We start from the raw sequence: 55830 nt of genomic DNA, 5'->3' as shown, positions 1-55830 counted from the left end.
CCTCAATATACGGCTTGAGTTCCGGCATGAAGTCCGCGCCCGAGTCACGGAATCCGTCCAGGTTCAGCGCGCCCGGACGGTCGAACATGCCGATGGCATGCTGGAACATCTCGGCGGGGCCCTGCACTTTCCATGTGTGATCATGGGGAAAGTAATAGTGGGGAGAGATGGCGACCGTGATGCCCGCCTGTTTTGCTGCCTCGAACAGACGGACCAGGTTGGCCACGAGGTTCTGCTCCGTCACGCTTTCTCCGACCACGCCCCAGCTGCGGCCTTCGGGGCTCATGAAGTCGATCTGCGGGTCGATCACAACGAGCGCGGTGCGTGGCAGGTCCAGCGTAATGCCGGACTTCGGCAGAGCCGGATCAACGGGATCTGCATAGCGGCCATGGTGGTTGCACATGGGAAGTACCTCTTATGGTGAGCCCACTCTGCCGGCGCCTTCGTGGGGTCCGGCAGATGCGGCGTCGTTTCAACTACGGATGAATGCCAACAAGTCGGCGCTGAACCGGTCCTTGTGGGTGTCGGTGAGCCCATGCGGCGCACCGGGGTAGACAATCAGCTTCGCATTCCTGACGATCTTTGCCGATGCGCGTCCAGCGGCGTCGATCGGCACGATCTGATCGTCGTCGCCGTGGATGATCAGGGTCGGCACATCGATCTTCCTGAGATCCTCGGTGAAATCGGTCTCGGAAAATGCCTTGATCGAGTCGTACGTACTCTTGTGTCCACCCTGCATGCCCTGCGCCCACCATGCGTCGATCAACCCCTGCGACGGCTTTGCGCCTGGACGGTTGAAGCCATAGAACGGCCCCGCCGGGACGTCCTTGTAGAACTGCGACCGATTGACAAGTTGTGCGGCGCGCAGACCGTCGAACACTTCAATTGGCAGTCCGCGCGGATTGGCGGCGGTCTTCACCATCAAAGGCGGCACCGCTGAAACCAGCACCACCTTTGAAACGCGCCGCGTCCCATGCCGGCCGATATACCGGGCCACCTCGCCTCCACCTGTGGAGAAGCCCACCAGGATGGCATCCCGCAGGTCAAGGGTTTCGAACACAGTGGCCAGGTCGTCGGCATAAGTGTTCATCTCATTGCCATTCCATGGCTGGCTTGAACGGCCGTGGCCCCGACGGTCATGTGCAACGGCGCGATACCCTTCCGACGCAACGAGCATCATCTGGGATTCCCAACTGTCCGAGCTCAGCGGCCAGCCATGACTGAATACAACGGGGCGACCGGCGCCCCAGTCCTTGAAATAGAGCTGGGTGCCGTCCTTTGCCGTGATGTAGCCGCCTGACGCCTTGCCGCTTGCCTTTGCGGTGTTCGCCTTTTCTGCCGACGGTGCTGCCGCCGCAGGTCCGGGCAAGCCGGAAGCCACTAGCGCGCTGGCTGCGGCCGCGCTACCCAACAGCAGGTTTCGTCGCGATAGGCCTTGATCGAGGCTGCGATCTGAATACATGGTGAGACTCCTTTATTGGCACATGCGCGCGTTGCCCTGAATAGGTCCGAGCATCAGGTTCTTGCTCATGGTGCGGATGCGTGCTGGTTTGTGCAGGCTTCAATATAGTTGGGCGATAACACAGTCAACAGGCACATGTTTATTGTTTTCGACTGGGCCATCGACATGGGGCGGCAGGACCGATGGTTGGTAGCGCGTCGACCAGAGTGATCCATGGTGCGAGTGCGCATTGCCTGATATGAGCAGTCGTCCTTTTTGAAGCCGCAAAAAAAATCAGTACAACAACCGCTTGGGGGTGACTTGCTGAAATCGTCGGCAGGCGTCGCCATTGCGCTCGACCTTGCTGCGCAGGACCGCCCCTTACCAGGCTTCGATCATGATGGACGCGAGCTGCGCGGAATCAACGGTCAAGCGTCCCATGACGATCGCCTATGCTTTCAGCGCGCGCATCAGTTCGGCAACCAGGCGATCGGCTTCAGTCTGACTGCGCAGATTGGTAAAGCCCATCATCAAGCCACGCCGCCCTGGCGCACCATGCCGCCAGGCGGTCAGCGAATGGACGGCGAATCCTGCCTCGCGCGCACGACGGGCCATCGCCAGATCGTCAAGATCGTCCCTGACGTCGACCAGAAGGTGCATGCCGCCATCCTGCAGGCAAACAGTGAAGCCGTCCGTCTTGTATGGAGCCAGCGCCTCGGCCAGCATTGCGCGTCGTCGCGCGTAAAGCGTGCGCATGCGTTTGATGTGCCGGGCGAAGTGCCCCTGCGCAATAAACTCCGCCGCCACGGCTTGCAAGAGTTCGGGGCAGCCGCCATGCACCGTGCGCCTGCAGGCCAGATCCATGGTCGGCACCAAACTTTGTGGCACGACCACGTAAGCGAGCCGTAGCCCCGGGTACAGCACCTTGCTAAGCGTGCCGCAATAGATCACCCGGTCGCATGTGTCCAGGCTCTTCAAGGCCGGCAACGGGTGGCCGCGGTAGCGAAACTCGCCGTCGTAGTCGTCCTCGATGATCCATGCGCCCCGCTCACCGGCCCAGTCGAGCAGTTCGACGCGACGTTGCAGTGTCAGTGCCACGCCAGTCGGGCTCTGGTGCGATGGCGTCACTACGGCCAGGCGCGCCTCTGGATAATGCTGACGCCCAAATTCGACGTCGAGGCCATGATCATCCACTGGCACATTCCGGACCTGCAGGTTCAGGCGCCTGAGTGACTGGGCTGTCAGTGGGTAGCTGGGATCCTCAACCCAGGCGCTTTCGCCCGTCAGCCTGAGCGCATCCACAATCAGCGCAAGGCTGGCCGTATATGCCGGCACGACGTACACTTGGTGCGGCTGGGCGTCGATGCCCCTTGAGCGCTGCAGGTAAGCGGCCAACGCGTCTCGCAGCGGGCCAAATCCGGCTGACGCCGGCCTGGTCAGCGAGCTGGCGCTGCGCCGTATTTGCCGCGCCATCAACCTCGTCCATAGTTTTCGCGGGAACTCATCCAGCGCGGGAAGCCCCAGTTGCAACGGCCCGGGGATTCCACCCTCCGTTTCGATCGAAAACTCGGTAAGTTCCTGGCCCGGTGGCGTGCGGCTGGATCCAGCCGTTGCGGTCACGCGGTGGAGGCGCGATGGCGCAATTTGCTCGGAAACGAACGTCCCCGCAGGGCCTCTGGCGATCAGGTAACCTTCGCCCAAGAGCCGCTCATAGGCGACCTGAACGGTCCCGCGCGCCACTCCGAGCTCGCCCGCAAACGCACGCAAGGAGGGCACCCGCTGCCCGGGTTTCAGTTGCCCTTGCTGGATCGAGGCACGAATCCGTGCGTAGATCTGCTCATGCAGCGGCGCAGCATTTGATGGATCCCGAGCCGGTGACTTCGTCATAGCCTGGCAGACGTATCCGGGCAGTGCCGCAACGCCGATGCATGGGAATGCGAATCATTGCCGGGGGCGGCAACGGATCGGATGCGTGTGTGATCTAGACCTCCGATCATACCCCAAGGGCGCGCATCCGCCGGGATCCGGCCCGTGACAGCCTGAGAAAGCAAATGGGCGGAGATTCAGAGTCTCCGCCCATTCCTCTCTTGCCACAGGCACCGGCATTGACCGGCGCCATCGGGCTGGAGAACTACACCAGCACCGCCTCCCCGCAGCCGGCAATGACATGCATATAGCGACAGGGCGGCATGGATTCGACCGTGGACTGGACCGCTTCCCTGCACAAGGACGGACGCTTGACCAGCGCATCAACATATCGCTCGACGTTGGGCAGGTTTTCCCACATCGACGCAAGCCCCAGATAGGCCATCCGGACCAGGTTGACACCCCACAGCACATCGCCAAGCGAGAAAGATTCCCCCCTGAGGTACGGTGACGACGGACCAAGCGCATGGTCGAGTTCCGTCAAGAGGCCCGCGACGTGCTGACGTGCGGCGCGCTGAAATGCCGCATCGTGGCAGACCGACTTGCCGCCCCGCTCCTTCGCGATCTTCGCGCGATAGGCTGCAACGAGCTCCGCATCGTCGGCATTGGCGTCAATCATGGCTTCGAGCGCCTTGATCTTGTAGTCGTAGACCGTGTCCATGACCGTCTTGAGTGCTTCAGGGCGCAGGTCGGCATCGGGATGAAAGCCGTAGAGCAAGGTGCCGTTCGGGATCCGATCGACGATGCTCACCTGGTGCATCACCCGGGCACGCGCACCGGCATCATCCGGCACGAGATGAATGGGATCGCGCGACACCGCATCGAGATAGCAGCAGATCCGTCTGGAATCGGCAATGACACGGCCAGCCTTGTAGTCCACAAGCAACGGGACCGCGCAGGGATCAAAGCCTTCGGTCTCCACCGAAGTGCGCCCGCTATAGCCGCTGACAAGTTCCCGCCCCACTTCCCGGCCTGCAAGCAACCGCAGTCGGACGTAGGGCGGATGGTAGTGCTCGGCTGGAACAACGCCATCCGGACCCATCGAACCGAGGATCATCATATTGTTCGAACGGTACGGCAACTGCTTCTCGAACAGTACCGTGCGCACTTTCTGCGAGCAGAGCGAACTGGCCGCGTGGAACAGTTCGAAGCGCGGGTTGGCGTCACTACCCACGAAAGAGATTCGCGCGGGGTCCGCGATGGCGGCACGGGCACCGGCCGCCATATTCATCAATTTTTCATGGCTCATTGCTGGCTTCCTTGCACTCAGGTTTGGCGCTTTCGTTCATCGATGTCTCCTGGTTGTGGGGTTGACGTCTATCAGCTCTTGTGGGCGGTGCCCGTTCGCAGCATCAGTTCCATCTGCTGTGCAATCTGCAGCAGCGCTCCGTCGTCGCCGGGCTTCGCGACGATCTGCAAAGCAGCGGGAAGGCTGCGTTCGCCGGTCGCCAGGGGAATCGAAATGGCAGGAAATCCCGCGACATTGAACGGTGCCGTATAGGTCATCAGCGCCTCGCGGACCGTGCCGGTCCAGGCACCAATGCTGACGGTGCCGGCATCGAGATGCGGTGCGGTGCACGGGCATGTCGGCAGCACGAGATAGTCAACCGTCGACATCACCTCGTGCAGCCTTGCCGTGAAATCTCGCCTGGCCTGCTGGGCCACCGCATAGGCACGCAGGTCCATGGTTTCGGCGCGTTTCAGCCGGTCGACGGTTTCCGGGTTGTAGTGCGTCGAGATACGGTCCCAGTCGTTTCGGCGGAAATGCTCGATGCCGCCTTCGATCAGGACGATGCTCGCGAAGGCACCGAATACCGCATCGAACAGACCGGACGTGCTGATGTTCACGCAGGCAAAGTCTTGCGCCAGCTGCTTCATCGCGCCATCAAATGCCCCCGCAATTTCCGGGCTGAGCGGAACCGGTGCGATGTCACGAATGACGCCCAGCCGTGCGGACAGCCACGCATCGCTCTCGGGAACCTTGATATCAATGGCATCGGCGAGCAACAGCACGTCGTCGACCTGCTCGCCGAGCAGGCCAACGTGGTCGCAAGTGGGCGCCAGGGGGAACACGCCGCGCGTGGATAACGTGCCGAGCGTGGGCTTGTATCCGACGACGCCGCACAGCGCGGCGGGAATCCGGACCGAGCCGCCGGTATCCGTGCCCACGCCCGCCATGATGGCACCGTGCGCAATCGCCGCCGCGGCGCCACCACTGGAACCCCCGGGTATGCGTGCATGGTCCAGCGGATTCAGGGTATCACCAAACTTGGCGCTGGCGGTTGTCACGCCCCACGCGAATTCGTGGGTCGTGGTCTTTCCGATGATGATCGCGCCGCGCTCCACCAGAGTTTTCACGATGTCCGCATCGGCGTCCGGCACATGACCGAGATAGGCTGCGGAACCGTAGCGGGTCTCCATGCCCTTGGTGTCGATCAGATCCTTGACCGCAATGGGCAGTCCTTCCAGCGGCCGCGGCCGGCATTCGCCATAGCGGCGATCGCTTTCCGCGGCCGCCTTCAGGGCACGGTCCCAATCGATCGCCGAGAATGCATTGAGCAGCCGCTTGCTGGCTTCCGCGCGTTCGAGTGCCTGCTCCGTCAATGCCGTCGCGGTGATCTGCCGCGTGGCAAGGGCATCCAGCGCGTTGCGCAAGCCCATGGTATGCGGGGCCGTCGTTCGGGATGGGCGTCGGATGCCGTGCTGGTCGAACGACGCGACAGCCGTCGGAAGTATGTCGTGGCCAGAGAAGATCGCGTCTTGTGGCTGGCAGTTCAACTGGTTCATGTATTCCACTCCGGGGTGACGTTGCGGTTGGCTTATCCCTGGTTGGAAACGATAGTTGATCGGCTCGGCGTTGGAAGCTGGCTGGCACCGAACGCAGCGTCCATGAATATGGAACGCCCGGCGGGACACACGGGGCGTGGGCCGCGTGGCATTGGAGGCAGAGGAGATAGTGCCGGGTCAGCGGCCGTCGAACGCGGTGACCTTGGGCAGCTCTACGGCGAGGAAATCGACCAGCGACCGCACTGCGGGAAGCAGTCCGGTCCGATAGGGCATGAGGGCAGAGATGCGCGCATCCGCGGCGATCCAGCCCGGCAGGACTTGCCGCAGCACGCCAGCCTGCAGCTCGGACCGGCAGATATACCCGGGCAGGGCTGCAACGCCAACGTTGGCGCAGGCTGCCTCCTTCAGGGACATCATGCTGTTGCTCTGGAATCTTGGCTCGATCGGGATGGTGACGAGCCTGTCGTCGGGGCCGCGCAGTTGCCACTGCAGCGGCCCTTTGCGCACCATCGAGACGATGGCATGGGATGCAAGTTGCTCCGGTGCCTCCAGGAGTGGCATCCGTTCGAGGTAGTCGGCACCCGCAAACAGGTACCATGGAGCCCTAACAATGGGCCGTTGCACCAGGTTGGAATCCTGCAGCGCCGAGCTATGTCCGCGCAGCGCCAGGTCGAAGCCCTCGCCGACAACGTCGACGAGCCTGTCCGTCGCGATTTCCACGATGCTGACCTTGGGATTGCTGCTCAGGAACGCCGGCAGGACCTGTCGCAGCGCAAACTGCGCAAGCTCGACCGCTACCGTCACGCGGATGATCCCGCTGGGTTCCGCGAGCCTCTGGCGCATCGCCTGTTCCGCGACGTCGGCGCTCTGCAGCAAGGCGACAGCGTACTGGTAGAACTCGGCGCCTACGTCGGTCAAGGCAAACTGGCGCGAGGTCCGGTTGATCAGGCGAACGCCCAGCGAAGCCTCCAACTCCTTGACCCTGTGACTTAACGTGGACTTGGGCAGCCCCAGGCTGTTGCCGGCAGACGTAAAGCCACCGCGGTCGACCACTTGCACGAAGTGAAAAACGTCTTTCAGGTCCAGCATCTGGCTGCCTTGGTAGCGGTTGGGTTTGGGCCTATGGTGTCTGCTTCCATCGCATGGTACTGCAGGGGTGCGCGCAGCGCCACGGTCAGATGCCCCCAATGACCGCCATTGCCGTGGCCGGAGCCCGCTCGCGCCACGACCGTCGATGCGCCCGAACCCCACCGATCACGGCAAACCTGGCAGCAAACGACACCACGTCGCCGTAGACCACGAGCGCACGCATGCGCAGCGTGCCGGGTTCGGCAAGCCGCGTATTCGCTTCGAACGTCGCCTCATTCCGATCAAAGCGGGAAGCACAGTTCAACCCAGAACTTGTTGCCTTGCGGCCGATTCTGCACGTCGAACTCGCGCTGATACTTGAACACAATGCCGGCCGCCGGCGACCACATGTATCGTAGTTGCGGCCCGACTGCGACAGCTTTTCCGCGAAACCCATCCCCTGGTACGGACGTGCCGTTGACTTTGTCATCGGTGAACTGCTTCAGCAGATATCCCTGAAGTCCGAGCTGGAACTTGCTGTTAAGCGAATAGCCAACAAGATACTCAAGTGCTGCAACCGCGCCAGAGTGATATCGAGTCGCTGAATTCGGTGAACTGATCTCTACGAGCGTAGTGGTAGAGACTTCAACTGCGGGCGTGGGGAACCATGTCGTACTGAGGTGTGGCATCAGGGCATATGTATTCCGGCCAGTGTTCGCCACCCGGTTGGCGGAGTAGGACCCGCTCGGCACCGCAATATCGGTGGCGAGGAAGGCGAAGAATGATCGCGATGGACTTGAATAACCAATCAGCCACGGCTCAAGGATGATGTCTCCAATTCCATTGCGCTTGCCGCTGCCGCCTGGCGTGTCCGCTCGGAGATGAACGATTGGGACGATTACACCACTGGACACAGTAAAGGGGCCGAGTGTGCTGCCCCATGTATGAATGACACGCGGGGCGTCAACAAACGCGTTCAGCTGGAACCCGGGCAGGAGACTTTCTCCATTCGGGCCAGCGAACTTTCTGGCATCGTAGTAGAGCGTGTAATTGTAAAACTGGGTTTCACCAGGCGGTGGCAATATTCCATTCAATACCGTATTGACGCCCATAGGGTAACTGGTCTGTCCATTCTCGGTTGCCTCAACGTTCGAGGCCAGCAAGCATGCGAGCGCAACCACCGCCAAAAATCTCGCGGGCACTTTAATCATGTCTCCTCCGTCTCTTTATTGTCTTTTTCGGCTGAGGGCTCCGGGCATCCGCATCAGCCGGTTAAGCGCGCCTACGTTAAGTATTCGACATCTCCGCAACTTCCCGAGACTCGCTAACGATGGCTATCGCTTGTTCGCGCTTTTCCAGGTCAAGGAGCGACCTGGACGGTTCCGCGTGTCAGCGATCGACGAACGAGACGAACTCGTCCAGTTCCAGCTTGCGAAGCTCCATGTTGTTTTCCGGAAAACTGTTGTCTGCATAGCCGAGTGACATGCCGGCCACGATCATCTCCTCGTCGGGAATGGCGAGGCCTTCACGAAGGACCGGCGATTGCAGCGACCAGATCTGCTGCGGACAGGTGTCCAGCCCCCGGGCGCGCGCGGCCAGCATGATGTTCTGGAGAAAGCAGCCGTAGCAGATGAAGCTGGCCCATTCCAGGCGCCGGTCCATGGTGAAGATCAGTCCCACTGGCGCATCGAAGAACCGGAACTGCCGTTCGACGTCGCGCCGGCGCCCGACGATATCGCTCCTGTGCACGCCCTGCGCATCGCCCAGCATCCCGCGAAACGTATTGAAGCGCGACGAGAATGGCGCCGGCAATTCCTTTGGAAAGAACGGGTAGTCGGGCGCCAGTCCCTCAGGATCGGCGCGATACGCCTCGACCGCGGCTCCCGCAATCTTCTCGCGAGCCTTTCCGGTCAGTACATAGCAGCGCCAGGGCTGCGTGTTGCTCGAACTCGGCGCGTATTTCGCGACCGACAGGATGTCCCTGACAGTCTCGATCGGCACCGGCTGGCCAAGGAAGCCGCGCTTGCTGTGGCGTCCGCGAATCAGCGCTTCTGTAATCTGGATTGCCTCCATCTTCATGTCTCCGTTCTCGTGGTGGGGGTCGCTACGGTGGAAAGATCATAGACACGTCCCCTGCCTTGTGAAGACGGCAAAACTTGAAAGCTTCGTCCGGAAACAACGAACGACAGGCCCCTACTCGCACATGTGCAGCGTCCAAAATCCTGGACGCTCTGTTCTCCAATCCCGCGCGCACACGCGAACCCGATTCGCCTATCTTCCTACTCGGGATCGGAGCCCCGATCGCATAAGAGAACATGGTGGAGACGTGGAATGAACCAGTTGAAATGCTTGCCGCAGGAAGAGATTGTCTGGGGGCACGACGTGCTGAAAACCGTCGCCCCCTGCATGGGGAACTACGGCATCCGCCGTCCGATGACGTTCACGGTGGAATTCCTTGAGGCGTTGAACCGCGAGCACCTGCAGCCAGCCATCGGCGACGGCGTGGGCACCTTCACCGGCCTGCCGCCGCATGTGCCCGATTTCGCCGTACGCGACGGACTGCGTGCATGCATCGAGGCCAATGCGGGATCGATCATCGCCCTCGGCGGCGGCTCTGTACTCGATGCCGCGAAGGCAGTCTCCTACTGGCATTTCCAGCAGACTGGCCGCTACCTGCCCATTGCCGCGATTCCGACGACCCTGTCGGGTTCGGAGTTCTCCCACTACTTCGGCGTGACGGAAACGGACGGTCCCCAGAAGTTCAAGCGCAGTCATGCCGTGCGCGAAACGACCCCCAGGCTGGTGGTGATCGATCCCCGGATGATTGTCGACACGCCACGTATGCTGCTGCTGAGCTCGGCCATCAAGGGGATCGACCATGCGGTGGAAGGCATGCGCCGGGTCGACGTGGATCACCCTCACGCCATCCTGGCCACCAGGGGCGTGGAGCGCTTCCTTGCCGTGCTGGAGAAGTGGCCGCGCAAGCTCGAAACGCGCGAGGCCGTCGCGGGCGGCCACGTGTCGACCGACGACCTGCTGCAGCTTCAGCTCGCCGCGTGGCAGTGTTACTTCTATCCTGCTTCGGTCATCTACGGCCTGAGCCATCGCATCGGGCACATCCTCGGCGGGACGTTCGGGGTACCGCACAGCGTGACATCGTGCATTGCGCTGGCGCCCGTCATCCGCGCCTGCGCCGACGCCTATGGCCGAAAGCTTGAGATTTTCTCCACGGACCGTGGCAGTCGCACGCCCGCCGCATTCCTCGCTGACCGCATTGAGGCAGCCGTGGACGCACTGGAATTGCCGAGCCGGCTCGGCGACCTCGATTTCGATCGGGCGAAGCTTCCCGAGATGGCGGCCCTGCTCAAGCAGAACTATCCATCCGAGGTCGGCGACCTTGGCGAGGATGCCGGCACGAAGCTGGATGCGCTGCTGGAGAGGCTGTGGTAATGACCGGCCAGCCATCCGTCAGCTTCCCGCATCCCGTCGGCCTGCGCCCACGCGCTCAATGCCTTGGCCAGTCGGCAGATCACCGCGACAGGCCTGACGCAGATGGAGTCGATGCTGCGGACCGTCGCCGTTCCACAAAACTTGCCTGACCCCACCACCACGAGGAGACTAAAGTGAACGATACCGTCAAGCCCGCATCCCCGGCGCCGGCCGGAACGCCAGCCGGGCATACGCCATACAGTGACTGGTTACAGACAGACGTGCTCCACTCGCTGCAGCAACCGGTCAGCGATCATCCCGGCGAGCACGCCTGGATCGTATCGGCGCAGGTGTCCGAGCTCTACTGGATGCTGATCATCAAGGAAATACAGGCCGCGCAGGCGCAATTGCGAGCCGATGACCTGACCGGGGCCTGCCGGACGCTGCGGCGCGTCGTCGCCCACCACGAGCCGCTCAATGCCACATGGCGCTCCATCGCGTGGATGACGCCTGTCGACCTGCTGGCCATCCTGTCCTGCGTTGGCCCGAAGTTCGGCAAGGACACTGCCCTCCAGGGCTGGACGTACCGGCAGATGGTCTACCTGCTCGGCATCAAGCAGGGGGAGCACCTGCAGCACTTCCTGCCGCAACCCCGGCGCTGGGAACAACTCAGCAAGGCCCTCGCAGAGCCGAGCCTGTATGACGACGTGCTCGCCCACCTGAGCCGCAAGGGCTTCGCCGTGCCGGCGGTGGTACTCGACCGCGATTTCAGTGTGCCCTACACGCCGGACAAGACGGTCGAGAACGTCTGGCGCGACGTCTACGCCGACCCGGACGAGCACGGGGAATTGCAGCAGCTCGGCGAGACGCTGGCCGATATCGCGGAGGGATTCTCCGCGTGGAAGCACCTGCACCTGATGGCAACGCGCCGGACGTTCGGCGCCCGGCCGGCCTACTTCGGCACCGAGGGCATTGCCTGGCTCCTGCCGACCATGAACGAGATCCCGTTCCCGGAACTCTGGTCGGCGCGCGGCTTCATCGGCGACCCGCCTGCGGTATGTCCGCACGCCCGCGGACCGGGAAACGCCCGGGCTGTGGAGTGACGCGCTCAAGACGGTCATGTAAACGGTCTGCGATCACAAGAACGCGGCGCTCGAGTCCGTGATCGTCAACCATGCCGGGGACGCAAGACTTGTTGCCGCCTGTCGCATCAGGATCGCGAAGGAACGAGGCCGCATTGCGGTCCTCCGCGATACCGCATGCCAGCGCACCGCACGCCATCACGTCGGAGGCGTGTTGAAGGCGCTAGACCGCACGCCGGGTTCCGCACCAGCCCCGTATCTCGCGGGATGCGCGTTCGCCCTTGGCGATGTGCTTTGGGGTGTCAACCTGATGCGGCAGGCGTATCTGGGGCTCACGTCGATGTGGGACGGCCTGCTACCGCCATCGCGCCGCATCGATGCCATGGCAAGCTGCGTGGAGACGGCGCCAGCCTGAGCGGATGCCATCGTGTCATCGGCCTGTGCCGATGCAGGAATTGGGCGGAGACTGCGAGTCTCCGCCCTTTTTTACTATCGGGCTTTTACTTTCAGGCTGCCACGGGCTGCGGCTGGACGTGCAAGGCGCGGGCGACGGTCGTCACCCTGCGGCCCTGGAACCGGGCAACCGCCAGGTGATCGTCGTCGGGCTTCACGGCGTCACGCTGCGAGACGTGAGTCGCGCCGTACGGGGTGCCGGCCTTGAACATCGCCGCGTCGGCATAGCCCAGCGGCACGATGATCAGGCCCAGGTGCGCCATGGGCGCGTAGGTCGCCAGCAGCGTGGCTTCATTGCCGCCGTGGCGCGAGGACGTCGAGCCGAAGACCGAGCCCACCTTGCCATTCAATTTTCCCGCGAACCAGAGGCCGCCGAGCCCGTCGATATACGCCTTGAGTTCGGCCGAGATCGACCCGAACCGCGTCGGCGTGCCGAACACGATGGCGTCAGCCCACTCGGCATCGGCTTCGGTCGGCGCCTCGTACTTCGCGTTCATCTCCGTGGCGTTCTCGAGCCAGCCCGGCGCCTGCCGCATGACGTCGGGGCCGACAACCTCCCGCACACGCCGCATGCGGACTTCTGCGCCAGCCTCGAGGGCCCCCTCGGCGACAGCCTTGGCCAGCATCTCGGTGGAGCTGTTTCGTGAGTAGAAAACAATCAGTACTTTCGGTTTTTGCATGGTGATCCCCGGCAACGTCATACAGAGATGGGCTCGAGCCGGCCCAGCAGCTCGTCCTTGCGATCCGCCAGCCACGGCGGGAGCTGGAACTCCTCGCCAAAATGGCCGGGCTCTTCATCGATCGCGAAGCCGATGTCGGTGGTGGTCGCCTCGAACATCACGCCGCCGGGCATCTTGAAGTACATCGAGCGAAAGTAGTTGCGGTGCACCGATTCGGACGTATCGATGTAGCCCAGAGCAAACATTCTCTCCTTCAAGATCGCCTGCTGCTCCACGTTGTCCACCGCGAAGGCCACATGGTGGACCGTGCCTTCGCCGTAGATCGACGAACCCTGGTGCCGGTCCGGCTCATGCAGGAACTCGACGATCATGCCCGGGCCGCCGTTGTACGTCTCGAAGCGGTAGTAGGATCCCGCCTGGCCTGCGTTGCGGAAACCGATCGCTTCGCTCATGAAGCGGATCGATTCGGCGACTTCCCGCAGCGACAGCGTGATGCTGTGGACGCCGCGGATGGCATGGGCTTCGGGGATATCGATGGCCACGCAAGCCGGACGCGAATCGAGATCCGTTTCGACGAGATCGAACTCGATGCCGCACGGATGCTGGAACCGCTGGCGGCGCTCTCCGAAGCGCTCCACGATCTCGCTGTCATACGGCACGTCCATGGCATCGAAGCGGCTGCGCCAGAATTCGAGCGAGCCCTTGGGAACCGAGTAGTTGATGACCCGCACCTGGCCCGATCCCGGACGCGCCATGACGCCCCGCTGACGGAACGGGAACGACGTCACCAGGGTCCCTGGATCGCCATTCGCGTTGCCATAGTAGAGGTGGTAGATGGGATCCTCGCCGTCGAGAAGCACAGTCTTCTTCACGAGGCTCTGCCCGAGCAGCTTGACGTAGAAGTCCACATCCTCCTGTGCGTGCCTCACGCCGAGGGTCAGATGATGAAATCCCTTGAGCATTAACATTGTCCTCTCCAGTTTGAAATAGACATGTAGAAACAGCGCATAGCCGCTCCTGTGCAACAGCTTATGACGGCAGATACCGATTGGGCAGCCGTCACGGGTTGTACGCAGGGTTCGGCAAACTTGGACAATGCCGTCCTGTGAGGCGCGGTGCGCGCGATGGCGCAGGAGGGGCATTTCCCGAGGCTGTCGGGACGCAGACGCGGCAGGCCGCCAAGGTTTGCCCGGGTGGCAGTGGGGGCCGTTCTGTAGCGTAGCGCGGCCGTTGCCTTATCAAGGTGCAATGGCGGAGAAGGGTCGCTAAGCGACCCACAGCCATCCCACAGACCGGGCACTGAACCGAGAATGAGTCCATACACCGTCTTCGAAACGACCACCCGCCATAAACTTGCTAGATTTTGCAGCCTTCGGAATCACAGATCGCACCGATGTCGGCCAGCCCCTCTGGAGCGTCTATCGCAGCCTGAAGAAGAGCTCTCTCGAACACCGCAACCTCTCGTGCACCTAACAGGTAAGATCTCCCGTTCAACACGAAGAGAGGCACACCGTTGGCAACTCGATTCGCGGCCATCTCGTCGTGCGCGATCTCCGCTACGATACGACTGTCATCGAAATTGATCTGACCTCCGGTCTCTACGTCCTTCGCAATACCGCTAAGGACGCTCCTATCAAAGATGTCAAGCCCTTCCGTGGTGGCTGCAGAGAAGATCCGTTCGATTAGCCGGCGCTGTTCGGCGGGGTCGGCCAACTTCACCAGCATATGAGCGTCGGTCGTATCGCCAAACCGCATAGTGCCGAAGTTGTACACCAAGCTTTCGATGGCGCCCATCTGAGTGACTGCATCCATCATCCCGTCGGCAGCGATTCGGTTACCAAATTTCTTGTAAAGCGCGCTGCTGAAATCCTCGGGGACCAAGCCTCGCGCAAGCCGGTAGGATTTTTGGGAGACCACCACCTCGACCGTACCCGGTAGGGCCTTCGCCGCCTTCTCTAGGCGGCGCTTTTCAATCCAGCACCACGGACACACGAAATCTGACCAAACCTCTACATTGAGTCGCTTAATGAAGTTGCTCCTGGGTTGGAGATGGCAATGCGGCATCCTTCGGCGTCGACGAAACGCCTACCGCAAAGAATTGCCGCCGGAAATGAAGCGCCATGGCGCAGAGCATTCGCGTGGCTGCACTGCACTCTGCGGTGAATGGCGGAGTGAAGGTGGCTTTCGGAAGCCCCTCTGAAGCCGAGACTACGTCAGTATGTCAACCAGCTTTGCAGTAATCTCATCCACGGTCCCTAACGCATTTATCTTCCGATACCTGGTCGACCTGCAGTGGAGCAAACACACGGCCCTCGCTCAACGCCGCCAGCATCTGGCGCTAACGGTCTTCGCGCATCCATCGATGCACCATGTTCGGGTTCAGCCCGTGGCTGAGCGCACCCCCCGCCATCGAAGCTCCCGCCGGGCGAACCTGTTCCGGGACCATCGCCTTGAATTCGGCGCTGTACTCCCGCCGGCGCGGCCGGCGCCTCGCCCAGGAAGGCGCGAAAGTCTGGTTCACCGACATCAACGAAGCCGGCGGCAAATACGCCGAGCAGGACCTGAAGGCGACCAGCCTCGACGTGGCATTCCTGCCGCAGGACGTATCGGCGGAAGCCGACTGGCTGCGCGTGCTCAACCACATCCGCGCCACGGACGGCCGGCTCGACGTGCTGGTAAACAACGCCGGCATCGGCCTCTCGCACAACATCGAGACCTGCACGATCGAGGACTTCGACCGGACCATGAACGTCAACCTGAAGAGCGTCTTTCTCGGCTGCAAGCACGGGCTGGCGCTGATGAAGGAGACAGGCGGCTCGATCATCAACGTGTCGTCGATCACCGCGATCTGCGGCGAGCCGGCGGCGCTAGCCTACAGCGCGTCGAAGGCCGGCGTGCGCTACCTGTCGAAGTCGGTGGCGCTGCACTGTGCCGAGAAGGGCTACGCCATCCGCGTCAACAGCCTGCATCCCGGCTATATCGACACCCCCCTGCTGGCCGGCAGCAATTCCGGCGGCCGCCTGACCGAGGCCGAGATCACGGCCGCGCGCGTGCGCATCGGCGGGGAGATCCCGCTGAAGCGGCGCGGCACGCCCGACGAAGTGGCCGGCGCCGTACTGTACCTGGCGAGCGACGACTCCACCTACGTCACCGGCACCGAACTGCTAGTCGACGGCGGCTACGCCTGCCACTGAACCCCATCCCGACAACAACCAACCCACGGAGACCCCACATGGCCCTTCCCGCCGTCCAGACCGAGCAAGACCGCCTGCTGACCGTCGACACCACCGCCCACCCTTTCCTCAAGTCGCTGAGCGGCCACGCAGGCACCGACATCTTCCCGCTTTTCCTCGACCCTTACAACGGCTTGATGGTGATGCGCGCGCGCTTCGCGCCGGGCGTCACGCTGCCCCTGCACTTCCACACGGGCGCGGTCCACATGTACACGATCTCGGGCTGCTGGTACTACACCGAGTATCCCGACCAGAAGCAGACCGACGGCTGATACTTGTTCGAGCCGGGCGGCTCGATCCACCAGTTCAACACGCCCCCCGACGGGGGCCCGACTGAAGTCATCTTCATGCTTTTCGGCAGCAACGTGAACTACATGCCGGACGGCTCCTACCTCGGGCTGTCCGACGCCGGCCACATCAAGAGCTGGGTCGACCGCGCCATCAAGGAGCAGGACAACGGCCTGCAGTACATCTCGGCCGCCGTGCCGACGTACTCGGCAAAGTGAGCCCCGGAGAGATTGCATGTTGCGCATGATGGGTTTCCCCGGCCAGTATGTGCAGGGGCCCGGCGCCCTGCCGGAACTGGGCGCACTGCTGGCGAAGTCCGGATGGCAGCGGCCGCTGGTGCTGTGCGACGCAATCGTAACCGACAAGATCTGGCCGGTCGTGTCAGACAGCCTGCAATCGGCCGGTCTTGCCGTCCGGCACGCCTTGTTCCCCGGCGAATGCACGCGGGCCGCCATCGACGCCCTGGCTGACAGGGCACGCGGGGACGGCCATGACGTGGTGGTCGGCCTCGGCGGCGGCAAGGCGCTCGACACGGCCAAGGGCGTGTCGCTGGCGCTGGACGTGCCCGTCGTCGTCTGCCCGACCATCGCGTCCAACGACGCCCCCACCAGCCGCGTGATCGTGCTGTACGACAAGGCCCACCGGCTGGCTGGCGCGGAGTTCCTGAAGTCGAATCCAGCAGCGGTGATCGTCGACACGCAGATCATCGCCCAGGCGCCCGCCCGCTTCTTCGCGGCAGGCATCGGCGACGCCGTCAGCAAGAAGTTCGAGGCCCAGCAATGCAAGGCAACCGGGCGCAATAACGTCTTCGGGACGCCGCCGCTCGACACGGCCCTGTTGCTGGCAACCGCCACCTACGACACGCTGGTGAAGCACGGCCCCGCCGCGTACCGCGCCGTGATCGCACGGCAGGCGGACGAGGCCGTGGAGCGCGTGGTCGAAGCAACCGTGCTGCTCAGTGGCGTGGGGTTCGAGGGCGGCGGGCTGTCGCTGGCCCATGGGCTGACGCGAGGCTTCAGCGCCATCCCGGCACTTGCGAACGCGCTGCATGGCGAACAGGTGGCATTCGGTGCGCTGGTGCAACTGGTCGCAGAGGGACGTCCGCAAGCCGAGATCGACGAACTGCTCGACCTGCTCTGCACGGTCGGCCTGCCGGTCACGCTGACGGAACTCGGCCTGCCACCCACCCAAGCCACCGCAGCCGTGGCGCAGATCGCCGATCTCACGCTGAGCGGGCAGGTCAGCCAGATCCTCAGCCCGCCGCTCACCGCCGCCCGGCTCGAAACCGCCATCCGGCTCGCCGACCGGAAGGGAGCCATCGCGCTGAACCGCCGCAAGCCATAACAAGTAGACAACACACCAGGTACTGGAAGAGACATGATCAAACATTGGAAAAACTCGCTCGCTGTCGCGGCCACCAAGTGCACGCTCGGGCCGACCGCGTCGGCCGCCCCGCAGAAGCCGAACATCCTCGTTATCTGGGGCGACGACATCGGCTGGGAAAACGTCAGCGCCTACGGCATGGGCGTGATGGGCTACACCACCCCGAACATCGACAGCATCGGCAAGGAAGGCATCCGCTTTACTGACCAGTACGCGCAGCCGTCTTGCACGGCGGGGCGCGCGGCGTTCATCACTGGCCAGTACCCGATACGCTCGGGGATGACCACCGTCGGCCAGCCGGGAGACAAGCTTGGCTGGCAGGCCGCCTCGCCCAGCCTGGCCGAAGTGATGAAGCAGGCCGGCTACCGCACTGGCCACTTCGGCAAGGCCCACATGGGCGACCTGAACTCCCACCTGCCGACCGCGCACGGCTTCGACGAGTTCTTCGGCAACCTCTATCACCTGAACACCGAGGAACAGCCCGAGTACCACGACTACAAGGCCTACGCCGAGAACTACCCCGGCGGTCCCAAGGCGTTCGCGGCCAGGTTCGGTCCGCGCGGCGTGCTGCATGCCTTCGCCACGGACAAGGATGACCCCACCGAGATGCCGCGCTTCGGGCGCATCGGCAAGCAGACCATCGAGGACGTCGGCCCCCTCACCATGAAGCGGATGGAGGACTTCGACGCCGACGAGGTCATACCGAAGGCGATCGACTTCATGGACCGTTCACAGAAGGCCGACGAGCCCTTCTTCGTCTGGCTCAATACCAGCCGCATGCACCTCTACACCCACCTGAACGACAAGTGGCGCTACGCGGCGGCCAAGTACACACACGAGGACGACCTGCACGGCGGCGGCATGATGCAGCACGACCACGACATCGGCCTCGTGCTCGACTACCTGAAGAAGTCCGGCCTCGACAGCAACACCGTCGTCTGGTACTCCACCGACAACGGCCCCGAGCACTCGTCATGGCCGCACGGTGCCACGACGCCGTTCCGGGGCGAGAAGATGACGACCTACGAGGGCGGCGTGCGCGTGATCTCGATGCTGCGCTGGCCCGACGTCATCAAGCCGGGCCAGGTAATGAACGGCATTCAGGCGCACCAGGACATGTTCACCACTTTCGCCGCCATCGCGGGTGTGCCGGACGTAAACGAGGAGTTGAAACGCGAAAAGAAGCAATACATCGACGGCGTCAACAACCTCGACTACTGGACCGGCAAGTCGCCCGAAAGCGCGCGCAAGGACTTCCTCTACTACTACGAGAGCAAGCTGGCAGCCGTCCGGATGGGACCGTGGAAATTCCACTTCTCGCAGAAGGAGAACTACTACGCCAGCCTGCAACCCCGGACGACCATGATGCTGTTCAACCTGCGCAGCGACCCGTTCGAGAGCTACGACAGCAAGGACTCGTACGGCCATCTCGTGCAGAAGGCCGCGTGGATGTCGGGTCCGCTGGGCGAGACCATCGCCACTCACCTGCGCACGCTGGCCGAGTATCCGCCAGTGCAGCCCGCCAAGTCGTTCGATCGCTCGAACATGGTGCAGGATTTCCTGAACCAGCAGGCGCAGCTCAGGATGCAGCAGCAGGCGCAGCCGGCCCCCTCCAGGGAAGCAAAGGAATAGAGGCGGCAGATCAGGGATCTCCTGCCGTTCGTCGGCGAGGTCATCGGCACCAGTGACTGGGTGACCATCGAGCAGGGCCGCATCAACCAGTTCGCCGACGCCACGGGCGACCACCAATGCATCCACGTCGTCCTCGAGCGGGCCAAGGACGGCCCCTTCGGCGCACCGATCGCCCACGGCTTCCTAACGCTGAGCCTGCCGCCGGAGTTCTCGAACGCGGCCTATCGCGTGAAGGAAAGCCGCACGGGTGTGAACTACGGCCTCGACAAGGTGCGCTTTCCGGCGCCGGTGCCGGTACACAGCAAGCTGCGCTCACACTTCAAGCTGCTGTCGTACGAGGCGCTGGAAGGTGGCGGCGCGCAGACCAAGGTGGAGATGATCGTCGAGCGGGATGGGGGCACCAAGCCGGTGTGTATCGCCGAGTCGATCACGCGCCGGTATCCCTGAGCACCGCGTGGCAGCCTCCAGTACGCAAGAGGGGGCGCCGCGCAACATCGAGATTGCGGGAACCACCCGCGCCGGGCATCGGCGCGGCTTTCCGACTTTGAGGAGACAAGAAATGAAACTTAGCCAACCGATGCGCCGCAGTGTCCTGCTCGCCGTCGCCTGCGGAGCAATGCTGGCCGGCGCCGGACCCGCGCTCGCGGACACGTATCCGAATCGCCCAATCCGCATCGTGTCCGTGGCGGCCCCTGGCACCGGCGCCGACGACTACACCCGCCTGCTGGCGAAGTTCCTGGGCGAGCGGCTCGGCCAGAACGCGGTGGTGGAGAACCGGCCGGGAGCCAACGGGATCCTGGCAAGCGACGCGGTCGCCAAGTCGGCGCCGGACGGATACACGCTGCTGTTCACGTCGTCCAGCGCGATGTCGGCCAATCCGTTCCTGTACCGGAAACTGCCCTACAACCCCAACAAGGACTTCGTGCCGGTGGCGCGCATGTCGACACTGCCTATTGCCCTGGTGGTGTCGGGGCGTTCGTCGTACAAGACTGTGGCCGACCTGGTGGCGGCCGCGCGTACGAAGCCCAGCGCAGTCAACGGCGGGAGCACCGGCAACGGCTACCGCCTGATGGCGGCGGCCTTCACTGAGGCGGCCGGCATCAAAACGACGGACGTTCCTTACAAGGCCGCCTCCGGCTTGCTTCCCGACGTGATCAGTGGCACGGTGGACTACTGTATGCTGGAACTCTCGTCAGCGCTGCCGATGGTGCAGGCGGGGAAGCTGCATGCGCTGGCCGTGCTGAGCCCGAAGCGGGTGCCGCTGCTGCCGGACGTGCCGACGCTGGCCGAAGCTGGTGTCCTGAACCCGGGCCTGATGGAAGCCGTCTCGCGCACGAACTGGACGGGCCTGTTCGCACCAGCCGGCACGCCCGCGCCGATTGTCGATAAGCTCGCCAGGCTGACGCTTGAGTTCGTCAGCTCGCCCGAGGCTTTGAAGCACTACGCGGCGCGTGGCAGCCTGCCCAACCCGGGCACCGGCGCGGATCTGACCAAGGCGGTGCAGGCGGACCAGCAGGTGTGGAAAGGGATGATCGTGGTAGCGGGGATACAGCCGGAGTGAGAACCGGCTGACTGCGCTGCGTGACATGAGCGCCGCTTCCCGGGAGGGAAAGTTACTGGGTCCCCGTGCAGCAGGCGGGCACCCAGTGTCTTTTCACGCCGTGAAGGAAGTCCAAGTCGCCGGGCCCCCGCTTGCGCGGAACGGCGACACAAGATACTTGCCTGCGAAATCCCAAACAGGCTCCTACATCCGGAGCAGCCACTTGGCGATTATGCTGCGCTGGATCTCGCTGGTCCCGCCATGAATGGCGGTCCGGCGGAAGAACATCTCCGTGGCGATATCCTGCATCGTGTCCTGCATTGGCAGCGCGTCATCCCGGCCGGGTTGGCGGTCGTCGCTGGCGGGATAGGCCACGGGCGCATAGTCGCCAACGCTTTCCACCAGGAACTGGCCCATCTGCTGCTGCAGCTCGGTGCCGCCGGATCTTGAGCATTGACCCCATCGCATGGGCCGCCGGGCTCTGGTCTTCCTCCAGCGCGGCCACGCGCTGGCCCCTAACTTAGATGGCCTTCAATTCGGCCTCGCAGCATGCCAGGCGCAGGGCGAACTGGTGGTGGTCGCCCAAGGCGGCTGAGCGAAGCAAGATGAGGCTTGCGACAATCCAGGCCCCTGACCAAGATACAGGCTTATGCTCTGCAGAGCATAAGGGCGTATCTTGGTCGTAGGCTCTGTTCGAGCGGCACCCAGGCGGTCAGCTGCCTGAGATCCTGCTCGAGATAGCGCCACGCACTTTAATTGGCTTTTGCTGGGAAGAGAGCCGCATTCCCACAGCGAATTGCTATTGGCCTACGCAGCGATACTCGCGCACGACACATCGATGTCGGCTGCCGATTTCGTCCGAATGGTGCCGGAGTTGTCGCCTCCCGCGATCCGGCAGATGATGCATCGGGTTACGGATGAACGGAAGCTGCGCCACGCGGCTGAAGCCGTGTTGACCTTCATGCATCAGCACCCGCGATCTCTACCGTCATGACTCTGTGCTGGCGCGTTATATCTCTAACGAATTGGTCGGAGATGCGAGCCATGGCGAAGAAGCAATTATTAATAAGTGCCGGCTACCGGGCTTCGGCTCCTCTTCAGCTGGAATGCAATGGACACTCGATCGGCAGGATAGATGGTGTCAGTGATCTCGAGAATCCTGCCTGAAGCATCCTTGTAATGCCGGATCAGGCGCAGGCCGGCGGACCCTGCATCCACCCCGAGTTGCCCGGCCAGCGGCGCATCGATCAGCGTCGCCGTGACAACCTGCCGGATTTCCGCAATGGCCACCGCGTATTCCCGCTCGATCAGCCCGCTGACCAGGACCTGCGGATGATCGCGGATCGTATCCACCAGCCCTGCCATCGAAGCGTCGATATAGATGTCCGCACGCGCGACCGGCGTGCTGCCCTTGCGCGCATCCACGCGCGTGCCCGAAAGGCGTATCCAGTCGCTGCCGACCGGGGCTTCCAGCCCCCTCGCCAGCGCGCGGTCCAGCGTGACGTTGCGCACGTCCTCGATGGCGCGCACTTCGGTGGCCGCCACGCGCACGAGGTCTTCGGCAGTGCCGAAGGACTGCGTGTAGGCCGCGTTTGGGTTGGTGCTTTCGACAATCGTGCCGACCGCCTTCCTGCGTGAGATGTAGCCGAGGTCCTGCAGCATCCTGAGCGATGCGCGCACCGTATGGCGGCTGACGCCATGCAGCCCGGCGAGTTCATGCTCGGTCGGCAGCAGGCTGCCGACCACCCGGTGGCCTTCCACGATTTCCCTGACCAGCGTGCTCGCCAGTTCGGCGTAGCGCGTCGGCGCGGCGGGCGAACCGGTCCTGCTGTCCTTCTGTATGGCGGCCATGGCGGTTGATGTGGGGATCGGGATGCCCGCGTAATGAATGACCCCCTGGCGCGGGCACTAGCTGCATGGCTCAACCGGCAAAGAAGCGTTTGTCAGCCTCGGCCGGCAACGTCATGCCGGTGACTTTGGCCTTTTCGAGCACTTCCCAGAAGTAGCGGTAGGTCGCCCGGTCGTGGAGTTCGCCCTTGTACTGGATCGGCCCCCATTCGGCGTCCTGCGCGGCGATGAGGATGCCGGCGGCGTCATCCACTTCAGTGAAGTCCGGACGCATGGCGTTGACGATCGGCAGGATCTGCGCCGGGTAGATGCTCCACATGCGCAGGAAGCCGAACTCGTTGCGCGCACGGCTGGCATCGCCCGCAATCACGTCGGCGTCCTTGAGGTTCAGGCAGACGTTGTGCGCCGGGACGATGCCATTGGCCAGCGCTGCGGCCACCATGTCAGCCTTGGCGCGCGCAAGCAGCGCGTGCTCGAACTGGCCGGGGCTGCGCATGGCGGCGGCGGGAATCGCCCCGTGGTGGCCGCTGACGAAGTCCATCAGGCCGAAGTCGAGCACTTCGATATTCGGCAGCGCGGCGATCCGGAAGACATCGCGCAGCGCGCCATGGGTTTCGATCAGCACATGCACGGGCACCGGACGTGCCAGGCCCGCCTTCTGCGCGGCCTGCCCGATGTATTCGATCACCTCGGCCACCTGCTCATGGCTGGTGGCCTTGGGCACGGTGATATAGGCCAGCCGGCTGCCGCCCTGGCCCACGATGATGTCCACGTCCTGGCGCCAGGCCGGGTGCGACGGGTCATGGATGCGCGCCCCGGCGCGGCCATGCTGGTTGCGCTCAGAAGCAATCATGCGCGCCACCATGGCGGCATGCTCGCGTTCCTGGCCGGCCGCGGCGCCATCCTCGCAGTCGCAGGTCACGTCAAAGACCGGGCCGTATTCGACCTGCAGGTCCAAGGCCTTGCCGATCAGCTTTTCGCTGCCGGCAAAGTGTTCGCAGGCAGCCAGCACGGGGAAAGCCCGTTCGCCGGCAAAGAGGGCATCCCTCGGATGTGTCGCAGTTGTCATGTTGTCTCTCTAGGGTTCGGAAGGAAGGATGCGGCCTACTGTTGCCGCTTCGGCATGGCGATGGTGTAGTCGAGGTCGAGCACCACGCTGGACGAGTGCGCTGCCCTGGCCTCGCCCTGCGCCGGGAAGACGATGGACGCGGCGCCGGCGTTCTTCACGCCGATCGTGCGCAGCCGCAGCCCGCCCAAGTGCTCCTGGTCCAGGTCGACCTGGTCGAGCACCATGGTCGCGCAGGCAATGGTGTCGCCGGCATAGCTAGGGTTCACATGGCTGCCGCCGTTGATGGCCAGGACCGACAAGGCGTTTTCCAGCCCGTCGTAGGCCAGCGCGCGGCATACCGAGATCACGTGGCCGCCGTAGACCAGCCGCTGGCCGCCGCCGGCTGCCATGGCATGGCCGTCGAAGTGCGCGCGGGCAGTGTTCTGGTACAGGCGCGTGGCGATGCTGTGGTCGCTGTCGTTGATGGTCATCGCGCCCACGTGATCGATACGCTCGCCCGCGGCGTAGTCCTCCCACAGGTCGTCAATGCCCGTCATTGCGGTGATTTCCCGCACGCGCGCGGTGTAGTCGCGGCGGCGCAGGCGCTCAACCGGCACTACCGCCTGCGTGGCGGGGACCACCGCCTCGCCACAGGTGGCGCCGTGGTCGCGCTTGTGCACCATCACCCAGCGCACCCAGCTCAGTACCTCGCCTCCGTGCTGGTTACGGGCGGTGGAGCGAACGTACACCACCCCGCTCTTTCGGTTGGAGTTCTCCTTGAGGCCGATGACCTCCGATTCCACGGCCAGCGTGTCGCCCGGATACACATGGGACACGAAGCGTACTTCCGCGTAGCCCAGGTTGGCCACGGCATTGAGCGAGATATCCGGCACCGTCTTGCCGAAAGCCGTATTGAACACCAGCAGGTCTTCCAGCGGGCGGTGCTCGAAGCCCAGTTGACGGGCGTTGGTCTCGGCCGTGCACAGCGCGGTGCGGCTGCCGGTCAGGCCGATATACAGGCTGCGGTCGCCCTCCGTCAGCGTACGCGGAGTGGCATGCCGGATCTTCATGCCGAGGCGAAAGTCCTCGAAGTAGTTGCCGCTGCGATTCTTGGTCATCTCCTGCCCTTCCTGCTGTTTAGCCTGTGTTCTCACACGGCACATTGTCGTGGTCTAGCCGCTTAGGTACGTACATAGTCCATGTGACGACGCATCCGGTCAACGTTCCCACCCCAAATAACCCCGCTGTTTCAGACAAAATGAGACAAATGCGCCGTGCCATGGGCCTTCTTAGTCTCATCCTATGTTTGTACGTACATATGCCAGCCTGAAACCCACAATAATTCGCTATTTCGTAGGCTTGTACGCCCCCTCGAAAAAATCCTTGCTACGCACTACGATACCTCATACATTAGTACCACATATCGTAATAGCATCCGGTCAATCGGAGATTGGATTTGCCTACCCAGATTCCAGCAGCCAGCCGTGCCATGGCCGTATTCGAGGTGTTCGCCCGCGAAAAGCGGGACCTGTCCAATTCGGACATGGCGAAGCTGTTGTCCGTGGCAGACAGCAGTTGTTCGGACTTGCTGCACACGCTGCATTCGCTCGGGTACCTGATGCGCACCTCGCGCACGCGGCGCTTCTACCCTACCGGGCGGTTGCTGGAGACCGCTCGCAAGATTGCCGAGAATGACCCGTTGACCCGGCTTGCACAGGACGCCGTGGGGCACCTCGCTCAAGCGACGAACGAAAGCGCCTTCTTTGGTTTGCTGGAACCGTTCGCCGTCCGGGTGGCCGCGGCGGCGCAGAGCCGCTTGCCATTGCGCTACATCCTGGATGTGGGCGAGCGCGTGGCCCTGCACGCCTCGGCCCTGGGCAAGGCCATGCTGGGCCTACTGACCGAGGAAGAGGCACGCGCGCGCCTCGACGTCATCAAGCGGCCGGCAGTCACGCCCAACACCGTGGTGGACGTCGAGCAACTGATGGCGCAGCTTGCGCGCGGGCGCGAACAGGGGTGGTACGAAGCGCACGACGAGGGCACGGCGGGCGTGACCGCACTCGCCGTCTCCGCGCGCCTTGGCGACCGTCCGGTGGCCATCTCGCTGGCGGGCCCCACCGACCGCATCGAAAAACATCGCGAACCCTATCTGGCAGCCTTGCGCGAAGTGCGCAACGCCCTGCTGGCTGATCACTGAACCCGCTCAAAGCAACGCAACAGGAGGAGATATGGATCTTGGATTGAAAGGCCGCGTGGCAATCGTCACCGGATCGGCGCGCGGCATCGGCGCCGAGACCGCCCGCATGCTGGCGCAGGAAGGCATGGCCGTGGTCATTACCGACCTGGACCTCGACGCCGCCACTGAAACCGCGCGCGGCATCGAGAGCGCCGGTGGCAAGGCCATCGCCGTGCAGTGCGACGTGCGCAATGAAGAGCAGGTGCGCAACATGGTGGGCGCCGGCAAGGACGCCTTCGGCAGCGTGGATGTGCTGGTGAACAATGCCGGCCTGGTCAAGGACCGCACCATCCTGAAGATGGACGAGGCAGACTGGGACCTGGTGCTGAACGTGACGCTGAAGGGCAGCTTCCACTGCGTGCGCGCAGCCCTGCCGCACATGCATGAGAAAGGCTGGGGCCGCATCATCAATATCAGCTCGCGCGCGCTGTTCGGCAACCCGGGCCAGGCCAACTACTCCGCCGCCAAGGCCGGCATCATCGGTTTCACCCGCGCACTGTCGCTGGAGCAGGCGCGCAAGGGTGTGACCGTCAACGCCATCGCGCCGGGCTATATCGAGACCGAGTACATCAAGAGCCTGCCCAACTACGACACCATCCTCGAGAACGTCATGGCAAAGAACGCCGTGACCTTCCCCGGCCAGACCAGCGACATCGCCGGAGCCGTGGCCTTCATGGCGTCGGAACACGCCCGCTACATCACTGGCACCACCCTGTTCGTCACCGGAGGCCGCTATGGTTGACCCCAACGTGGACGTCGACGGCCTGGATGCCAGCCAGCTGCTGCTGCGCGACAACATCCGCCGCTACCTGAAGGAACATGTCGCCCCGCGCATCGACAAAGCGGAAGCGGACAAACACTTCCCGCACGAAGTGCTGACCGGGCTGGCCGACTTCGGCTACTTCGGCGGCTACCTGCCCGAGGCCGACGGCGGCCTGGGCCTTGACTACCTGACCTGGGCCGTGATGATGGAAGAAGCCGGCTACTGCTGGCTGTCGCTGCGCATCCTGCTCAACGGGCTGAACATCGTCTCGGGCATCGTCAACACCTACGGCACCGAAGAGCAGAGGGCGCGCTTCATGCGCCCGCTGCTGCGCAACGAGCGCAAGGCCTTCGTGTCGATCTCGGAGCCGGACGTTGGCTCCAACGTGGCCGAGATTAAGACCCGCGCCGACAAGCGCGGCGACCGCTACGTGCTCAACGGCAGCAAGCTGTGGATCACCAACGGCATGTTCGCCGACTTCGGCATCGTGGTGGCGCGCACCTTCAGTGAAACCAGCAACGGCGAGCTGTCGCTGTTCCTGGTGGAGCGCGACGTGACGCCGTACAGCGCCACGCCGGTGGAGACCATGTTCACCCGCAGCACCGGCACCGCGGCGTTCACGTTCGAAAACGCCGAGGTGCCCGCAGCCAACCTGCTGGGCCAGGAAGGCCAGGGCCTGCGCCAGATCCTGATCGGCCTGAACTTCGGCCGCCTGAATGTGGCAATGGGCGCGGTGGGCGCGGCGCAGTGCGCGCTGGACCTGTCGGCGGACTATGCGCTGCAGCGCAAGCAGTTCGGCCGCCCGATCGGCTCGTTCCAGCTGGTGCAGAAGCATATCGTGGACATGACCATGCGCACCCAGGCCGCGCGCGCGCTCGGCTACCGCGCGGCGCGCTCGATGCAGAACGGCACCTCGCGCACGGAATGCTCGATCGCCAAGCTTTACGCCACCGAAGCCGCCTTTGAAGTCGCCAACCTGGCGCTGCAGGTACACGGCGGCATGGGCTACGCCACCGGCTACCCGATCGAGCGCATCTTCCGCGACACGCGCGGCGGGATGATTCCGGAGGGAACCACCGAGATCCAGACCCTGATCATTGGGCGCGAAATCCTCGGCATCAGTGCCTTGACCTGAGCCCGGGATGCACCGCAAACCGCTCTCGTGGGCTCCCCTCTCCCGCTCGCGGATGAGGGGAGCAAGCAAGAGACGCTGAAATAACGAATACCGCAGAAACACACCATGACCCAACCCGCCATCCTCGAACAGATCGCCAACACCACGCTCTACTGGGAAGACCTGACGCCTGGCATGACGTACACCACCTCGTCGCGCACCATCACGGAAGCCGACGTGGCCGCCTTTGCCGCGTTGACCGGCGACTTCAACAAGGTCCACGTCGATGCCGAGTACGCCAAGGGCACCATCTTCGGCCAGCGCATTGCGCATGGCATGCTGGTCGCGTCGTTCATGGCCGGCCTGACCTCGCGCTCGATTCCCAACCAGTTCTTCGAAGGCTCGCTGTTCAGCGTGCTTGAGAACCGGCTGAAGTTCCCCAAGCCCACCTTCATCGGCGACACCATCCGCGTTGAGATCGAGGTGGTGGAGCAGAAAACCACCAGTCGCCCGGACCGCGGCATCATCGCATTCCTGCGCAAGGGCATCAACCAGCGCGGCGAAGTGGTGGCCGAGATGGCTGCCACCTGCCTGTTCAAGCGCCGCACGCCCGGAGATGCGCAATGAGCAGCCAAGACACCTGGTTCAGCGACCTGTCGCGGCTGGTGAACCCGCGCTCCATCGTGCTGGTGGGCGCGTCGGAAAAGCCGGACAGCATCGGCGGCCGCACGCTGGAAAACCTGACCACTTTCTCGGAATTCAAGGGCGACCTCTATCTGGTCAATCCCGGTCGCGCCGAAATCCACGGCCGCCCGTGCGTCGCCTCGGTCAATGACCTGAAGCAGGCGCCTGACCTGGCGATCCTGGCCGTGCGCGCGGACATGGTGATCCAGACGCTGAGCGACTGCGGCAACCTCGGCATCAAGTTCGCCATTGTCTTCACCTCTGGCTTCGGCGAGACCGGCGAAGACGGGCGCGCCGTGGAAGCCGAGATGCGCGAGATCGTGGCCCGCACCGGCATGCGCATCTACGGGCCGAACTGCCCGGGCCTGAACAATATGAACGCGCGCCTGGGCCTGACTTTCTCGCCGGCGTGGCGCATCGACCGCCGCCCCGGCCCCATCGGCGTGGCCACGCAGGGCGGCGGCCTGGGACGCTCATTCATCCAGGCAATGGACCGCGGCGTGGGTGTGGGCCTGTGGTGCTCCGGCGGCAACGAGGTGGATCTGGAGGTCAGCGACTACATCCACTACATGGCCGACGCCCCCGACATCGAGGTCATCGTCACGACGCTGGAAGGCGTGCGCAACGGCCCGCGCTTCATGGCGGCGGCGCTGCATGCGGCGCGGCGCGGCAAGCCCATCGTGGCCATCAAGGTGGGCAAGTCGGAATATGGCGCGAAGGCGGCCCAGTCGCATACCGCCGCGATTGCCGGCTCGGCCGAGATCAACAGCGCGGTGTTCCGCCAACTGGGCATCATTGAAGTCGACGATATCGACGAGCTGATCGACGTGGCGTCCCTGCTGGCGCGGCGCAAGCCCACGGGCAAGGAACAGCTGGCCGTCTACAGCTTCTCGGGCGGCACGGCTGCGCTGGCCTCCGACATGGTCGGACTGGCCGGCCTGAAGCTGGCCGAGTTTGCCCCGGCGACCATCGAGGCGCTCAGGCAGGCCCTGCCCGATTTTGCGGCCTTCAGCAATCCCGTGGACGTGACTGCCGAGGTACTGGTGAACACCGAGGTCAGCTACGCCACGCTCAAGGCCACGGCGAGCGACCCCAATACCGACCTGGTGCTGGTCCCGATCCCGGTCGAGTATGGCAAGACCACCGCCATGCTCGCCGACAGCATGGTGCGCGTGCAGTCCGAGGAGGTTTCGACCCCGATCGTCCCGGTGTGGATGAGTGACCGCACGGGCGAAGGCCAGCGCAAGATGATCGACGGTGGCCTGATGCCGATGCGCGCGGTCGGCAACGCCGTGCTGGCCGTCAAGCGCTTCATCGAATACGGCCGCTGGAAGGCGACATTCGACGCCGAATGGCAACCGTTGAACAGCACGGCCGACGGCAGCGCGACTGCCAATCTCTCCGAGGCCAGGACCAAGGTCTTGCTGGAACGCGCCGGCATTCCTACGCCTCAGGGCGTGGTGGCGCGCTCGCCCGCCGACGCGGCCATGGCCTTCCGCAACGTGGCCAATGGCAAGGCCGTGATGAAGATCGTCAGCGCCGCCATCACCCACAAGACGGACATCGGTGGTGTGCGCCTTGGCATCGCTTCCGATGGCGCGGCGATGGCTGCCTATGAGGAAATCCACGCCAACTGCAGCAAGGCCTGTGCGGGGTCGGAGATCGAAGGCGTGCTGGTGGAATCGATGCTGCCTTCGCCCTTCATCGAAGCCGTAGTGGGCATCCATCGCGACCCGGTGTTCGGCCATGTCTGCACCTTTGGCCTCGGCGGCGTCAGCATCGAGCTGTTCAAGGATGTCAGCCGCCGCCTGCTGCCGCTCACGCCGGCATCTGCGCGCCAGATGATCAGCGAGACGCGTTGCCACGAGCTGCTGAAGGGATACCGGGGCCAGCCGCCCTTCGATATCGACGCGCTGGTCGACGTGCTGGTCAGGCTGTCCGATTTTGTCAGACAGCACGCCGGCAACATCGATGAACTGGAAATCAATCCCCTTGCGGTGCGTCCGCAAGGCCAGGGAGTGACCGCGCTGGACGCCGTCCTCTCCTATCAAGGCAAGGAGCCTGCCACATGGTAAAGACTGAAATTGGCTACACCACCACTGACACGATCATGGTGCGTGGCCTAAACCTCGCCACCGAGATCATCGGCAAGTTCGACTTTGTCGACATGATCTTCTTCACCACGCTGTCGCGCCTGCCCAGCCCGCAGGAAAAGACCATGGTCAACGCGCTGCTGGTCACCACCGCCGACCACGGCATCACGCCCAGCTCGCTGGCTGCCCGCCTGACCTACATCGGCGCGCCGGAAGCGCTGCAGGGTGCCGTGGCTGCCGGCCTGCTTGGCGCAGGCAGCGTCTTCCTCGGCACCATGCAGAACGCCGCGGAGATGCTGATCGAAGGCGCCCGCGAACTGGTGCCCGACGCCAGCGACGAGGCGGTGCGCGAAGCCGCGCGCGCCACCATCCGCAGCTACAAGGAGCAGCGCCGGGCTATCTATGGCGTGGGGCACCCGATCCACGTCAACGGCGACCCGCGCGTGCCGACCCTGCGCGAACTGTCGCGTGCCAACGGCTACTACAACGTGCATTGGCGGCTGATGGACGCGATTGGTGACGTGCTGACCAAGGAGCAGGGCAAGAACCTGCCGCTCAACGCCGTGGGCGCCATTGCCGCCGCAGTGGCGGCCATGGGCCTTGACCCCCTCATCGCGCGTGGCCTCTCCCTGGTCGGCCGCTCGGCCGGCCTGCTGGCTCATGTCATGGAAGAGAAGAGCGCGCCGATGGCGCGCGAGGCATGGCAGCTCGTGCTGAAGGACGACCCGCGCAACGTCCTGCCCTGAGGCCACAACCCTGCCGTGACAGGACTGCGGCAAGGCTGCGCGCCAGCGGGCGCGCAGCCAGCATACACAGAACACCGAGGAGTACAGGATGCAGAAACTGACCGAAGAGCGCCGCATGATCCAGGAGGCCGCCCGTCAATTCACGATGGAGCGCGTGCTGCCGATCGCCAACAAGCTGGACCCGGAAAAGGGCCAGATCCCGCGCGAGCTGATCGACGAAATGGCCGAGCTGGGCTACTTCGGCATCCTGATTCCCGAGGAATACGGCGGCCTGGGCCTGGGCGCCTATGAGTACTGCCTGGTCGCCGAGCAACTGTCGCGCGGCTGGATGAGCGTGGGCAGCCTGATCGCGCGCGGCAACGGCCTGATTGGCGCGCTCAAGGGCCTGCCGCCCGAGAAGAAGGCCGAGTACCTGCCACGCATGGCCCGGGGCGAGTTCCTCGGCGCGTTCTCGCTGTCGGAACCCAATGCCGGGTCCGACGTTGCCAATATCTCGTGCCGCGCGGTGCGCGATGGTGACGACTGGCTCATCACCGGCAATAAGTACTGGTGCACCTTCGCCGACGAAGCCGATTTCATCGTGGTGATCTGCCGCACCGACCCGGTCATCGACCCCAAGGCGCGCCACAAGGGCCTGACCGCCTTCATGGTGGAAAAGCCGCGCGGCGAACTGCCCGAGGGCGTCAAGGGCAGCATCATCCCCAAGATCGGCTATCACGGCTGGACCACCTGGGAGCTGGCCTTCGACGGCTGCCGCGTGCCGGCCTCGAAAGTGGTGGGTGAGGAAGGCAAGGCCTTCTACCTGACCACGGCCGGGCTCGAAACCGCGCGCGCCCATACCGCCGCGCGTTCCATCGGCCTGGCGCAGGGCAGCCTGGAGGATTCGATCCAGTACGCGAAAGACCGTGCGCAGTTCGGCTCGCCGATTGGCAACTTCCAGGCGATCCGTTTCAAGCTGGCCGATATGGCCACCCAGATCGAAGCGGCCCGCGCCCTGCTGTACACCGTGTGCGAGAAGATCGACGACGGCACGCGCGCCGATACCGAGGCCTCGATGGTCAAGCTCTTTGCCAGCGAGATGTCCGAGCGCGTCACCAGCGAAGGCCTGCAGATCCACGGCGGTGCGGGCTATACCACGCACTTTGCCGCCGAACGCTACTGGCGCGATGCGCGCCTGACCAAGATCTTCGAAGGCACCTCGGAAATCCAGATGCGCATCATCTCTGATGCGATGCTGGGCAAGATTGCCGCCTGACCAGGAGTGCCTGTGCAAACCCAAGCCAAACCAACGGGCGCCCTTGCCGGCCTGCGCGTGATCGATCTCACGCAGATGCTGGCGGGCCCGTTCTGCACCCAGATCCTGGCCGATCACGGGGCCGACGTTATCAAGGTGGAAGCCATGACCGGCGACGGCACGCGCGTCACTGGCCCCTTCTGTGCCGATGACAAGCTGCGCGACTTCGGCGGCTATTTCCAGAGCGTCAACCGCAACAAGCGCTCCATCGCCGTCGACCTGAAGACCGAGGAAGGCCGCAGCATCGTCCGCAGCCTGATCGACAATGCCGACATCGTCGTCGAGAACTTCCGCGCCGGCGTGATGGAGCGGCTCGGGCTGTCATTCGAAACGCTGCGCCAGACCAACCCGCGCCTGGTCTATGGCACCGTGCGCGGCTTCGGCGACCCGCGCAGCGGCGAGAGCCCCTATGCGCAATGGCCGGCCTACGACGTGGTGTCCCAGGCCATGGGCGGCATGATGGGCATCACCGGCCCGGACCGCGACACCCCCACCAAGATCGGCCCGGGCGTCGGCGACACGGTGCCGGCACTGATGCTGTGCATCGGCATCCTCGCGGCGGTACACCGCGCGAAGGAGACCGGCCAGGGTCAGTTTGTCGATGTGGCGATGACCGACGCGGTGCTGGCCATGTGCGAGCGCATTGTCTACCAGACCTCCTACACCGGCGATGTGCCGGCACCAGAGGGCAACCGGCACCCGTTGCTGTGCCCGTTCGGGCTGTTCCGCGCACGCGACGGCCATGTCTCCATCGCCTGCGCCACCGACGCCTTCTGGGCCAAGCTCGCCATCGCGATCGGGCGCCCCGAGATGGCCACCGACGCATCGTTCGCCACCAATGCCGCACGCGTGCAGCACCAGCAGCAGGTGATCGATGCGATCGAAGCGTTCACGTCCGTGCGCACCAAGGAGGAAATCGCCGTGGTGCTGGGCGGCAAGGTGCCTTTCGGCCCGGTCTATACCTCGGCTGAGATCTTTGCCGACAAGCACTACGCCGTGCGCGAGATGCTGGTGGCAGTGGAGCAGCCCGGGTCGGCCACGCCGGTCAGGATCGCCGGCGTGCCGGTCAAGCTCAGCGAAACACCAGGCGCGGTGTACCGGCGGGCGCCGCTGCTGGGCGAGCATACCGACGAGGTCCTGCTGGCAGCGGGTTACACCGACAGCGATATCCGGCGCCTGAGGCAAGGGAGTGTGGTGCGATAGGCAGGGCAGGCTTCCGGTGTTCTACGAAATTTCGTATAGTACTGCCGTTCACCGAAAATGCCTGCCCACCGATGCCTACCCTGATCCCTGCCGCCAGCCGCGCCATGGCGGTGTTCGAAGTCTTTGCCCGCGAGAAACGCGAGCTGTCGAATTCCGATATGGCGCGCCTGCTGTCGCTGCCTGAAAGCAGCACCTCCGACCTGCTGCACACCCTGCATTCGCTCGGCTACCTGGTGCGCACCACGCGCACCCGGCGCTTCTACCCAACCGGGCGCCTGGTCGAGATCGCCCGCCAGATTGCCCAGAACGACCCGCTTGGCAGCATCGCCCAGGAGGCCGTGGAGCAGATCGGGGCAAAGACCAACGAGAGTGTCTTCTTCGGCGTGCTCGACACCAACGCCGTCAAGGTGGTTGCGGTCCAGGCCAGCCGCCTGCCGCTGCGCTACATCATCGAGGTCGGCTACCGCGCATCGCTGCACGCTTCCGCGCTGGGCAAGGGCCTGCTGGGCCTGCTGCCCCCGGACGAGGCACGCGCCACATTGGCCAGCAGCAAGCTGCACCGCGTGACCGAACACACCATCGTCGACATCGACACGCTGATGGCGCAGATTGCCCGGAGCCAGGAGCGCGGCTGGTACGAAGCCGAGGAGGAAGGCAGCGAAGGCGTCTATGGGCTGGCGGTGACGGGCTGGCTCGGCGGGCAGGCAGCCGGCATCTCCCTGGCGGGCCCTGCCGACCGCATGAAGAAGAACCACGATGCCTACCTGGCGGCACTGTTCGAGGTGCGTGACGCGCTGATGGAAAAAGCCTGACAGCCGGGGCAGCGCTCGCCGTCCCGGCCGGGCGCGCGCATCGCGATACAGGCGAAGTATCGCGCGACATACCGAAAGTATTTTCCCCGGCGCCCGCGCATCCGTAGCATCGAATGGAAGTCCACCGCCCGCCCTCTTGCGCGCGTTCCCAGCCAATCCATTCGACCTCAAGATGAGCAGCTTCCTCGATATCCGGCGCGACGGCGCCGTCGCCATTGTCACCATGAACCGGCCCGAAACGCGCAACGCGATTTCGGACGACGACGCCATCGAGGCAATGGTGCAGATGTGCGAGACCATCAACCGCGACCTGTCCGTGCGCGCCGTCATCCTGACCGGCGCGGGGTCAACCTTCTCTTCCGGCGGCAACCTCAAGACCCTGCGCGACAAGCTCGGCAGCGGGCTCAGCCAGCCCGTCATGAGCCGCTACGGCTACCGGGACGGCATCCAGCGCGTGCCCCTTGCCATGTGCAACCTCGAGGTGCCAACCATTGCCGCGGTCAACGGCCCTGCCCTGGGCGCGGGCAATGACCTGGCCTGCACCTGCGATATCCGCATCGCCTCCGAGCAGGCGAAGTTTGCCGCCACCTTCGTCAAGCTTGGGCTGATCCCGGGCGATGGTGGCGCCTGGCTGCTGCCCCAGGCAGTCGGCATGTCGCGCGCCTGCGAACTGGCCTTTACCGGCGACACCATCAGCGCCGGCCAGGCGCTGGAATGGGGGCTGGTGTCCAAGGTGGTGCCGGCCGACGCGCTGCTGCCCACCGCCATGGAACTGGCGCAGCGCATTGCGTGCAACTCCGGCCATGCGCTGCGCATGACCAAGCGCCTGCTGCGCGAGTCCATCCACGCGCGGCTGGACACCATCATGGAGATGTCGGCGGGCTTCCAGGCCCTGGCCCACAACACCCCCGAGCACAACGCCGCACTGGACAGCGTCCTTGGGCAGCGCGCCTGAACGCCTCGCGCGGCTGCTCAAAAACAAAGCAAGGAGACGACATGGCATTCCATCACCTGAAGCGTTGCCTGATCGTGGCATCGCTCACGCTGGCCGCATTACCGGCAAGCGCGCAGCCCGACTATCCCAGCCGCCCGGTCAAGGTCATTGTCTCGTTGCCGCCGGGCAGCGGCGCGGACACCACGGCGCGCTTTATCTCGCAGCAACTGAGCGAGAAATTCAGGCAGCCGTTCGTGGTGGAGAACCGCCCTGGCGCCAACAGCTTCATCGCCGCGCGCGCCGTGGCGGAAGCCGCGCCTGACGGGTACACGCTGTTCGTCGGCAGCAACTCGTCGATGGTGACGAATGTAGCGGTGTTCAGGACGCTGCCCTACGACCCGGTCAAGGATTTTGTGCCAGTGGAGCGTATCGCCCGCTTTGCTATGGTCGTGGTGGTGCCGGCCAGCTCGCCCTACAAAACGCTCGACAACCTGCTGGATGCCGCCCGCAAGGCGCCAGGCAAGCTAAACTACGCCAGTGGCAGCGCGGGCTACCAGGTGGCGATGGAGCTCTTCCATGAACGCTTCCACGTCAAGGGCAACCCGATCGCCTACAAGGGCACGGCGCCGGCGATCACCGACGTGGCCGCCGGCAACGTGGACTACTCCATCGGCGAAATCAGTTCGGTGCTCCCGCTGATCCGCGCTGGCCGCATCCGCGCGCTGGCCGTCACCGACACGCAGCGGCTGAAGGAACTGCCGCAGGTGCCCACGGTTGCGGAAAGCGGTGCGCCGGGCTTCGAGGTATTTGCCTGGACCGGCATGTTCGCGCCGGCCAAAGTGCCCGAGAAGATCGTCAAGGCGCTCGCCGACGCCGTGCGCGACGCCATGCAGCAACGCGAAAGCGCGAAGTTCATCGAAAACCTCGGCGGCAGCGTGTTCTCCGGCGGGCCCCAGCAGCTCAGGCAGTTCCAGCTGGCTGAAATCGAGCGCACCCGCGATATCGTCAAGACCGCCGGGATTCCCGTCGAGTGATGGCATCGCGGTCACCATCCGGCCGTTTATGAGGACCTTCGGCACCATGCGTGCCATCGCCGCCAGGACGCCGGGCTGAGCGCTTTCAGGGTCAGTGCCGGTTGCGCATTGCGCCGGCTTCGCGCATAGTCGGTCGCGCGGCAACGATGCCGCGCGACCGACGCCTTCCTTCCGCATGGATCTCCGCCAAATCAAGCAGGCCCTGGTGCTGAGCGAAACGCTCAATTTCCACCGCGCGGCCGAACGGCTGCACATGGCGCAGCCCCCGCTCTCCACCGCCATCCGCAAGCTGGAAGAAGAACTCGGCGTGACCCTGTTCGAGCGCCTGACCTCGGGCCTGCGCCTGACCCCGGTGGGCGAGACCGTGCTGCGCCAGATGCGCAACACCCTGTTCTTCGCCGACGAGATCCGCCGGGCCGCCAGTGAAGGCGAACGCGGCGAGCAGGGCAAGCTGCGCGTTGGCTTTGTCGGTTCTGCGGTGTACTCGCTGATGCCGCGGCTGATCCGCATCTTCCGCCAGCAGTACCCGCGCGTGGACCTGGTGATCGAGGAATCCACCACGGTAGAGCTGCTGCGCCGGCTGGAGGAGCACTCGCTGGACGTAGCCCTGGTGCGCTATCCCATTCTGGAACGCACCAGTGCCGATGTGCTGCTGCTGCAGCCCGACCCGATGGTGCTGGCGGTCAGCGCCGATTCGCCGCTGTCCGCGCGCCACTCCGTGGACCTGCCGGAACTCGGTGCGACGCCCTTTATCGTGTACTCACGCACGCTGGTGCCGGCCATGCATGCGATGACAATGCTGGCGTTCCACGAAGCCGGCATCCAGCCGCCGGTGGTCCAGGAAGCGGTGCAGGTGCCGTCCATCCTGGCGCTGGTGGAAAGTGGCCTCGGCGTGGCGCTGGTGCCGGCCACCGCTGCCAGGCAGGCCGGTGAAGGCGTCAGGCTGATTCCGCTCACCGGCATGCCGTCACGGATGGATCTCGGCATTGCCCTGGTGGCGCTGCCGGAAACGGTCAACGCCACCACGCGAAACTTCGTCGCCATTGCCCGCGAAATCATGCCCGAGCCGCCCGCCGCGCCCGCGTCGGCCGGGGCCTGACCAGCGCCGCGTTCAGCCGGCCGGCGCCGGCTTTCTGGTGATCAGCGCATCCACGGCCACGACGCGGTCGGCCGAGCAGATCAGCGGGTTGACGTCGAATCCGCCATCACGTCGCGCTGGTCGGCAGCGAATTCCGACAGCGAAGCGATGACCCCGGCCAGACGGTCAATGTCCACGCCGGCCGCACCGCGAAAGCCTGTCAGCAGGGACTTGCCGCGCAGCTGTCCGAGCAGGTGGCGCGCCTGCGCCTGCGTGCAGGGCGCCATGGTCGCCACCGTGTCCTGCATCAGTTCCACCATCACCCCGCCGAGCCCCACCACCAGCAGCGGCCCCAGGTGCGCATCGACGCGCGCGCCCACCAGGATTTCCACGCCCGCGGGCACCTGGCTTTGCACCAGCACGCCGTTGATGTGCGCGTCGGTGGTCACCCGGCGCGCATTGGCCAGGATCTCCCGGTAAGCCGTGGCCAGTTCATCGGCGTTCTTCACACCGATGCGGATGACGCCCGCCTCTGACTTGTGGGGAATCTGCGGGCTTTCCACCTTGAGCACGACCGGGTAGCCACACTCGGCCGCCGCGCCACAGGCCTCTGCTTCGCTGCGGGCCAGGCGCTCCTGCACGACCGGCACGCCGTACATGGCCAGCACCTCCTTGGCCTGGCGTTCCGTGAGCACATCGGTGGGCGACGCGAGGATCTGGTCGCGGCAACGACCGGCGGCAGATTCCGGCGTCAGCCGCCGTGCACGCGACATGGCCGCCTGCTCCCGCCCGCGCAGCCACTCGGCATGCGCATGCCAGGCCGACAGTGCGGCGAAGCAGTGCGACACCGAGCGGAACAGCGCCAGCCGCGGCAGCGCCTCGGCCTCTTTTGCGTCGGGCCCTTCCAGCCACTCCGACATCCACAGCCCGCAGGCCATCTTGCCTTGCTTGCGCGCCAGTTCGTCGAACACTTCGAAGCGCCGCCCGTTGCCTTCGCCGGTCACCACCAGCGGCACCACCGCCGCGCCGTAAGCCGGATCCGCAAAAACCGCATCACCGCACTGGACGAAGGATTCGAAATTATTGGCCGCCTGCGCAGTCAGGTCGCAAGGGTTGCGAGCCGCGCCGAAATCCGGAATGTGCGATTCCAGCACCGCGCGGGTCTTGTCGTCAGGCTGCGGCAGCGGCACGCCATGGCGCTCCGCTTCATCCGCCGCCACGATGCCCGCGCCGCCGAGCCGGACACAATGACCACACCGGTCACCGTCGGCGGCGGCGCCTTGGCGAAGAACACCGTGGTCGGCACCAGTTGCTCGATGGTGTCCACCTGGATGACGCCAGCCTCCCGGAGCGCGGTGGCATATGCCCGGTCCGAGCCGGCCATCGACCCGGTGTGCGACATGGCCGCGGCGGCACCCAGCGCGCCGCGCGCCATCTTGTACACGACCAGCGGCTTGCCGGCATTTGCGCAGAGCTCCGCGGCGCGGATGATGCGGCTGGCGTCCGACAGCCCCTCGAACACGCAGGCCACGGCGGCGCACGCCGGGTCACCGGCCAGGAAGGCGATCTGGTCAGTCACGTCGATGTCGCAGGCGTTGCCGCAGGACAGCACATGACTGAAAGCGGTGCCGTGGTTGGCCGACTGCTGCAGGGCGAAGGCCAGCGCGCCGGACTGGCTCACCAGCCCGATCGCATGGCGCGGCAGCGCCGACGTCCGCGGGGGCAGCGGTGTAAAGGAAACCAGGGCGTTGGTGAGGTAGTTGGCGTAGCCAATGCTGTTGGGGCCGAGCAGCCGCAACCCGCCTTCGCGCGCGATGCTGGCCAGGCGTGACTGGTCGGCCGCCTTGTCGGCCTTGCCGGTCTCTGCGTAGCCGGAAGCAAACAGCACCACACCGCCGACGCCGATCTGCGCGCATTCGCGCACGATGGGCTCGACCGTATCGCGCGCGGTGGCGATCAGCACGCAGTCCGGCACCTCGGGCAACGCCGACAGCGAAGGGTAGCAGGCCTGGTCGCCGACGGCGTCATAGCGCGGATTGACCAGATCGATCCGCCCGCGGAAATGGCGCAGGTTGGCCATCGAGCGGCCGGCGAAGGCCTTTTCGTTGGGCGTGGCGCCGACGATCGCGATGGAGCGCGGGTTCAGCGTCCGCGAGAGGTCTTCGTGGGTGTACAGGGTGCGGGAAAGCATATGAAGGTCTTCAGCTTGCGGGCTCGCCATGCCTTCAGGCAGGCAGTACGCTGTCGATGTGAAGCCAGGCCCGGGTACGGCCTAAAGACTGCGGGCGCCGGGGACTGCACTATGGCGCCCCGCTTATGGTCGTCAGCTCGACAGGTGATAGCCGCCGTTCACGCCGATATGCTGGCCGAGGATGTACGAAGCCGCGTCTGACAGCAGGAAGCAGATCGGCGGCGCCACTTCTTCGGCTTGCGCCCAGCGGCCCATCGGGATCATCGACAGGATGCCGTCGCGGAAGCGCTCGCCACGGATGGTCTCGGTCATCGGCGTTTCCACCACGCCCAGGCAGACGGAGTTGGTGCGTACCCCATACTTGCCCCACTCGCGCGCGGCGCTCATGGTCATGCCGAGCAAGCCGGCCTTGGCGCTCGCATAGTTGATCTGGCCGATCGAGCCGCGGCGGCCGGCCTCGGACGAGATATTGACAATGGATCCACTGACCTTCTCGCCCTTCCTGGCGCGTTCCACCAGATGCGCGCCGACTGCCTGCAGCCACAGGAAGGAGCCGGTCAGGTGGCAATTGACGACCTCGTTCCAGGTCTGCAGCGTCATGTTCTCGATCATCGCGGCGCGCACGATGCCGGCACAGTTGACCAGGCCGTCCACCTTGCCGAAATGCGACAGCGCATGCTCCATCGACGAGGCCACGAAGTCGGCATCGGAAACACTGCCCGTGTAGGCAATGGTATGGTCCGGATGGCGCGCGGTGATCTCCTGCAGCGCCTCGCCCTTCATGTCGACCAGGCCGACCCTGGCGCCCAGCTTCAGCGCCAGCTCCGCCGTGGCCTTGCCCACGCCCTGTGCGGCGCCGGTGATGATGATGACTTTCCCCTGCAGGGACATCAGATCCGTCATGGTGTATTCCTCGCTCTGTTTCCGGTTCATTGGCATGGGCGGCCTTCCAGGCAGCCCAGGTGGTATTGGGTGTCGCCGTGCAGCTGGTCCAGCACCAGCACGCGGCGCAGGTAGTGCCCGACGGCGTATTCCTCGGTCATGCCGATGGCGCCGTGCATCTGGATGGCTTCCTGCGTGACCTGGCGCGCGGCCTGGCCGATATAGGCCTTGGCCGCATGCACCTGCGCGGCGCCGCCGGCCAGGTCATTGCGCCCGGCGAGCGCCAGGGCCAGCGAGAGCGACAGGCTGCGGCTCTGCTCCAGCGACGCCAGCATGTCCACCGCGCGGTGCTGCAAGGCCTGGTTGGCGCCGATCAGCTTGCCGAACTGCTTGCGGGTCTTGAGGTATTCGACCGTAAGGCTGCAGGCGGCTTGCATGGCGCCCACCATCTCGGCGCAGGCGGCGCTGATGCCGGCGGCAAGGATGCGCCGGAGCACGGCGCTGGCATCGGAGGCCTCCAGCAGCTCCGCCTGCGCGCCGTCGAGCCGCACATCGGCGGCCGGCGTGCCGTCGATCAGCCGATAGCCGTCGCGTTGCACGCCGACACCGCGGCTGTCGACCAGGAAGAGCTGCACCCCCCTCTGCGCAACCTGCGCAGTGACGAGCAGATAGTCGCTGCCTGCCCCATGCAGCACGCACGGCTTGGTGCCGAACACGCACCAGCCGTCCACGCCGGCGGCAGCCTGCACCGACACGCGCCCGGGGACGGCTTCGCCATGCGCCCAGGCCAGCTTCAGTTCTCCCTGCGCGATGCGCGGCAGCAGCCTGGCCTTCCGTGCCGCAGACCACTCCGCCGCGGCAATCGCTGCCGATGCCATGACCGCGGTGCCGTGGTAAGGCTCCAGCGCCAGGCAGCCGCCCAGTGCCTCAGAGATCAGCATCTGGTCGACGGCATCGCCGCCGAAGCCGCCATGCTCTTCAGGAATTGCCCCGCCGAGCACGCCAAGTTCGGCCAGCGCCTGCCACACCTGCTCGCTGTGGCCGCTGTCGTGGGCCGCATACTGCTGGCGCTTGTCAAAGCCGTACTCGCGGCCCAGCAGCCGCGACAGGCTGTCCAGCAGCTGCTGCTGGACATCGTTGAGTTGCAGGTTCATCGCAGATCCAGGACCGTGGCTGAAAGAATGTTCTTCTGTACCTCAGTGCTGCCGCCAAAGATCGAAACAGCGCGTGAATACAGGTAAGACTTGGCGAGCGTGCCGGTATCCGCCCGCAGCGCGCCGGTGCCGTTCATGCGGCAGATCACGTCGGTGATGGCCTGGAAGATTTCACTGCCGCGCGCCTTGAGCATGGGCGAGAGCTTCATGTCCGCATGCCCGCCATGCATGCGCAGCTGCGTGACCTCCAGCGCGTGCAGGTCAGCCTCGATCATGGCGATGCGCCCGCGCCAGGGCGCGATGGCATCGGCAGGCCACCCTTCGGACTCCAGCCGGCCCAGCAATGCCCTGGCATACGCCACGCGCTCCTTGCTGCGGCCGATGCCGGCAACATAGGCGCGCTCATGCCCAAGCAGGAACTTGGCGTAATCCCAGCCACGGTTCTCCTGGCCGACAAGGTTCTCCACCGGCACCAGCACGTTGTCGAAGAACACCTCGTTCAGGCTATGGCGGCCGTCGATGCTGACGATCGGGCGCACCGTGATGCCCGGCGACTTCAGGTCGATCAGGAGAAACGAGATGCCGGCCTGCGGCTTGGCGGCATCGGGGTCCGTGCGCACCAGGCAGAAGATCCAGTCCGAGTAGTGCGCCTGGCTGGTCCATATCTTCTGGCCGTTGACCACGTAGCCGGCCGCCGTGCGCTCGGCACGGGTTTTCAGCGAGGCCAGGTCCGAGCCGGAACCGGGTTCCGAGAATCCCTGGCAGACCTGGATATCGGCGTTGAGCAGCTTCGGCAGGAAGGTCTCGTGCTGCGCGTTGCTGCCGAAGTGGATCAGCACCGGCCCCAGCATGGTGATATTGAAGATGTGCGGTGGCAGCGCCGGCGCGCAGGCGCATTCGTCAGCAAAGATCTGCTGTTCGGCGGCATCCCAGCCGGCGCCACCAAAGGCCCTGGGCCAGGCCGGGGCACCCCAGCCGCGCGCATTCAGCCGGCGCTGCCAGAGTTCGGTGTCCGCCTTGCTGGCAAAACCCCCGGCGCGCAGGCGCTGGCGCATGTCGTCGGGCAGGTTTGCGGCGATGAAGTCGCGGATCTCCTGACGGAACGCCTTGTGTTGCTCGGAGTAGAGCAGGTCCATGGTTGTCCTTCCGGTTGATGGGCGGGGTCAGTACCCCTTGAAGCCGGGGGCGCGTTTCTCCGCGAAGGCGCGCAGCCCCTCCTGCATGTCGTAGGAACGCTGGTGCGTGCGGAACGCCAGCAGTTCGTGGCGCAGCGCGTCGGCAACCGGTTTGTCGGCGGCCTCGGCCGCCACCTGCTTCATGCGGGCGAGCACCAGCGGGCTGCGGGTGGCCAGTTCCTCGGCCAGCGCCTGGGCGTGGGCGGCCAGTTCGCTGTCGGGCACCACCTCGTTGACCAGGCCGTGCCGCTCCATCTGCGCGGCCGTGAAGGTGCGGCCGGTGAACAGCAGGAAGCGAGCCACGTTGACCGGCAGCTTGCGCGGCAGCACCGCCGCGCCGCCCGCACCGGGAAACACGCCAAAATTGGCGTGCGCGTCGCCCAGGCGCGCCGACTCGGCCGCCACCACCAGGTCGCAGGCCAGCACCAGCTCCAGGCCGCCCGCCACGGCCAGGCCGTTGACCGCCGCGATCACCGGCTTGGGAAAGGCCCGCAGCGTGGCGAAGAACCCGGTCGCCACGTCAATGAAATCCGCTTCGCCGGCCGCCGCCGGCGCGGACACCTCCTTCAGGTCGGCACCGGCGCAGAACGCGCGCCCGCTGCCGGTCAGCACCACGACGCGCACCGCGGGGTCGTCGCGCCACTGCCGCAGTTGCGCATCGAGTCCGCGCATCAGTTCGCAGCTCAGGCTGTTCATGGCGGCGGGCCGGTCCAGGGTCAGCCAGCCCACCGTGCCGCGCAGTTCATGCAGATGACTCATCGCCGTTCCCCGCTCAGCACAGTTCGACCGCCACGGCGGTGGCCTCGCCCCCGCCCAGGCACAGGCTGGCCATGCCGCGACGCAGGCCACGCTGCCTGAGCGCGTGGATCAGCGTCACCAGCAGCCGCGCGCCGGTGGCGCCGACCGGGTGGCCGAGCGCGCAGGCGCCACCATTGACGTTGAGGCGGCCGTGCGAGATACCCAGCTCCTGCAGTGCGACCATGGCCACCAGTGCAAAGGCCTCATTGACCTCGTACAGGTCCACGTCCTGCGCGCTCCAGCCGGTCTTGGCCAGCACGCGGCGGATCGCGGCGACCGGCGCATCCACGAACTGCTGCGGGGCCTGCGCATGCGTGGCATGGGCAGCGATGCGCGCCAGCGGGGTCAGCCCCTGGCGCAGTGCATCGCTTTCGCGCATCAGCACCAGCGCGGCGGCGCCGTCCGAGATCGAAGAGGCATTGCCTGCCGTGACCGTGCCACCGTCGCGGAACACGGCCTTGAGCGCCGGCAGCCTGGCGGCGTCGCACTGACCCGGTGTTTCGTCGCGCGCAAGCAGGGCTTCCTCCTGCTTGCGCTTGAGCCTGACTGGCGCAATCTCTTCATCAAACGCGCCCTCCTGCACGGCCCGCTGCGCGCGCAGCAGGCTTTCGCGGGCATAAGCATCCTGGGCCTCGCGGCCGACGCCGCGTTCCTGCGCGGACAGGTCGGCGTAGTGGCCCATCAGGTGGCCTTCATAGGCGTCCTCCAGGCCGTCGCGGTACATGTGGTCCAGGAACTGGCCGTGGCCCAGCCGGTAGCCGTGGCGGCCGCGCGGCACGATGTAGGGCGCATTGGTCATCGACTCCATGCCACCGGCCACGGCCACCGTGCAGGTTCCGGCCAGCAGCAGGTCGTGCGCCAGCATCACGGCCTTCATGCCCGAGCCGCACATCTTGCTCAGCGTGGTGGCCGGCGTAGACACCGGCAGGCCCGCGCCCAGCACGGCCTGGCGCGCCGGCGCCTGGCCCAGGCCGGCGAACAGGCAGCAGCCCATGATGGCTTCGTCGACGCTGGCCGGGTCGACCTCGGCCTGGGCGACAGCGGCACGGATGGCGACGGCCGCAAGTTCCGGTGCCGTATGCTGCGCCAGCGCGCCATTGAAGGCGCCGATCGGGGTGCGCCTGGCGCCGACGACAACGATGGAATCAGTCTTCTGCATGGTGTGTGTCAAGGGTTCTGGTGTCAGGCTGCGGCAGGCGACAGCTGCTGCCGCGCGAAGTCCAGGATTTCCTGTCCGCCGCCGGTGTGCCGGGCGAACAGCGCGTCGCCCAGCAGCGTGGCGCAGGCGGTTTCCGTTCCCGCGCAGGCTCGCCATTCGTGCAGGCGGCGCGTGAACAGGCCCAGTGCCAGCGCTTCGGTGATACCGATGGCGCCGTGCACGGCGTGGGCAATCGCGGCAACACGGCTGGCTGCCTCGCAGCAACGCAGCTTGGCGGTGGCCGCCAGCAGCGGCGCGGGCAGGACACCATCCGCGGCACAGCCCAGGCGCGCGCCGAAGGTGGCCGAACTGGCATGCTCGGCTAGCACGCTCAGTTCCTGCTGCATGGCCTGGAACTGCGAAATGGCGCGGCCAAACTGCTGGCGGTCGTTGACATACCCGACACTCATGGCCTGGATACGTGTCATGGCGCCGGCCATGCCAGCCGCATGGGCGGCGTTGCAAACGGCTGCCACGTCGGCGCTGCCGGCCGGCATGCGCAGGATGGCCTGGCTGGCCGAGGCCCAACGCAGCGTGGCGGAAGCTTGCGGCCGATAGGTGCCAGGCGTGGCCTGGGCGAGACTGCGCGGCATCAGCAGCCATTCGCCGCGCCACCCCACCAGCACCTGGTGGGCCAGCGCGCCGCCCGGCACGTCGCGGCACACGATGGCATCGCCGGACACGGGCACCGCGGGGGCGACTGCGATGCACTCGCCCTGGTGCGCATGGCCGGTGCTGGCCAGGATGGCCCGGGCGAAAACAGTCTCGGCAAAAGGATGGCTCAGGCCGGCTCGGCCGGCGGCCAGGAACAGCGGGAAGGCATCGGTCAGCGACAGGCCGGCGCCACCCTGCTCCACCGGGACCAGGGCGTCGGTGAAGCCCAGCGCATCGATGGCGTTCCATTGCGCATCGGCATCCTGGCCGGACTCGCTGCGCCGTACATGCTCATCGGTGCACAAGCCGGCCAGCGCGCGCTCGAAGGCCTCCATCAGGGAATCAGTCATCGTGTCTTTCATCTCAGCGAAGTCCGAGGGAGCGGGCGATGATGCCGCGCAGGATCTGGCGGGTGCCGCCGCGCAGCGAGAAGCTGGGCGACAGCTGCGTGATATAGGCTTGCGCCCGCAGCAAGTCGTCGGATGGGGCAAAGCCGGGCATCTGCTCCATCGCCTCGCTGATCCAGCCGGGCACGGCCTGCTCGAACTCCGTGCCCAGGTCCTTGACATAGGAAGCATCGATCTCCGGGTTCTCGCCGCGGTCCAGGCGCGCTGCCACGGCCAGCGACATGGCGCGCAGCACCGCCATGCGGCCCGCGATGCGCCCGGCGATGGCCTTGACCGAATCCGGTACCGGCAGCCCGCAGGCCCTGACCTCGGCCAGCCAGGTCTCGGCCAGCATCAGGCTGGTCAGGATGCGTTCCGGCCCGCTGCGCTCGAAGGCCAGCTCCGCGGTGACCTGCTTCCAGCCAGAGCCTTCTTCCCCGATCAGCGCGCCGGCCGGCAGGTCCACGTCCTCGAACACCACCTCGCAGAAGTGGCTGTCGCCGGCCAGGTCGCGGATCGGGCGCGCGGTGATGCCGGGCAGGCTGAGGTCGATCAGGATCTGCGACAGGCCCTTGTGGCGGTCGCCATGCTGGCCGGAGGTCCGCACCAGCGCGCACATGTACTGCGCGCGGTGGGCATTGGTCGTCCAGATCTTGCGGCCGTTCAGGCGCCAGCCGGTTTCGGTGCGTACTGCGCGGGTGCGTACCGATGACAGGTCCGAGCCGGTATCCGGCTCGCTCATGCCGATGCAGATGAAGATCTCGCCGCGAATGAGTTTCGGCAGGAAGAACTGCTTCTGTGCTTCGCTGCCATAGCGCAGGATCAGCGGTGCGGTCTGGCGGTCGGCAAACCAGTGCGCCGACACCGGCGCGCCGGCGGCGATCAGTTCCTCCACCAGCACAAAGCGGGCAAAGGCGCTGCGGCCCGCGCCGCCATATTCGGGCGGCAGCGCCAGGCCGATCCAGCCCTGGCGGCCCAGCGCGCGGCTGAAATCGGCGTCAAAGCCCATCCAGGTGCGCGCGCGCACCGGCACCGGCACCTTGCTCAGTGCGGATTGCAGGAACTGGCGGATCGTGCCGCGCAATGCCTCATCTTCCGGCGGGATGGTGACGAGCGGCATGGTGTCGAAGGTCGAATTCAAAGTGGCTCCCGGTATCTGGTTCTGGATTCAGGCGGCAGGTTCATCGGCCAGGCGCGTTGCGCCCACTCTGGCCAGCTCGCCGATCTGTTCCTGGCTGTAGCCGGCTTGCCCGAGCACCTGTGCGCTGTGCTCGCCCAGGCGTGGCGCCTGCCGCGTGACCTGCGGCGGTGACTTCGACCACTTAGACGGAACCGCCATCGAGCGGATCGCGCCCTCGCTCGGGTGCTCGACCACATCGAAGAAGCCCACCGCATTGAGGTGCGGGTCGGCCAGCAGCGAGTCCACGGTATGCAGCTGCATCACCGGCATGTCAGCCGCTTCCAGGATGGCAGTCCATTCCGCGGTGGTGCGTGTGGGCATGATCTCGGCCACCATCCTGTACAGCTCGTGGATATGCTTGTTGCGCTCGACAATCGAGCTGAAGCGCGGATCGCTGTCCATCAGGTCCGGCTGGCCGATCAGCGCCAGGAACTTGCGCCATTGCTTGTCGTTGTAGAGCAGCACGCACAGATAGCCGTCCTTCGTCATATAAGGGCGGCGGTGCTCGTTGAGGATGCGCGAGTAGCCGCTGGGGCCGATGGGCGGCTCGAAAGTCAGCCCGCCCATGTGATCGCCGAGGATGAACTGCGCCATGGTCTCGAACATCGGCACCTCGACCGACTGGCCCTCGCCGGTGCGCTCGCGGTGGTACAGCCCCGCCGTCACGGCGTTGACCGCGGCCAGGCCGACGATGCGGTCGGCGATCGCGCTGGGCGCGTAGCGCGGCACATCGCTGCCCGCCAGCTTGGCCAGCGTGGGAATCGCCACCGCACCCTGAATCAGGTCGTCATAGGCCGACTTGGCCGCATACGGGCCGTCCTGCCCATAGCCGTACAGGCCCACATACAGGATGCGGGGATTGACCTTCGCCACCTCCTCATAGCTGAGGTTCAGGCGCGCCATCGCCTGCGGGCGCACGTTGTAGATCAGCACGTCGGCATTGGCCGCGATCCGCAGCAGCGCTTCACGCCCCGCGGGCTCCTTCAGGTCCAGCACGATGCTGCGCTTGCTGCGGTTCGCATGCAGGAAGATGCCGGACATGCCGGCATGGCGGCGCGGACCCACTTCGCGCACGGTGTCGCCATCGGGCGGCTCTACCTTGATCACGTCGGCACCGAGGTCGCCCAGGATCTGCGTGGCATAGGGCCCCATCAGGACCGTCGTCATATCGACGATGCGCACGCCATGCAGGGGGCCGCTCATGCGGGGCTCCCGGCCTGCGTCACAGGCATCGGACTGTGGGCGTTGCTTGTCATCTTGTCTTCTCCAAACGTACTGGCATGGATGCTACGTGGGGCGATGACGTGTGAAAAATACTTTGTGTGTGTCGATCAATACATGGGCTGTATCGGCGCGCCATATGGAATGGCTCATCGCGATGCGGCCGGCGCCACAGGCTGCAGGCTGCGGCGAGCCACAAAAAAAAACTCCGGCACAAGTGCCGGAGCGAAAGCCCGTGCCACCGACTGGTAACGGGCGTGGAGACAACCTGCATGGACCCGGAGCAGCCGGCGCGGCAGCGCATGGGTACTGAAGCGCCCACCGCACGCGACCTGCGCCCGGTTATGCTTCTGTTTGCCGGTCCCAGTCAAAGCGCGCCGGTTTGCCGTTGAGGAATCCGTCGACGGCCTCCGCGTAGTACGGCACTGCCGACGCCAGCGCCTGCGCCTGGCATTCCAGGTCCAGCAGCGTGTCATAGGGGCTTTCAAAGCTCCGGTTCAGCGCGCGCTTTGTCAGCGCCAGCGCCTCCTGGGGTGCTGCCGCGAAGCGCCGCGCGAAGCGCCTGGCTTGCTCGGGCAAGGTGTCGGTCGGGTGAATCGCGTGCACGATGCCGCAACGCCGGGCATCCGCCACCTCCAGGCGGCGCCCGGTAAACATCAGTTCCTTCGCCAGCGTCATGCCCACCACGCGCGGCAACGCATACAGCGAGCCCATATCCGGCAGCAGGCCGACCTTGGCGAACGACATGCAGAACCAGGCGCGCTCCGAGGCCAGCACGAAGTCCGCAGCCAGCGCCAGCGAAAACCCCGCGCCCGCCGCCGCACCGTCCACTGCGGCGATGACCGGGATCTCCAGGTCGCGCAGGCGCCGCAGCCACTTGTGGATGTCCTGCAAGCGGCGGCGCATCATTTCCGGCCTGCGCGCCGAGGGGTCCGGGCCGGAGAAAATGTCCTGGATGGCCTTCAGGTCACCGCCAGCGCAGAAGCTCCCGCCGGAGCCGGTCAGGATCAGCGCGCGGATGCTGCGGTCCGCTTCCACGCGGTCCAGCATGTCGTGGTAGTCCTGGCGCATCTCCGGCGACAGTGCATTGCGTGACGCCGGGCGCTGGTGCGTGAATTCGGCGACGCCGTCCGCGATGCTGAGGTGGCTATGCCGCAAGGGAAGCTGCTGGGCCTGCATCATCTTGTTTCCTTTGCCGAGTGGAGGTACGCAAGTGCGCCTGCGGCCGCCTGGAAGGCGGGCTGGCGAGCCGGCGGATCCAAGTGTGGCGCCGCGGCTTCCTTGCCGCCCCCCTCATCTCAAGGGGGCACTGTCGCGTTCACTATGAATCGGCACCTAATTGCAGCACCCCGCCCCCAATGGTGGGGGGCGTTGCCGCTGCAGCGCCCGCATAAGGTGTAGGCATCAACAAGGCCCGCAGGCCGACATCTGAGAGACTTCCCATGAACTTCCAACCCGACTCGAACCTGGATAGCTTCCGTCAGGAAGTCCGTCTGTTCCTTGGCCGCAATCTGCCCGCGGACATGCCGCGCCGCAAGGACGGCATGCGCTCGCCACGTGCCGAGCTGGTGCGCTGGCAGCGCATCCTGAACGCCAACGGCTGGGGCGCGCCCTACTGGACCAAAGAGCACGGAGGCACCGGCTGGAGCGTGGCGCAGCGGCTGGTGTTCGACGAGGAATGCGCCGCGGCCGGAACGCCCTCGCTGGATGCCTTCGCGCACAAGCTGGTGGGACCGGTGATCAACTACTTCGCCACGCCGGAGCAAAAGGCCGAGCACCTGGCGCCGATCTTCAACGGCGACCGCCTCTGGTGCCAGGGCTTCTCCGAGCCCGGCTCCGGTTCCGACCTGGCCTCGCTGCGCACGCGTGCCGAGCGCGATGGCGACCACTACGTCGTCAACGGCCAGAAGATCTGGACCAGCTACGCCCACCAGGCCGACTGGATCTTCCTGCTGGTGCGCACCGGCAACGAGACCAAGAAGCAGGCCGGCATCAGCTTCCTGCTGGTGGACATGAAAACGCCGGGCATCACCGTGCGCCCGATCATCAGCATCGACGGCTGCCACCACCTGAACGAGACCTTCTTTGACAATGTTCGCGTTCCCGTCGGGAACCTGGTCGGCACCGAGGGCGAAGGCTGGAAGCTGACCAAGTTCCTGCTTAACAACGAGCATGCCACCACCGCCGACCTGCCCACGCTGCGGCGCTTCCACCGCCAGTTGCAGGCGCTGGCAGGCACGGCCCGCGCCTGCGGCGTAACGCTGGCCGAGCGCCACGAGTTCCTGCTGCGGCTGGCGCGCTATGAGGCGGAACTGAAGGCAATCACCGTGATGGTCCAGCGCGTGGCGGAGATGGAGCAGGACCACAGTCCGGCGGCGCATGCGATGGGCTCCATGCTCAAAATCCGCGGCACCGAGCTGCAGCAGAAGATGAGTGAATTCCTGGTTGAGTCGCTCGGAGACCATGGCGCGGTGTCGTACCCTGACCCGCACGCGCAGCAAGCGCCCGCCGGCGCGACGCTGCCGCTGCAGGAAACCGCGCAGGGCGTGGCCACGGAGATGTTCTTCCGTCGCGCTACCACCATCTACGGTGGCACCAGCGAAATCCAGCGCTCGATCATCGCCAGGACGCTGTTCCATTTCTGAGGCTGCAAACAAGCACGCCCGCAGGCAATAAAGCCTGCGGGCGTGGCGGAGTTCTCGCCGCCGGCCCTGGCAGCCGGCCGGGTAGCGCTATGGGAAGCGCCTGACAATCGACTCCGCGATACACACCGGCTTGCTGCCCCCCTGCCGCTCAACGGTCATCTCGACCTTCATCTGGGCACCGCCCTTCTCCAGCGCCTCGAAAGACAGCAGCTTGAAATGCGCACGCAGCAGGCTGCCCACCGGCACCGGCGCGGGAAAGCGCACCTTGTCCAGGCCGTAGTTCACGCCCGTGCTGCTGTTCTGAATCTTGTAGGCGGTATGGGAAAACGCCGGCAGCAGGCTGAGCGTAAGGAAGCCGTGCGCGATCGGCACGCCGAACGGGCCATTCCTGGCGCGCTCAGGGTCAACGTGGATCCACTGGTGGTCACCGGTGGCGTCCGCGAACAGGTTGACGCGGTCCTGCTCCAGCGCCAGCCAGTCGCTGGTGCCGATGACTTCGCCGACCAGCGGCTGCAGGTCACTGATGTTCTCGTAGGTCTTCATGCTTGCACTTCCTTTCCGTTCAGGGTTGCCTGCAGTGCCCGGGCATTGGCCGCCTCGTGCAAGTCTGCGTTGCCAAACAGCACGTCCGCCACCACGGCGCGCTTGAAGTAGTGGCCGACGGTGTATTCCTCGGTCATGCCAATGCCGCCGTGCAGCTGGATGCCTTGCCCGCAGACATAGCGCGCGGCACGGCCGATTAGGGTCTTGGCCTGCGACACGGTGCGCGCCAGCGCCTGGGCGCTGTCGTTCTCGATCGACCCCAGCAGCGCATACAGCATGGAGCGGGCCACTTCCAGTTCGGCCGCCATGTCGGCCATGCGGTGCTGCAGCGCCTGGAAACTGCCGATGGGAACGCCGAACTGCTTGCGCACCTTGAGGTATTCGGCGGTGATCTCGATGGTCTTTTCCATACCGCCGACCAGCTCGGCGCACAGTGCCGTGATCGCATGCGTGAGCCCGTGGCCAAGCGCGGCCTGCGCCGTGCCGGGTTCGCCCAGCAGCGCGTCGGCCGGCACCAGGGCGCCGTCGAACGCCACTTCGGCGGCCCAGCTGCCGTCATGCAGCGGCAGCGGCGTGCGCCTGACCCCTTGGGTGTCCGCCGGGACCAGGAACAGGCTGCACAGGGCGGCCTCCCCGGCCTTGCCCGGCAGGACGGCAGAGACAATGAAGGCGTCGGCATCGCAGCCGCCGAGCACCAGGGTCTTGGTGCCGTGCAGACGGTAGCCGCCCGGCGCCGGCTCGGCGCGGGTCGCGACCGGCTCAGGCAGGCCGCGCGACTGCGCCTCGCTGTAGGCCAGCGCGAAGCGGCGCGAACCATCCGCCAGCGCGGGCAGCAAGGTCTCGAGCTGCTGCGGCGTGGCACCTGCCACCAGCGTCTGCGCAGCCAGCACCGCACAGCCCAGGTAGGGTTCGACCACCAGGCCACGGCCCAGCTCCGCGGCAATCAGCATGGTGTCGATGATGGTGCCGTCCAGGCCACCGGCCGCCTCCGGCAATGCCGCCGCCAGCCAGCCGTTCTCGGCAAACATCGCCCAGTGCCGGGCGTTGCACGGCTCGCCTGACTTCAGCCGTGCCGTGCGGGCTTCGAAGTCGTAGTCTTTCTCGACAAAGCGGCGAACGCTGTCCTGCAGCAGGCGCTGTTCGTCAGTCAGGTTGAAGTTCATGATCAGTTTCAGAGTTGGAACATCGACTTGGCGATGATGGAGCGCTGCACCTCGCTGGTGCCGCCGTAGATGGTCGAGGCGCGGCGAAAGAACATTTCGTTGGCGATGCCACGTGCCTCATCCTGCTCCGGCAGCGCCGGCGCCACGGCGCCGGCCTGCGGGATCGGGTAGGCCACGGCGCCGTAGTCGCCCAGCGCATCGACCAGAAAGCTGCTCATCTTCTGCAGCAGCTCGGTGCCGCGGATCTTCAGGATGGAACCCATCGCGTGCGCCGCGGGGCTGTGGTCCTGCTCCATCGCCGCCACGCGTTGCACCAGTGTGGCAATGGCGGCAAGCTCGGCCTCGAAACGCGCCAGCTGCAACGCGAACTCGTGCCGGTCCAGCAGCACGCTGCCTGCAGGGCAGTCGCGCGTGGCCAAGGCCCGGATCCGGGCCAGGTAACGCCGCAGCATGGGCAGGTCAGCGGCCGTGGCATGCTCGTTGTTGAGCAGGAACTTGGTGAGCTTCCAGCCCTCGCCCTCCGCGCCGACCAGGTTCCCGACGGGAACGCGGACATTGTCAAAGAAGGTCTCGTTCAGGTGGTGGCAGCCGTCGATGGTGACGATCGGGCGCACGGTAATGCCGGGCGTCTTCATGTCCACCAGCAGGAAACTGATGCCCGCCTGCTTTTTCACTTCCGTGTCGGTGCGCACCAGCAGGAAAATCCAGTCGGCACGATGCGCGTAGCTGGTCCAGAGCTTCTGGCCATTGACGATGTAGTGGTCGCCGGCGCGCTCGGCGCGCGTGCGCAGCGAGGCCAGGTCGGAGCCGGAGCCGGGCTCCGAGAAGCCCTGGCACCACTGGCGCTCGCCGCTGAAGATATGGGGCAGGTGCTCAGCCTTCTGTTCTGGCGTGCCGAAGGCATTGAGCACCGGGCCGAGCAGCTTCTGCGCGCCGGTGTCCTGCGAGGGCGCGCCCACGGCAGTGCACTCCTCGTCAAAGACCAGGCGCTGCATCACGCTCCAGCCAGTGCCGCCATGCTCAGTCGCCCAGTACGGCGCGCCCCACCCCTTGGCGTCAAGGATGCGCTGCCAGCGCGTCAGTTCGGCACGCGGCGAGCGCGTGCCGATGCGAATGCGCCCGGCCAGATCCTCAGGCAGGTTATCGCGCAGAAACGCGCGCACCTCCTCGCGGAAGGCTTCGAGCCCCAGGTCACGTTGAAAATCCATGGCTAGTCTCCTCGGAAACCGGCGGCGGGCGGCCAGGCGCCCACCGCCACGGCAAGGCTCAGACCGGGTCCCAGGGGAAGACGTCGCGCGAAAGGTGCATCGGGATGAAGCTGCCCTGCAGCATCGGGATGGCGCGTTCGACGCACGACTCAACGGTCCAGCCGTCGCTGTTGTGCGCGGTGCGGATCGGGCGCGGCTGCGAGAACAGGTAGATCTCGTTGTTGCGCACGCCGAAGATCTGGGCGTTGACATGGCTGGCCTGGTCGCTGAGCAGCGCAAGCGTAAGCGGCGCGATCTTGCCCGCCTCCAGCCGCATGTTGATCTTCATGCGCTCTGCAGCCTCGGGGGTGTTGGTCGGGATGCTGCCCACCATGCGCGTAAACGCGAACGGTGCGATGCAGTTCGAGCGCACGTTGAACTTCTGCATGTCCACCGCGATGGACTTGGACAGGCCCACGATGCCCATCTTGGCCGCCGCATAGTTGGCCTGGCCGAAGTTGCCGATCAGGCCCGAGGTGGAGGTCATGTGCACGAAGGCGCCGCTTTCCTGCGCCTTGAAGTGCGGCGCGGCCGCGCGGGCCATGTTCCAGCTGCCCTTCAGGTGCACGCGGATGACGGCGTCGAAATCGTCCTCGGTCATCTTGTGGAAGATGACGTCGCGCAGGTTGCCAGCGTTATTGACCACGCCGTCGATGCGGCCGTAGGTATCCAGCGCCTGCTGCACGATCTTCTGCGCGGCGCCCCAGTCGGCCACGCTGTCGGTGTTGGCGACAGCCTGGCCACCGGCGGCCAGGATCTCCTCCACAGCTTGCTGTGCCGGTCCGGCGCTGCCGCCCGAGCCGTCCATGTTCACGCCCAGGTCATTGACGACCACGCGCGCGCCCTGGCGCGCTGCTTCCAGCGCGATGCCCTTGCCGACGCCGGCGCCGGCTCCCGTGACGATGATGACTTTTCCTTCCAGCAAGCTCATGGTTGGTACTCCATTGATGATCGGTTGAACAAACTTCGGTCTGGGCAAGCAACTGCCGATGTAGCCATGATTGCGTGCCCGGCGGCGGGGGGCACTACCCGTCGCGGGTGGCAGTTGTGGAACGGAGCTTATGGAGCCATGCCGTTTGGTCAAGGCATCAGGAACCACTGTCATTCCCTGCGCAGGCGGGAACGACGAGCGACTGGCCGCGCGGCGCAGGCGCTGAGGGAGGGGCCTGGGGTGCGGGCCAGCGCTGCCTGGCCGGAATGACAAGCCGGGACCGGAGCGTGCCGGATCCCCTGGGCCGCTCAGGCGGGCCCGTCGCCCGCCACCGGCGCTTCCAGGTCGCGCAAGCGCGCCGCCGCCCCGCCGCGGCCGCAGACGCCGAGCTTGGCGTAGATGTTCTTCAGATGCCACTTCACCGTTTCGGCCGAAACGTTGAGCACCTTGGCGATCTTTTTGTTCGACATCGCCTGGGCCAGCAGGTGCAGGATCTCGCGCTCGCGCTCACTGAGCGCAGCGATCGCACCGGCTGCCGCCATCGGCCGCGCCGGGCGCGGTGCCGGCGCAGCGCGGCTGGCCTCTGTCAGCAGGCGCCGGATGTAGAAGCGCAGCACGGGATCTCCCACCTCC

At 65.4% G+C, this 55830-nt stretch carries 54 protein-coding genes and 1 pseudogene (2 of these 55 only partly in view); 24 read left to right on the top strand and 31 right to left on the bottom strand.

Features of this window, described 5'->3' with window-relative positions:
* From AC1Q7H_RS10665 to AC1Q7H_RS10630, 8 genes are all read right to left on the bottom strand, one after another.
* On the bottom strand, window positions 1–403 hold the 5' portion of the coding sequence (locus AC1Q7H_RS10665; protein ID WP_211984118.1) for a cysteine hydrolase family protein. 323 nt of this gene lie to the left of the window's left edge; 403 of the gene's 726 nt are visible here — the first part of the coding sequence; it begins with the start codon at window positions 401–403; the stop codon falls past the left edge of the window.
* A 69-nt stretch (window positions 404–472) separates the two neighbouring features.
* The gene (locus tag AC1Q7H_RS10660) at window positions 473–1462 is read right to left on the bottom strand and encodes an alpha/beta fold hydrolase (RefSeq protein ID WP_492381291.1); all 990 of its coding nucleotides are present in this window, start codon (window positions 1460–1462) and stop codon (window positions 473–475) included.
* Window positions 1463–1891: 429 nt separating this feature from the next.
* Window positions 1892–3328, bottom strand: coding sequence for a MocR-like pyridoxine biosynthesis transcription factor PdxR (gene pdxR / locus AC1Q7H_RS10655; protein WP_492381290.1), 1437 nt, complete (start codon window positions 3326–3328; stop codon window positions 1892–1894).
* 244 nt (window positions 3329–3572) lie between these two features.
* The gene (locus AC1Q7H_RS10650) at window positions 3573–4616 is read right to left on the bottom strand and encodes a glutathione S-transferase family protein (RefSeq protein ID WP_492381289.1); all 1044 of its coding nucleotides are present in this window, start codon (window positions 4614–4616) and stop codon (window positions 3573–3575) included.
* 71 nt (window positions 4617–4687) lie between these two features.
* Window positions 4688–6154 carry an amidase gene (locus tag AC1Q7H_RS10645; RefSeq protein WP_371827472.1) on the bottom strand — a complete coding sequence of 489 codons (1467 nt, stop codon included), beginning with the start codon at window positions 6152–6154 and terminating at the stop codon, window positions 4688–4690.
* Between the two features lie 177 nt (window positions 6155–6331).
* Window positions 6332–7243, bottom strand: a complete 912-nt coding sequence (locus AC1Q7H_RS10640; RefSeq protein WP_153956662.1) for a LysR substrate-binding domain-containing protein — start codon at window positions 7241–7243, stop codon at window positions 6332–6334.
* Window positions 7244–7524: 281 nt separating this feature from the next.
* Window positions 7525–8433 (bottom strand): SphA family protein, encoded by a 909-nt coding sequence (locus tag AC1Q7H_RS10635; RefSeq protein ID WP_153956661.1) that lies wholly within the window; start codon window positions 8431–8433, stop codon window positions 7525–7527.
* Between the two features lie 178 nt (window positions 8434–8611).
* Complete coding sequence (locus tag AC1Q7H_RS10630; RefSeq protein ID WP_211984416.1) at window positions 8612–9295, bottom strand: nitroreductase; 684 nt, start codon at window positions 9293–9295, stop codon at window positions 8612–8614.
* A 258-nt stretch (window positions 9296–9553) separates the two neighbouring features.
* On the opposite strand from AC1Q7H_RS10630, the gene AC1Q7H_RS10625 reads away from it, so the two are divergent.
* The 3 genes from AC1Q7H_RS10625 (at window position 9554) to AC1Q7H_RS10615 (ending at window position 12148) form a co-directional block, all read left to right on the top strand.
* Entirely contained in the window at window positions 9554–10672 is a 1119-nt protein-coding gene (locus tag AC1Q7H_RS10625) for an iron-containing alcohol dehydrogenase (protein WP_211984124.1), read from the top strand.
* A 173-nt stretch (window positions 10673–10845) separates the two neighbouring features.
* Window positions 10846–11754: a tryptophan 2,3-dioxygenase gene (locus tag AC1Q7H_RS10620; protein WP_211984126.1), complete on the top strand. Its 909-nt coding sequence runs from the start codon at window positions 10846–10848 to the stop codon at window positions 11752–11754.
* A 58-nt stretch (window positions 11755–11812) separates the two neighbouring features.
* Entirely contained in the window at window positions 11813–12148 is a 336-nt protein-coding gene (locus tag AC1Q7H_RS10615) for a glutathione S-transferase family protein (protein ID WP_211984128.1), read from the top strand.
* A 91-nt stretch (window positions 12149–12239) separates the two neighbouring features.
* Here the strand turns inward: AC1Q7H_RS10615 and wrbA are convergent, their stop codons facing one another.
* From wrbA to AC1Q7H_RS10600, 3 genes are all read right to left on the bottom strand, one after another.
* Window positions 12240–12866: an NAD(P)H:quinone oxidoreductase gene (wrbA, locus tag AC1Q7H_RS10610; RefSeq protein ID WP_153956658.1), complete on the bottom strand. Its 627-nt coding sequence runs from the start codon at window positions 12864–12866 to the stop codon at window positions 12240–12242.
* Window positions 12867–12883: 17 nt separating this feature from the next.
* Window positions 12884–13834 carry a ring-cleaving dioxygenase gene (locus tag AC1Q7H_RS10605; protein ID WP_153956657.1) on the bottom strand — a complete coding sequence of 317 codons (951 nt, stop codon included), beginning with the start codon at window positions 13832–13834 and terminating at the stop codon, window positions 12884–12886.
* 388 nt (window positions 13835–14222) lie between these two features.
* Window positions 14223–14930, bottom strand: coding sequence for a DsbA family oxidoreductase (locus tag AC1Q7H_RS10600; RefSeq protein ID WP_492381288.1), 708 nt, complete (start codon window positions 14928–14930; stop codon window positions 14223–14225).
* 305 nt (window positions 14931–15235) lie between these two features.
* Between AC1Q7H_RS10600 and AC1Q7H_RS10595 the strand changes: the two genes are divergently transcribed.
* The 7 genes from AC1Q7H_RS10595 to AC1Q7H_RS10565 all read left to right on the top strand — a co-directional run bounded on the left by AC1Q7H_RS10595 (window position 15236) and on the right by AC1Q7H_RS10565 (window position 20963).
* Window positions 15236–16060: an SDR family oxidoreductase gene (locus AC1Q7H_RS10595; RefSeq protein WP_492381287.1), complete on the top strand. Its 825-nt coding sequence runs from the start codon at window positions 15236–15238 to the stop codon at window positions 16058–16060.
* 38 nt (window positions 16061–16098) lie between these two features.
* Window positions 16099–16371, top strand: a complete 273-nt coding sequence (locus tag AC1Q7H_RS10590; RefSeq protein ID WP_492381286.1) for a cupin domain-containing protein — start codon at window positions 16099–16101, stop codon at window positions 16369–16371.
* 3 nt (window positions 16372–16374) lie between these two features.
* The gene (locus AC1Q7H_RS10585) at window positions 16375–16605 is read left to right on the top strand and encodes a cupin domain-containing protein (protein WP_492381285.1); all 231 of its coding nucleotides are present in this window, start codon (window positions 16375–16377) and stop codon (window positions 16603–16605) included.
* 16 nt (window positions 16606–16621) lie between these two features.
* Window positions 16622–17731, top strand: coding sequence for a glycerol dehydrogenase (locus AC1Q7H_RS10580; RefSeq protein WP_211984132.1), 1110 nt, complete (start codon window positions 16622–16624; stop codon window positions 17729–17731).
* 33 nt (window positions 17732–17764) lie between these two features.
* The gene (locus AC1Q7H_RS10575) at window positions 17765–19402 is read left to right on the top strand and encodes an arylsulfatase (protein ID WP_211984134.1); all 1638 of its coding nucleotides are present in this window, start codon (window positions 17765–17767) and stop codon (window positions 19400–19402) included.
* A gap of 9 nt (window positions 19403–19411) precedes the next feature.
* Entirely contained in the window at window positions 19412–19849 is a 438-nt protein-coding gene (locus AC1Q7H_RS10570) for a MaoC family dehydratase (protein WP_492381302.1), read from the top strand.
* Window positions 19850–19961: 112 nt separating this feature from the next.
* Window positions 19962–20963 carry a Bug family tripartite tricarboxylate transporter substrate binding protein gene (locus AC1Q7H_RS10565; RefSeq protein WP_249221522.1) on the top strand — a complete coding sequence of 334 codons (1002 nt, stop codon included), beginning with the start codon at window positions 19962–19964 and terminating at the stop codon, window positions 20961–20963.
* A 183-nt stretch (window positions 20964–21146) separates the two neighbouring features.
* Here AC1Q7H_RS10565 and AC1Q7H_RS10560 read toward each other — a convergent pair whose 3' ends face one another.
* Window positions 21147–21359: a hypothetical protein gene (locus tag AC1Q7H_RS10560; RefSeq protein ID WP_211984136.1), complete on the bottom strand. Its 213-nt coding sequence runs from the start codon at window positions 21357–21359 to the stop codon at window positions 21147–21149.
* 272 nt (window positions 21360–21631) lie between these two features.
* Between AC1Q7H_RS10560 and AC1Q7H_RS10555 the strand changes: the two are divergent.
* Window positions 21632–21918: pseudogene (locus AC1Q7H_RS10555) on the top strand (Tn3 family transposase); the annotation flags it as partial.
* 86 nt (window positions 21919–22004) lie between these two features.
* Here the strand turns inward: AC1Q7H_RS10555 and AC1Q7H_RS10550 are convergent.
* The 3 genes from AC1Q7H_RS10550 to AC1Q7H_RS10540 all read right to left on the bottom strand — a co-directional run bounded on the left by AC1Q7H_RS10550 (window position 22005) and on the right by AC1Q7H_RS10540 (window position 24956).
* Window positions 22005–22793 carry a GntR family transcriptional regulator gene (locus AC1Q7H_RS10550; protein ID WP_211984138.1) on the bottom strand — a complete coding sequence of 263 codons (789 nt, stop codon included), beginning with the start codon at window positions 22791–22793 and terminating at the stop codon, window positions 22005–22007.
* 70 nt (window positions 22794–22863) lie between these two features.
* Complete coding sequence (locus AC1Q7H_RS10545; protein WP_492381284.1) at window positions 22864–23859, bottom strand: HpcH/HpaI aldolase/citrate lyase family protein; 996 nt, start codon at window positions 23857–23859, stop codon at window positions 22864–22866.
* Window positions 23860–23894: 35 nt separating this feature from the next.
* Window positions 23895–24956, bottom strand: a complete 1062-nt coding sequence (locus AC1Q7H_RS10540; RefSeq protein ID WP_492381283.1) for a MaoC family dehydratase — start codon at window positions 24954–24956, stop codon at window positions 23895–23897.
* A 332-nt stretch (window positions 24957–25288) separates the two neighbouring features.
* On the opposite strand from AC1Q7H_RS10540, the gene AC1Q7H_RS10535 reads away from it, so the two are divergent.
* From AC1Q7H_RS10535 to AC1Q7H_RS10480, 12 genes are all read left to right on the top strand, one after another.
* A complete protein-coding gene (locus AC1Q7H_RS10535; protein ID WP_492381282.1) occupies window positions 25289–26035 on the top strand; it encodes an IclR family transcriptional regulator in 747 nt (248 codons plus the stop codon).
* A 31-nt stretch (window positions 26036–26066) separates the two neighbouring features.
* Window positions 26067–26816, top strand: coding sequence for an SDR family NAD(P)-dependent oxidoreductase (locus tag AC1Q7H_RS10530; protein ID WP_211984147.1), 750 nt, complete (start codon window positions 26067–26069; stop codon window positions 26814–26816).
* A complete protein-coding gene (locus AC1Q7H_RS10525) occupies window positions 26809–27972 on the top strand; it encodes an acyl-CoA dehydrogenase family protein (RefSeq protein WP_211984149.1) in 1164 nt (387 codons plus the stop codon). The genes AC1Q7H_RS10530 and AC1Q7H_RS10525 overlap by 8 nt, the downstream gene beginning before the upstream one ends.
* 105 nt (window positions 27973–28077) lie before the next feature.
* On the top strand, window positions 28078–28578 hold the full coding sequence (locus tag AC1Q7H_RS10520) for a MaoC family dehydratase (RefSeq protein ID WP_211984151.1): 501 nt from the start codon (window positions 28078–28080) through the stop codon (window positions 28576–28578).
* Complete coding sequence (locus AC1Q7H_RS10515) at window positions 28575–30710, top strand: acetate--CoA ligase family protein (protein WP_211984153.1); 2136 nt, start codon at window positions 28575–28577, stop codon at window positions 30708–30710. The genes AC1Q7H_RS10520 and AC1Q7H_RS10515 overlap by 4 nt, the downstream gene beginning before the upstream one ends.
* On the top strand, window positions 30704–31474 hold the full coding sequence (locus tag AC1Q7H_RS10510; protein ID WP_211984156.1) for a citryl-CoA lyase: 771 nt from the start codon (window positions 30704–30706) through the stop codon (window positions 31472–31474). Before AC1Q7H_RS10515 ends, AC1Q7H_RS10510 begins: the two co-directional genes overlap by 7 nt.
* Before the next feature lie 88 nt (window positions 31475–31562).
* Window positions 31563–32729 carry an acyl-CoA dehydrogenase family protein gene (locus AC1Q7H_RS10505; RefSeq protein ID WP_211984158.1) on the top strand — a complete coding sequence of 389 codons (1167 nt, stop codon included), beginning with the start codon at window positions 31563–31565 and terminating at the stop codon, window positions 32727–32729.
* A 75-nt stretch (window positions 32730–32804) separates the two neighbouring features.
* Window positions 32805–33971 (top strand): CaiB/BaiF CoA transferase family protein, encoded by a 1167-nt coding sequence (locus AC1Q7H_RS10500; protein WP_249221534.1) that lies wholly within the window; start codon window positions 32805–32807, stop codon window positions 33969–33971.
* Window positions 33972–34042: 71 nt separating this feature from the next.
* Entirely contained in the window at window positions 34043–34783 is a 741-nt protein-coding gene (locus tag AC1Q7H_RS10495) for an IclR family transcriptional regulator (RefSeq protein ID WP_211984162.1), read from the top strand.
* 172 nt (window positions 34784–34955) lie between these two features.
* Window positions 34956–35738, top strand: a complete 783-nt coding sequence (locus AC1Q7H_RS10490; RefSeq protein WP_211984164.1) for a crotonase/enoyl-CoA hydratase family protein — start codon at window positions 34956–34958, stop codon at window positions 35736–35738.
* 41 nt (window positions 35739–35779) lie between these two features.
* On the top strand, window positions 35780–36751 hold the full coding sequence (locus tag AC1Q7H_RS10485; protein WP_211984166.1) for a Bug family tripartite tricarboxylate transporter substrate binding protein: 972 nt from the start codon (window positions 35780–35782) through the stop codon (window positions 36749–36751).
* Between the two features lie 175 nt (window positions 36752–36926).
* Complete coding sequence (locus tag AC1Q7H_RS10480) at window positions 36927–37850, top strand: LysR family transcriptional regulator (protein ID WP_211984169.1); 924 nt, start codon at window positions 36927–36929, stop codon at window positions 37848–37850.
* Between the two features lie 80 nt (window positions 37851–37930).
* Here the strand turns inward: AC1Q7H_RS10480 and AC1Q7H_RS10475 are convergent, their stop codons facing one another.
* From AC1Q7H_RS10475 to AC1Q7H_RS10425, 11 genes are all read right to left on the bottom strand, one after another.
* Entirely contained in the window at window positions 37931–38488 is a 558-nt protein-coding gene (locus AC1Q7H_RS10475) for an acetate--CoA ligase family protein (protein ID WP_492381301.1), read from the bottom strand.
* Between the two features lie 440 nt (window positions 38489–38928).
* Complete coding sequence (locus tag AC1Q7H_RS10470; protein ID WP_492381281.1) at window positions 38929–40020, bottom strand: CoA-binding protein; 1092 nt, start codon at window positions 40018–40020, stop codon at window positions 38929–38931.
* Between the two features lie 132 nt (window positions 40021–40152).
* Window positions 40153–40923 (bottom strand): SDR family NAD(P)-dependent oxidoreductase, encoded by a 771-nt coding sequence (locus AC1Q7H_RS10465; protein WP_492381280.1) that lies wholly within the window; start codon window positions 40921–40923, stop codon window positions 40153–40155.
* A gap of 26 nt (window positions 40924–40949) precedes the next feature.
* Window positions 40950–42056, bottom strand: a complete 1107-nt coding sequence (locus AC1Q7H_RS10460; RefSeq protein WP_492381279.1) for an acyl-CoA dehydrogenase family protein — start codon at window positions 42054–42056, stop codon at window positions 40950–40952.
* Window positions 42053–43192 (bottom strand): acyl-CoA dehydrogenase family protein, encoded by a 1140-nt coding sequence (locus AC1Q7H_RS10455; RefSeq protein WP_492381278.1) that lies wholly within the window; start codon window positions 43190–43192, stop codon window positions 42053–42055. Before AC1Q7H_RS10455 ends, AC1Q7H_RS10460 begins: the two co-directional genes overlap by 4 nt.
* 27 nt (window positions 43193–43219) lie before the next feature.
* Window positions 43220–43990 (bottom strand): enoyl-CoA hydratase/isomerase family protein, encoded by a 771-nt coding sequence (locus AC1Q7H_RS10450; protein ID WP_211984179.1) that lies wholly within the window; start codon window positions 43988–43990, stop codon window positions 43220–43222.
* Between the two features lie 13 nt (window positions 43991–44003).
* On the bottom strand, window positions 44004–45188 hold the full coding sequence (locus AC1Q7H_RS10445; protein WP_492381277.1) for a thiolase family protein: 1185 nt from the start codon (window positions 45186–45188) through the stop codon (window positions 44004–44006).
* A 23-nt stretch (window positions 45189–45211) separates the two neighbouring features.
* Window positions 45212–46231 carry an acyl-CoA dehydrogenase family protein gene (locus tag AC1Q7H_RS10440; protein ID WP_492381276.1) on the bottom strand — a complete coding sequence of 340 codons (1020 nt, stop codon included), beginning with the start codon at window positions 46229–46231 and terminating at the stop codon, window positions 45212–45214.
* A gap of 13 nt (window positions 46232–46244) precedes the next feature.
* Window positions 46245–47387: an acyl-CoA dehydrogenase family protein gene (locus tag AC1Q7H_RS10435; RefSeq protein ID WP_211984439.1), complete on the bottom strand. Its 1143-nt coding sequence runs from the start codon at window positions 47385–47387 to the stop codon at window positions 46245–46247.
* Between the two features lie 48 nt (window positions 47388–47435).
* Entirely contained in the window at window positions 47436–48650 is a 1215-nt protein-coding gene (locus tag AC1Q7H_RS10430; protein ID WP_211984184.1) for a CaiB/BaiF CoA transferase family protein, read from the bottom strand.
* A gap of 360 nt (window positions 48651–49010) precedes the next feature.
* Entirely contained in the window at window positions 49011–49850 is an 840-nt protein-coding gene (locus AC1Q7H_RS10425; RefSeq protein WP_249221526.1) for an enoyl-CoA hydratase/isomerase family protein, read from the bottom strand.
* A 260-nt stretch (window positions 49851–50110) separates the two neighbouring features.
* Between AC1Q7H_RS10425 and AC1Q7H_RS10420 the strand changes: the two genes are divergently transcribed.
* Entirely contained in the window at window positions 50111–51313 is a 1203-nt protein-coding gene (locus AC1Q7H_RS10420) for an acyl-CoA dehydrogenase (RefSeq protein ID WP_492381275.1), read from the top strand.
* An 87-nt stretch (window positions 51314–51400) separates the two neighbouring features.
* Here AC1Q7H_RS10420 and AC1Q7H_RS10415 read toward each other — a convergent pair whose 3' ends face one another.
* From AC1Q7H_RS10415 to AC1Q7H_RS10395, 5 genes are all read right to left on the bottom strand, one after another.
* Window positions 51401–51856: a MaoC family dehydratase gene (locus tag AC1Q7H_RS10415; RefSeq protein ID WP_211984188.1), complete on the bottom strand. Its 456-nt coding sequence runs from the start codon at window positions 51854–51856 to the stop codon at window positions 51401–51403.
* Window positions 51853–53019 (bottom strand): acyl-CoA dehydrogenase family protein, encoded by a 1167-nt coding sequence (locus AC1Q7H_RS10410; RefSeq protein WP_492381274.1) that lies wholly within the window; start codon window positions 53017–53019, stop codon window positions 51853–51855. Before AC1Q7H_RS10410 ends, AC1Q7H_RS10415 begins: the two co-directional genes overlap by 4 nt.
* Before the next feature lie 8 nt (window positions 53020–53027).
* Complete coding sequence (locus AC1Q7H_RS10405; RefSeq protein WP_492381273.1) at window positions 53028–54227, bottom strand: acyl-CoA dehydrogenase; 1200 nt, start codon at window positions 54225–54227, stop codon at window positions 53028–53030.
* Between the two features lie 58 nt (window positions 54228–54285).
* On the bottom strand, window positions 54286–55197 hold the full coding sequence (locus AC1Q7H_RS10400) for an SDR family NAD(P)-dependent oxidoreductase (RefSeq protein ID WP_211984194.1): 912 nt from the start codon (window positions 55195–55197) through the stop codon (window positions 54286–54288).
* 308 nt (window positions 55198–55505) lie between these two features.
* Window positions 55506–55830, bottom strand: partial view of a LuxR C-terminal-related transcriptional regulator gene (locus AC1Q7H_RS10395; RefSeq protein ID WP_492381272.1) — the 3' end only. It continues 3503 nt past the right edge of the window; 325 of the gene's 3828 nt are visible here — the last part of the coding sequence; its start codon lies beyond the right edge, outside the window; its stop codon occupies window positions 55506–55508.

The sequence above is a fragment of the Cupriavidus sp. GW823-FHT06D04 genome, from assembly GCF_058795055.1.
Note: the sequence above shows the minus strand (reverse complement) of the source record. Positions and strands in the feature narration are given on the sequence as shown.

Coding starts and splice junctions, on each gene's coding strand:
- AC1Q7H_RS10660 (WP_492381291.1), bottom strand. CDS start 1,462: ATGTATTCAGATCGCAGCCTCGATCAAGGCCTATCGCGACGAAACCTG.
- pdxR (WP_492381290.1), bottom strand. CDS start 3,328: ATGACGAAGTCACCGGCTCGGGATCCATCAAATGCTGCGCCGCTGCAT.
- AC1Q7H_RS10650 (WP_492381289.1), bottom strand. CDS start 4,616: ATGAGCCATGAAAAATTGATGAATATGGCGGCCGGTGCCCGTGCCGCC.
- AC1Q7H_RS10645 (WP_371827472.1), bottom strand. CDS start 6,154: ATGAACCAGTTGAACTGCCAGCCACAAGACGCGATCTTCTCTGGCCAC.
- AC1Q7H_RS10640 (WP_153956662.1), bottom strand. CDS start 7,243: ATGCTGGACCTGAAAGACGTTTTTCACTTCGTGCAAGTGGTCGACCGC.
- AC1Q7H_RS10635 (WP_153956661.1), bottom strand. CDS start 8,433: ATGATTAAAGTGCCCGCGAGATTTTTGGCGGTGGTTGCGCTCGCATGC.
- AC1Q7H_RS10630 (WP_211984416.1), bottom strand. CDS start 9,295: ATGGAGGCAATCCAGATTACAGAAGCGCTGATTCGCGGACGCCACAGC.
- AC1Q7H_RS10625 (WP_211984124.1), top strand. CDS start 9,554: ATGAACCAGTTGAAATGCTTGCCGCAGGAAGAGATTGTCTGGGGGCAC.
- wrbA (WP_153956658.1), bottom strand. CDS start 12,866: ATGCAAAAACCGAAAGTACTGATTGTTTTCTACTCACGAAACAGCTCC.
- AC1Q7H_RS10605 (WP_153956657.1), bottom strand. CDS start 13,834: ATGTTAATGCTCAAGGGATTTCATCATCTGACCCTCGGCGTGAGGCAC.
- AC1Q7H_RS10600 (WP_492381288.1), bottom strand. CDS start 14,930: ATGCCGCATTGCCATCTCCAACCCAGGAGCAACTTCATTAAGCGACTC.
- AC1Q7H_RS10595 (WP_492381287.1), top strand. CDS start 15,236: ATGTTCGGGTTCAGCCCGTGGCTGAGCGCACCCCCCGCCATCGAAGCT.
- AC1Q7H_RS10590 (WP_492381286.1), top strand. CDS start 16,099: ATGGCCCTTCCCGCCGTCCAGACCGAGCAAGACCGCCTGCTGACCGTC.
- AC1Q7H_RS10580 (WP_211984132.1), top strand. CDS start 16,622: ATGTTGCGCATGATGGGTTTCCCCGGCCAGTATGTGCAGGGGCCCGGC.
- AC1Q7H_RS10575 (WP_211984134.1), top strand. CDS start 17,765: ATGATCAAACATTGGAAAAACTCGCTCGCTGTCGCGGCCACCAAGTGC.
- AC1Q7H_RS10565 (WP_249221522.1), top strand. CDS start 19,962: ATGAAACTTAGCCAACCGATGCGCCGCAGTGTCCTGCTCGCCGTCGCC.
- AC1Q7H_RS10560 (WP_211984136.1), bottom strand. CDS start 21,359: ATGGGCCAGTTCCTGGTGGAAAGCGTTGGCGACTATGCGCCCGTGGCC.
- AC1Q7H_RS10550 (WP_211984138.1), bottom strand. CDS start 22,793: ATGGCCGCCATACAGAAGGACAGCAGGACCGGTTCGCCCGCCGCGCCG.
- AC1Q7H_RS10545 (WP_492381284.1), bottom strand. CDS start 23,859: ATGACAACTGCGACACATCCGAGGGATGCCCTCTTTGCCGGCGAACGG.
- AC1Q7H_RS10540 (WP_492381283.1), bottom strand. CDS start 24,956: ATGACCAAGAATCGCAGCGGCAACTACTTCGAGGACTTTCGCCTCGGC.
- AC1Q7H_RS10530 (WP_211984147.1), top strand. CDS start 26,067: ATGGATCTTGGATTGAAAGGCCGCGTGGCAATCGTCACCGGATCGGCG.
- AC1Q7H_RS10525 (WP_211984149.1), top strand. CDS start 26,809: ATGGTTGACCCCAACGTGGACGTCGACGGCCTGGATGCCAGCCAGCTG.
- AC1Q7H_RS10520 (WP_211984151.1), top strand. CDS start 28,078: ATGACCCAACCCGCCATCCTCGAACAGATCGCCAACACCACGCTCTAC.
- AC1Q7H_RS10515 (WP_211984153.1), top strand. CDS start 28,575: ATGAGCAGCCAAGACACCTGGTTCAGCGACCTGTCGCGGCTGGTGAAC.
- AC1Q7H_RS10510 (WP_211984156.1), top strand. CDS start 30,704: ATGGTAAAGACTGAAATTGGCTACACCACCACTGACACGATCATGGTG.
- AC1Q7H_RS10505 (WP_211984158.1), top strand. CDS start 31,563: ATGCAGAAACTGACCGAAGAGCGCCGCATGATCCAGGAGGCCGCCCGT.
- AC1Q7H_RS10500 (WP_249221534.1), top strand. CDS start 32,805: ATGCTGGCGGGCCCGTTCTGCACCCAGATCCTGGCCGATCACGGGGCC.
- AC1Q7H_RS10495 (WP_211984162.1), top strand. CDS start 34,043: ATGCCTACCCTGATCCCTGCCGCCAGCCGCGCCATGGCGGTGTTCGAA.
- AC1Q7H_RS10490 (WP_211984164.1), top strand. CDS start 34,956: ATGAGCAGCTTCCTCGATATCCGGCGCGACGGCGCCGTCGCCATTGTC.
- AC1Q7H_RS10485 (WP_211984166.1), top strand. CDS start 35,780: ATGGCATTCCATCACCTGAAGCGTTGCCTGATCGTGGCATCGCTCACG.
- AC1Q7H_RS10480 (WP_211984169.1), top strand. CDS start 36,927: ATGGATCTCCGCCAAATCAAGCAGGCCCTGGTGCTGAGCGAAACGCTC.
- AC1Q7H_RS10475 (WP_492381301.1), bottom strand. CDS start 38,488: ATGTACGGCGTGCCGGTCGTGCAGGAGCGCCTGGCCCGCAGCGAAGCA.
- AC1Q7H_RS10470 (WP_492381281.1), bottom strand. CDS start 40,020: ATGCTTTCCCGCACCCTGTACACCCACGAAGACCTCTCGCGGACGCTG.
- AC1Q7H_RS10465 (WP_492381280.1), bottom strand. CDS start 40,923: ATGACGGATCTGATGTCCCTGCAGGGGAAAGTCATCATCATCACCGGC.
- AC1Q7H_RS10460 (WP_492381279.1), bottom strand. CDS start 42,056: ATGAACCTGCAACTCAACGATGTCCAGCAGCAGCTGCTGGACAGCCTG.
- AC1Q7H_RS10455 (WP_492381278.1), bottom strand. CDS start 43,192: ATGGACCTGCTCTACTCCGAGCAACACAAGGCGTTCCGTCAGGAGATC.
- AC1Q7H_RS10450 (WP_211984179.1), bottom strand. CDS start 43,990: ATGAGTCATCTGCATGAACTGCGCGGCACGGTGGGCTGGCTGACCCTG.
- AC1Q7H_RS10445 (WP_492381277.1), bottom strand. CDS start 45,188: ATGCAGAAGACTGATTCCATCGTTGTCGTCGGCGCCAGGCGCACCCCG.
- AC1Q7H_RS10440 (WP_492381276.1), bottom strand. CDS start 46,231: ATGACTGATTCCCTGATGGAGGCCTTCGAGCGCGCGCTGGCCGGCTTG.
- AC1Q7H_RS10435 (WP_211984439.1), bottom strand. CDS start 47,387: ATGCCGCTCGTCACCATCCCGCCGGAAGATGAGGCATTGCGCGGCACG.
- AC1Q7H_RS10430 (WP_211984184.1), bottom strand. CDS start 48,650: ATGAGCGGCCCCCTGCATGGCGTGCGCATCGTCGATATGACGACGGTC.
- AC1Q7H_RS10425 (WP_249221526.1), bottom strand. CDS start 49,850: ATGATGCAGGCCCAGCAGCTTCCCTTGCGGCATAGCCACCTCAGCATC.
- AC1Q7H_RS10420 (WP_492381275.1), top strand. CDS start 50,111: ATGAACTTCCAACCCGACTCGAACCTGGATAGCTTCCGTCAGGAAGTC.
- AC1Q7H_RS10415 (WP_211984188.1), bottom strand. CDS start 51,856: ATGAAGACCTACGAGAACATCAGTGACCTGCAGCCGCTGGTCGGCGAA.
- AC1Q7H_RS10410 (WP_492381274.1), bottom strand. CDS start 53,019: ATGAACTTCAACCTGACTGACGAACAGCGCCTGCTGCAGGACAGCGTT.
- AC1Q7H_RS10405 (WP_492381273.1), bottom strand. CDS start 54,227: ATGGATTTTCAACGTGACCTGGGGCTCGAAGCCTTCCGCGAGGAGGTG.
- AC1Q7H_RS10400 (WP_211984194.1), bottom strand. CDS start 55,197: ATGAGCTTGCTGGAAGGAAAAGTCATCATCGTCACGGGAGCCGGCGCC.